This is a genomic window from Gemmobacter sp. (assembly GCF_046292685.1).
Lineage (GTDB): Bacteria > Pseudomonadota > Alphaproteobacteria > Rhodobacterales > Rhodobacteraceae > Wagnerdoeblera.
Window position 1 is genome coordinate 1 of the sequence record NZ_JBKBQM010000027.1, and the last position, 42,346, is coordinate 42,346.

Sequence of the window (42,346 nt, forward strand, 5' to 3'; positions counted from 1 at the left end):
CCGCGTCGCACTGATGAACCGCTTCTCGGCTCTCGGAACGGCCGAGATCGTACGTGTCGCCTGACGATGGCGGGGAAAGGGGCATCATGCCTCAAGCGTGAGTTCTGCAACAACGCCTGTTCGAGCATTCCGCCCGCACCGTGCGGCTGGTGATGAAGGATGGCCGGGTCGCGCACGACCGGCTGCACTGACGCGGCGACCGGCGCTACAGCGCCGGCCAGCGCCCCGCCCCCAGGGCCGACAGCGCCCCGGTGATGCGGGCAAAGCTGGCGCGGGCGCGCCCGACCGTGGCGCGGGCGCGCAGGTAGCCGTGCACCAGTCCCGTTTCCTCGTGGCAGGCCGCACGCCCGCCGGCGGCGGCGATCGCCGCGGCATAGGCCGGCCCGTCCGAGGCCAGCGGGTCGCACTGGGCGGTGATGATGACGGTGGGGGGCAAGCCGTTGAACCGCGTGTCGTGCAGCGGCTGCGCGGTGATGTCGCCGGTGGGGTCGTCGCCTTCGGCAAAGCGGACCTTGCCGTAGAACGCGATGTCGCGCAGCGTCAGCATCGGCGCTTCGGCGTGTTCGACATAGCTGCCGCGGCTGCGGTCGCCGCCGAGCCCGGGGTAGATCAGCACCTGGCCCAGCGGCTGCGGCCCGCCGGCGTTGCGCAAGGCATGGGCCACGGCGGCCGCAAGGTTGCCGCCCGCGCTGTCGCCGCACAGCAGGAACGGCCCCGGCCAGGCGGCAATCGCCGCGCGCGTCGCGGCCAGCGCATCGTCGAAATGCGCGGGGTGGCGGTGTTCGGGTGCCAGCCGGTAATCGACCGAGACCACGCGAAACCCGGTGGCGGCGGCGATTTCGGCGCAGACGTCGTCGTGGCTGTGCAACCCGCCTACCACGAAGCCGCCGCCGTGCAGGTAGACCACGGTGGCCGGCATCGCCCCCGGCAGGCTGTAGGTGCGGCAGGGCACGCCGCCCATCGGGCCGTCCTGCGCGGTAACGCCGGGCGGATAGCCGCGGTGGAACTCGCGGCACATGGTGTCGTAGACACGGCGCTGATCGGCCACCGTCATGTCCACCGTATCGGGCGGATAGAAGCTGTCGGTGCGCCGGATGAAGGCCCAGGTCTCGGCGTCGATCAGGCTGGCATAGTCGGTCATGGCGTGTCTCTCTCCCTCCGGCGCGGCGGCGAAAGCCCGCGCCCCCCGCCGGCGGCATCCTGCGCGGCGGCGAAAGCCCGCGCCCCCCGCCGTTGCGCATCCTGCGCGGCGGCGAAAGCCCGCGCAAGGGGCGTCGGGGGGCTGGAACCGGGCGGCGCGGGTGCCTACCTTGGCGGCATGAGGCGGTTTCTCGCATCGGTTCTGGCCTGCGGACTGGCGGGGGCGGCGGCCCCTGCGCCGGCGCATCCGCATGCCTTCATCGACGCCGGGGTGGAGCTGCGCTTCGATGCCGAGGGGCGGCTGGAGGCCCTGTGCGTGGTCTGGGTCTATGACGACCTCACGAGCCTGATGATCCTGTCCGACCGGGGCCTGGACCCCGACGGCGACGGCACCCTGACCGACGCGGAAACCGCCCGCCTGCGCGGCTTCGACATGCAGTGGGATCCGGGCTTTGCCGGCGACACCTACCTGTTGCACGGGGCGGCGCCGGTGGCGCTGGCCGGGCCCGAGGGCTGGACCGCGCAGGTGGTGCAAGGGCGCATCGTCACCACGCATCTGCGCCCGCTGGTCGCCCCGGTCGCCCCCGGCGCGCTGCCGCTGGTGGTGCAGGTCTATGACCCGGGCTATTACACCGCCTATGCCATCGCCACCGACCCGGTGATCCGCGGCCGCGACGATTGCGTGGCCGAGGTCTGGGGCCCCGACCTCGACGCGGCCCATGCCGCCTTGCAGGCCGCGATGCAGGAGCTTTCGGGCCTCGACCTGGAACAGGGCTTTCCGGCCGTGGGCCAGCACTATGCCGAGGAGGTGCGCCTGACATGCCCGCCGGGATGAGCCGCCTGCTGGGGCTGGCGGGCCTGGGCCTTGTGGCGGTGCTGGCGCTGGTCTGGGCGCTGGGCGGGTTCGAGGCGCTGGCGGCCCAGGCGCTGGCCGCGCAACGGTCGTTCCGCGATGCGCTGGCGGGGGCCCTGCGCGCCTTGCGCAGCGGGCAGGAGGGCGCGCTCTGGGGGCTGGTGGCGCTGGGCTTCGGCTATGGCGTGCTGCACGCCGCCGGCCCCGGGCATGGCAAGGTGCTGATCGGGGCCTACGGCGTGGCCCGCCGGGTGGCCCTGGTGCGGCTGGCCGGGCTGGCGCTGGCGGCCAGCCTTGCGCAGGCCACGGTGGCGGTGGCGCTGGTCTATGGCGGAATCGGCCTGTTCGGCGCCACGCGCGAGGCGATCGGGGCCGCCGGCGACGGCTGGATGGTGGCGCTGGGCCAAGTGATGATGGCGGGCATCGGCGCCTGGCTGGTCTGGCGCGGCGGCCGCGGCCTGATCGCCGGCCGCGGCACCCGGCCCCGGCACCGGCCCGACCACACCCCCAAGCACCACCACCACGACCACCACGACCACACCCACACCCACCCCGCCGGGGCAGCCCCCTGCACCGTCTGCGGCCATGCCCACGGCCCGACCCTCGCCCAGGCCCAGGCCGCCACCGGCTGGCGCGAGGCAGCGGCCCTGGTCGCCGGCATCGCGGTGCGCCCCTGCACCGGTGCGCTGATGCTGCTGGTGCTGACCTGGCAACTCGGCCTGGTCTGGGCCGGGGTGCTGGGCACCTATGCGATGGGTCTGGGCACCGCGCTGGTCACCATCGGCGCCGCGGTCCTGGCGGTGACGGCGCGCGAAGGCACCTTCGCCGGCTTTCCCGCGCTGGCGCGCACCCGCGCCGCCTTGCCGCTGATCGAACTGCTGGCCGGCGCCCTCATCGCCGCCGTGGCGCTGGTGCTGCTGTTCCGCGGCGGCTGACCGCGCCCGCCTTTCACCTTGTCCAAATATCCCGGGGGAGTCGCCGTCAGGCGACGGGGGCAGAGCCCCCTTTACCCGCGGCCGATCAGCGGCATGGTGGTGGCCATCAGCGTCATCCACTGGGCATTGGCGCCCAGCGGCAGACCCGCCAGATGCACCACGGTCTCCGCCACGGTCGACACCTCGATCACCGGGGTTTCGGGGGCGTCGGGGTCCAGCGCCTTCATCCGGTCCAGATGCGCCTGCAACAGGCCGGTGCGGGCATTGCCGATGTCGATCTGCCCCACGGCAATGGAAAACGGCCGCCCGTCCAGCGACAGCTGCTTGGTCAGCCCGGTCACCGCATGCTTGGTCGCGGTATAGCACACCGACCCCCAGCGCGGCGACTGCGCGGCGATCGAGCCGTTCATCAGGATGCGCCCGCCTTGCGGGGTCTGCCGCCGCATCCGGGCAAAGGCCGCGCGGGCGCACAGGAACATGCCCGTCATGTTGACTGCGACCGATTGCGTCCAGTCGGCAAGGTCGATCTCGTCGATCAGCCCGGCCGGGGTAAAGATCCCGGCATTGTTGAACAGGAAGTCCACCCGCCCGAACCGCGCCACCACCGCATCGAAGGCCGCTTCCACCGCCGCCGGGTCCGTCACGTCGCAGACCACAGTCAGAGCCTGCGGGTGCCCGCCTGCCACCGCCTCCAGCGCCGCCTGCCGCCGGGCCAGCAAGGCCACCTGCCAGCCCGCTGCCAGCAGCGCTTGCGCGCAGGCCGCGCCGATCCCGTCCGAGGCGCCCGTCACCACGGCCGCGCGCATGTCAGAACGCCTTGAAGGTCATGGTGGTCAACGTGCGCACGATGCCGGGAATGTCGAACAGCTTTTCCGACAGGTAGTGCCCCACATCGGCGCCGTCGGGAATATAGACCTTGGCGATCAGGTCGTATTCGCCCGAGGTGGAAAACATCTCCGACACCACCTCGCGGTCCCAGACGGCATTGGCCACCTCGTAGGTCTTGCCGGGCTGGCAGCGGAACTGGACGAATACGCAGGTCATGGTCGCTTCTCCCCTTTTGGGGTGCAAGGATAGGCCGCGGCCCGGGCCGGGGAAAGGGGGTGCAGGGGGGCATTCCGCCCCCTTGCCGGGGTCGCGGGGCCGGCCCCCGCGCGCCCGGGCCGCCTCTCGACGGGGCGGGCCGGGCGCCCCTTTGCCCCGGGATCAGGGCCGTTCGATCGCCACGGCGGTGCCTTCGCCGCCGCCGATGCAGATCGCGGCCACCCCGCGCCTGAGCCCCCGCGCCTCCAGCGCATGCAGCAGCGTCACCAGGATCCGCGCCCCCGAGGCACCGATCGGATGCCCCAGCGCGCAGGCGCCGCCGTTGACGTTCAGCCGGGCATGATCCACCCCCAGCTCGGCCATGAAGGCCATCGGCACCACGGCAAAGGCCTCGTTCACCTCCCACAGGTCCACGTCCGCCACCGACCAGCCCAGCCGGTCCAGCAGCTTGCGCGCGGCCGGCACCGGGGCGGTGGGGAAATCGGCCGGGGCCTGGGCGTGGCTGGCGTGGCCCATCACCCGCGCGCGCACCGGCCAGCCTTCGGCCGCGGCCAGCGGCCCCGAGGCCAGCACCAGCGCTGCTGCCCCGTCCGAAATCGACGAGGAATTGGCCGCCGTCACCGTGCCGTCCTTGCGGAAGGCAGGCTTGAGCGTGGGGATCTTTTCCGGCCGGGCGGTCAGGGGCTGTTCGTCCTCGGCCACGGTCACGGCGCCACGGCGCCCTTCCACCGTCACCGGCACGATCTCGGCCGCCAGCGCCCCCGAGCGCGCCGCCGCCAGCGCCCGCGTCAGCGAGGCGAGGGCGTAATCGTCCTGCGCGCTGCGGCTGAACTGAAAGGCGGTGGCGCAATCCTCGGCAAAGGTGCCCATCAGGCGGCCCTTGTCGTAGGCATCCTCCAGCCCATCGAGGAACATGTGGTCGATCGCCTGCGCATGGCCCAGCCGGGCGCCGCCGCGCATCCGCGGTAGCAGGTAGGGGGCTTCGGTCATGCTTTCCATGCCGCCGGCCACCACCACCTGCGACGCCCCGAGCGCGATCTGGTCGTGCGCGACCATCACCGCCTTCATGCCCGAGCCGCACATCTTGTTCAGCGTCGTTGCCGGCACGTCCTGGCCGAGGCCCGCGGCAAAGCCGGCCTGCCGGGCCGGGGCCTGGCCCTGGCCTGCGGGCAGCACGCAGCCCATCAGCAGCTCTTCCACCCGGTCGGGGCCGATTCCCGCGCCCGCAAGGGCCGCCCGAATCGCCGCGCCGCCCAGGGTGGCCGCCGGCACGCCCGTAAATGCCCCCTGAAACCCGCCCATTGCCGTGCGCGCCGCCCCGGCGATCACAACTTCCTGCATGACTGTCCTCCGCTGTTCCGGCCCCGGTTCCGGTTACCGAATGTCAACCGCTTCGCCTTAGCCTGCAAGCGTGAGTTGGAAAAGGAGTCCGGCATGGACATCGTCTGCGAAACCCTCGATTCCGCGCTGATCGTCCGCGTGCGCGAACCCCGGATCGACGCTGCCGCCGCCATCCAGTTCAAGGACCGCATGCGCGAGGTGCTGGCCGACCCGGCGCCGCGCGTGGTGCTGGACCTCGGCCATGTCGATTTCCTCGACAGCAGCGGCCTGGGCGCCGTGGTCGCGGTGATGAAGATGATGGGCCCGGACCGCAGCCTGGAGCTGGCCGGGCTGACCCCGACGGTGGAAAAGGTGTTCCGCCTGACCCGGATGGACCGGGTGTTCACCATTCATCCGGCTGCACCGTCGGGCGTGCAGCATGTCGGTTGAGAGCCTGCGCATGCCCGGCACCGTGCGGCTGGTGTTCCCTGCCGAACCCTTCGCCGTGCGCTGCGCGCTGGAGCGGCTGTTTGCCGTGCTGCCGGTCGGCCTGTTCGACGACGACGCCCGCGGTTCGGCCGAGATCGCGCTGACCGAGGTGCTGAACAACATCGTCGAACACGGGTATGCCGGCGAGCCCGGCCTGATCGAGGTGGTGATCCGCCCCTTGCAGGACGGGTTGCACTGCGTGGTCACCGACCGCGGCCGCCCGATGCCCGGCGGCGTGCCGCCGGGGGCCGAACTGCCGGCGGCCAGCGGTGGCGACCTGCCCGAAGGCGGGTTCGGCTGGTTCCTGATCCGCTGTCTGGCGCAGGACATCACCTATGTCCGGCATGGTGCCGCCAACCGGCTGGCCTTTCGGCTGCCGGCGCGCGGGTCGCTGACGGTAGGCTGAAAGGGGTGCGGCAGGCCGAATTGGCGACAAGGCGGAAACGATGCCGCGAAAATGCCCCGGATCCTGCGCATTGCGGCCATGCGGCCCTGGCAAGTTGCGGGTTGTAGCTGCATAAGGCTCACCCCCGGCGCCGTGGAACTAGCCCCCACCCAGCCTGCGGCGTCGGGGACCGTTGGCCTGCAGGGCACCGTGCCGGTGCCGGTGCAGCCTTCCCCGCCGCCCCCCTTGCACATCCTGCCGAACCGCCTATCTTGCGCCTTACCTCGGGGTGTCGGCAGGTCTTCCTGCCGGCTGAGATGCGAAAGCGAACCCGTCGAACCTGAACCGGATCATACCGGCGGAGGGAAGGTGAGCGAGAGCGATCTCCGGTGCCGACCTGTTCCGTCGCAACTGGAGGACCAAGATGAAAGCCCCCTTCCTTGCGACCTGCGGCCTGCTGGCTGCGACCACCCTTGCCTCGGCCCAGGTGCCGGTGCTGACGGTGCTGACCTATGACAGTTTCGCCTCGGACTGGGGTCCGGGGCCCGTGGTCGAAAAGGCGTTCGAGGCGGAATGCGGCTGCGACCTGCGCTTTGTCCCCGCAGGCGACGGGGCGGCGCTGCTGGCCCGGCTGCGGCTGGAAGGCGCGCGCAGCACCGCGGATGTGGTGCTGGGCCTCGATACCAACCTGACGGCGGCGGCGGCGGCCACCGGGCTGTTCGCGCCCCACGGCGTCAGCGCTGCGCTGGATCTGCCGGTGGCCTGGGACGACCCGCTGTTCCTGCCGTTCGACTGGGGGTGGTTCGCCTTTGTCCACGACAAGGCGCGCGTGCCCGCCCCGCCGCGCAGCTTCGAGGCGCTGGCCGATTCGGACCTGAAGGTGGTGATCCAGGATCCGCGGTCGTCCACCCCGGGGCTGGGGCTGGTGATGTGGGTGCAGGCGGCCTATGGCGACCGCGCGGCGGAAATCTGGGGCCGGCTGGCCGACAACGTGCTGACCGTGACGCCGGGGTGGTCGGAATCCTACGACCTGTTCCTGAAAGGCGAGGCGGACATGGTGCTGTCCTACACCACCTCGCCGGCCTATCACCTGATCGCCGAAAACGACGACAGCAAGGCCGCGGCCGCCTTCGACGAAGGGCATTACCTGCAGGTCGAGGTGGCAGGCGTGCTGGCCAATGCCCCGCAACCCGACCTCGCGCGCGCCTTCATGGCCTTTGTCGCGTCCGAGGCGTTTCAGGCCGCGATCCCGGAAACCAACTGGATGTATCCTGCCCGAACGCCGGCCGCCGGCCTGCCCGAAGGCTTTGCCACCCTGCACCGCCCGGAACGGTCGCTGCTGTTCGCGCCGGCCGAGGCGCAGGGGCTGCGCGATGCGGCGGTGGAAACCTGGCGCACGGCGCTTGCACGGTGAGCGCGGGGGGCGCCAGCGCCTTGCACCGGCCCTCGCCCGGCATCCGGGCGGGGCAGCTGGCGGCGCTGGCCATCGCCGGGCTGATCCTGGCCTGCCTGGTCGCGCTGCTGCTGCAGGCGGGGCGCCCGCGGCTGGGCCCGGCCGACTGGGCGGCGGTGCGTTTCACGCTGGCGCAGGCGGCGGTGTCGGCGCTGGTGTCGGCGGCGCTGGCCGTGCCGGTGGCCCGCGCGCTGGCGCGGCGGCGGTTTGCGGGGCGCGCGGGCCTGGTGGCGGCGCTGGGGGTGCCGTTCCTGTTGCCGGTGATCGTGGCGGTGCTGGCGCTGCTGGCGGTGTTCGGGCGCAACGGCGCGGTGAACGCCGGGCTGGCCGGGCTGGGCCTGCCGGGGGTGAACATCTATGGCCCGCATGGCGTGGTGCTGGCCCATGTGTTCCTGAACCTGCCGCTGGCCGTGCGGATGCTGCTGCACGGTTGGCAGGCGATTCCGGCCGAACGGGTGCGGCTGGCGCAGGCGCTGGGGCTGGGGCCGGGCGGCATGTGGTGCCATGTCGAGCTGCCGATGCTGCGCGCGGTGCTGCCCGGGGCGATGCTCGCGGTGTTCCTGATCTGCCTGACCTCGTTTGCCGTCGCGTTGATCCTGGGCGGTGGGCCGGCGGCCACCACCGTGGAACTGGCGATCTATCAGGCGGTGCGCTTCGACTTCGACCTGCCGCGGGCAGCGGCGCTGGCCGGCCTGCAATTCGCGCTGTGCGCGGCGGCGGTGCTGCTGGCGGCGCGCTGGACGCAGCCGGCGGCGGCCGGCGCGGGGCTTGGCCGCCCGCTGGTGCTGCCGCGCCCCGGCGGCTGGCGCCGCGCGGCCGATGCGCTGGCGATCGCGGCGGCGGCGATGTTTCTGCTGGCGCCGCTGGCGGTGGTGGTGGTGCGCGGGCTGCCGGGGCTGGGTGCGCTGCCGGCGCCGGTGTGGGCGGCCGCGGGGCGGTCGGTGCTGCTGGCGCTGGCGGTGGCGGCGATGACGGCGGCGGCGTTGCTGGCGCTGGGGGCGGCGGCGGCGCGGCGCGGGGCGGCAGCGCGGGCGGTGGAACTGGCGGGGATGCTGCCGATGGCGGCCAGCGCGCTGGTGCTGGGCACGGGGCTGTTCCTGCTGCTGGACCCGTTCGTGGCGCCACCGCGGCTGGCCTTGCCGGTGACGGCCCTGGTCAACCTGCTGCTGGCGCTGCCCTTTGCCTTGCGCCTGGTGCTGCCTGCCTGGCGCGCGGCCGAAGCGACCCAGGGCCGCCTGGCCGATGCCTTGGGCCTCACAGGCCTCGCCCGCCTGCGCCATGCCATCTGGCCGCAGCTGCGCCGCCCCTTCGGCATGGCGCTGGGGCTGTCGGCGGCGCTGGCGATGGGCGATCTGGGCGTGATCGCGTTGTTCGCCACCGAAGGCAATGCGACCTTGCCCTTGCAGGTCTGGCGGCTGATGGGCGCCTATCGCACCGAAGCGGCCGAGGCCGCGGCCCTGCTGCTGGTGGGCCTGTCGCTGGCCCTGTTCCTGATCTTCGACCTTTGGGGGCGCTGCCATGCTGACGCTTGATGCCGTGCTGCTGGAACAGGACGGGTTCCGCCTGAGCGCCGACTGGTCGGTGCCGCAAGGCGCCCGGGTGGCGGTGCTCGGGCCTTCGGGGGCGGGGAAATCCACGCTGCTGGCGGCCATCGCGGGGTTCCTCGCGCCGGTGTCGGGGCGCATCCTGTGGGCGGGGCGGGACATGACCCTGACCCCGCCGGGCGACCGGCCGCTGTCGATCCTGTTTCAGGACGGCAACCTGTTCGCGCACCTGACCGCGGCGCAGAACCTGGGCCTGGGGCTTGACCCACGGCTGAAGCTGACGCCCGACCAGCACGCGCAGGTGGCGCAGGCGCTGGCGCAGGTCGGGCTGGCCGACAAGGCGGCGCGCCGTCCGGCGGCGCTGTCGGGGGGCGAACAGTCGCGCGTCGCCCTCGCCCGCGCCTTGCTGCGCGCCCGGCCGCTGCTGTTGCTGGACGAGCCCTTTGCCGCCCTGGGCCCGGCGCTGAAGACCGAGATGCTGGCGCTGGTGGATGCCATCGCCACCCGCACCGGCGCCACGGTGCTGATGGTCACCCACGACCCCGCCGACGCCCGCCGGCTGTGCCCGCTGACCGTGCTGGTGGCCGAGGGCATCGCCCATGCCCCGGCCGCCACCGCCGCATTGCTGGATGCGCCCCCGCCGGTGCTGGCCGCCTATCTGGGTCGCTGAGTTCTTTCACCTTGTGAAAATATCCCGGGGGGGGCGCGCCGCAGGCGCGGCGGGGGGCAGCGCCCCCCCCTTTGCAGCGCGCCCTGCCGCCTCTTGTGCTGCCGGTGCCGACCGCTTAAAACTGGAATCGTTCTAAGGAGTGTTCCCATGATTCCGGGTTTCGGCCAACGCCGCCGCTTTTCCGACCTGTCCGAACGCGAGGTTCTGGCGCTGGCCATTTCCAGCGAGGAGGACGACGCCCGCATCTATCGCAGCTATGCCGAGCGTCTGCGCGAGCGTCACCCGGCCAGCGCCGCGGTGTTCGAGGCGATGGCGGCCGAGGAAGATGGCCACCGCAACCGCCTGATCGCCGCCCATCGCAGCCGGTTCGGCGAGGTGATTCCGCTGATCCGGCGCGAGCATGTGGCAGGCTATTACGCGCGCCGTCCGGTCTGGCTGGTGGAAAACCTGCCGCTCGACACCATTCGTGCCGAGGCGCGCGCGATGGAACGGCAGGCCCAGCGGTTCTACGAACAGGCCGCGGCCCGCACCACCGATGCCGCGACCCGGGCGCTGCTGGGCGACCTGGCTGCGGCCGAGGCGGCGCACGACCGCACCGCCGGCGCGCTGGAGGCCGAGCATCTGCCCGAGGACACCCGCGCCGAAGAAGACGAAGGCGCGCGGCGCCAGTTCATCCTGACCTGGGTTCAGCCGGGGCTTGCCGGGTTGATGGATGGGTCGGTGTCCACGCTGGCGCCGATCTTTGCCACCGCCTTTGCCACGCAAGACCCCTGGACGACCTTTCAGGTCGGCCTTGCCGCCAGCATCGGTGCGGGCATCTCGATGGGTTTCACCGAGGCGGCGCATGACGATGGCGTGCTGTCGGGCCGCGGCAGCCCGGTCAAGCGCGGGCTGGCCTCGGGGGTGATGACCACGGTGGGGGGCCTTGGCCATGCGCTGCCCTATCTCATCCCCGATTTCTGGCTGGCGACCTCGATCGCGATTGCGGTGGTGTTCGTCGAGCTCTGGGCCATCGTGTGGATCCAGAACCGTTTCATGGAAACGCCGTTCTGGCGCGCCACGCTGCAGATCGTGATGGGCGGCGCGATGGTGCTGGCGGCGGGCATCCTGATCGGCGCCGGATGACGGTGCCGGGGGCCGCAGGGCGGTGCCGGGTCAGACCCGGCCCGAGGCCTGCACCGCCGACAGCCAGTCGTGCAGCAGCGCCACCGATTCCGGTTCGTCGAGAAACGGGATATGCGCGCGGTCGGGCACTTCGGCGAACAGCATGTCGGGTCGCCGGCGGCGCATTTCGGCCACCACGCCGGGGCTCAGCAGGTCGCTGTTGGCACCGCGCAGCAGCGCCATCGGCAGGCCTGCGCATGCGTCGAACAGCGGCCACAGGTCGGGCGCCGGGCCCTGGAACGCGGCAAGGAAGCTTTCGCGCAAGGCGGGGTCGTAGTTGATCTTCAGCCCGCCCTTGCCGTCGGGCAGGGTGTGGCGGCGCGCCTCGTCCAGCCAGCGGCTGGCCGGCACGTTGTCCATGCCGGGGTTGGCGGCCGGCAGCACGCGGGCGAAATCCTCGACCGTCTTTGCCGCAGGGTTGCGGCCGACGTAATCCTTGATCCGGCCCAACCCGTCCATTTCCAGCTGCGGGCCGACATCGTTCAGGCACAGCCCGGCCAGCCGGTCGTGGGCGGTGGCGCCAAGGAACATGCCGATCATCCCCCCGCGCGAGGTGCCCAGCACCGCGGCCCGCGGCAGGCCCAGGTGATCGAGCAATTCCACCGCATCGCGCGCCTCGCGCGGGACGGTGTAGGTGGCGGGCCCGGTCCAGCCGGATTGTCCGCGACCGCGATAATCCATGCGGATGACCCGCCAGCCGGCCGGCAGGTGCGGCAGCACATAATCGAAGTCGCTGGCGTTGCGCGTCAGCCCCGAAAGGCACAGCAGCGGCCGGCCGCTGCCCTGGTCGGCATAGGCGATGGCGGCGCCATCGCTGGCGGTGAAACGGTGCATCGGGGTCATTCGGGCCTCAGCAGATCGGGAAGGGGGGACAGGTCGGGCAGGACATGGGCGGGGCGGTGCGGCAGCCGGTCCACCGGCAAGGCGCTGCGGTTGACCCAGACGGTGCGAAAGCCGAACCGGGCGGCGCCGGCGATATCCCACCCGTTCGACGAGACAAAGGCCGCGGCCCCGGGCGCGATGCCCAGCCGGTCGCAGGCCAGGGCATAGACCCGCGGATCGGGCTTGAACACGCCCACCTCCTCGACCGACAGCACGGCGGCAAAGCGGTCTGCCAGCCCGGCCGATGCCACGGCAGCCGACAGCATGGCCGGCGACCCGTTGGACAGGATCGCGCAAGCGACCCCCTGTGCCGCCAGCGCGGCCAGCATCGCGGGCACCTCGGCAAAGCAATCGAGCCGGTCATAGAGCGCCATCAGCGGCGGGTGCAGCGCAGGCGGCAGGCCGTGGCGTTCCAGCGCCCAGTCCAGCGCCTCGGCGGTCACGCGGGCAAAATCGGCATGGTCGCCCATGATGGCGCGCAGCCAGGAATATTCCAGCTGCTTGCGGCGCCAGTCCTCGGCCAGAGGTTGCCAGACGGGTTGCAAGGCCGCGTCCTGCGCGGCCAGGCGGCGCGCGGCGGCCGACACATCGAACAGGGTGCCGTAGGCATCGAAGATGCAGTGGGTGGGCAAGGCGTTCATGCCGGGCAGGGTGGCACGACGCGCCGCCGGGGAAAAGCCCCGATCAGGTGCTGCGGCGCAGGCGGATCACCACATCGACCCGCGCCACCTCGGTGCCCGGGGGGGCCTTGGGCAGGCCGACGATCCGCAGGCCATCGGCCGGGGCATCGGTCAGTTCCGCGGTGTCTTCCCAGAAGAAATGCGGGTGATCCTCGACCCGGGTGTCGAAATAGCTGCGCGCGCCATCGACGGTGACTTCCTGCATCAGCCCGGCGTCGCAGAATGCCTTGAGCGTGTTGTAGACCGTGGCAAGCGAGACGCGTTCGCCCGTGCCTTGCGTGGCGGCGAACAGGCTTTCGGCGGTGACGTGGCGGTCCTGCCCGTCGCCCACCAGCAGCGCGGCAAGCGTCTGGCGCTGGCGCGTGGGCCGCAACCCGGCGCGGGCAAGCCACATCACGCCGCGATCGAGCGCGTCCTGGGTGATCGGTGCAAGAGCGTCATACATGACAGAACAGATAGGCCGCAGGCGAAGGCTTTTCAATCATGTTCTGCACCGGGTGCTTTCCTTGGCCGGCGGACCGGGGCATAGTGCGGGCGCGAAAGGAGGGGTGCCATGCCGATCCTGTTTCTGGTCATCGTCGGGGCGGCCGCGGGGTTTCTGGCCACGCGCATCATGCGGGTCGAGGCCGATGTGCCCACCACCATCGCCATCGGCGTCTTCGGCGCATTGCTGGGCGGGCTGGTGTTGCGCGCCTTGGTGACCATGGCCGGCTGGGCCGCGGGCTTTGTCGGGGCGGTGATGGGGGCGCTGCTGCTGATCTGGCTGTGGCAGAAGGTGTCGGGCCGGCGCTAGGCGGCCGAGGGCCGGGCGCTCAGCGCGCCCAGAACCGCACGGTGAACAGCACGTAGACCGACAGAAGTTCCAGCCGGCCCACCAGCATGCCGGCGATCATCAGCCATTTCGCGGTGGTGGGAAACCCGTTCACCGCCCCGGTCGGCCCCACTTCGGGGCCCCAGACCGGCCCGATATCGGCAATCGAGGTCCAGGCGGCGGTCAAGGCGCTGCGCGGGGCAAGCCCGGTCATGCCCAGCGCCACGGCCAGCACCCCGAAGCTCAGCACGAACAGCGTGAAGAACACGATGACCGAGTTGGTCACATCCCGATCGACGGTGCGCCCGTCCAGCCGCAGGGGCTGCACGGCATAGGGCATCAGCAGCCGGCGGATCTGGGTGCGGATCGCGGCGAACATCACCTGATAGCGGAACACCTTGACCGAGCATCCGGTGGACGAGGTGCACCCCCCGATGAAGCCCACGATCAGCAGCACGACAAAGGGCAGGTGCCCCCACAGCGTGACATCGCCGCTGCCATAGCCGGTGCCGCTGAAGATCGACACCACGTTGAACACCGAATCGTGCAAGGTATGCGGGGCGTGTTCGCCCTGGACCAGCACCCGCCAGACCACCACAGCAGCGACCGCATAAAAGGTCCAGCGCAGGTAGGCGCGCACCTGCGAATCGCGCCACAGCGGGGCTGCCTGGCCTTGCATCAGCTGGATGAAGCGGATGAAGGGCAGCGTCGACAGGATCATGAAGAACGCGCAGGCATAGTGCAGCGCATGGGAAAACCCGGTGAACGAGGTATCGCGGTTGGAAAACCCGCCGGTGGAAAGGGCGGTCAGCGCGTGGACCACCGCCTCGAAACCGTTCATGCCCAGCGCCCAGAACACCAGCGCGCAGGCGATGGTCAGCACGACGTAAATCTGCACCAGCGCGGCCGAGATATCGAGCGCGCGAGGCAGCACCTTGCCCAGCGTGTCGAAGCCTTCGGCGCGAAAGAACTGCATCCCGCCCACCTTCATCACCGGCAGGAAGATCAGCGCGACGATGACGATGCCGAGGCCCCCCAGCCATTGCAGCATGGCGCGCCACAGGTTCGCCCCCGGCGGCAAGGCATCGAGGCCCATGATGACGGTGGTTCCGGTGGTGGTCATGCCCGAAACCGCTTCGAACATCGCGTCGGTGAACCCCAGTTCGGGGGCACCGATCATCAGCGGCAAGGCGCCGAAGGCCGGCAGCACGACCCAGACCCCGGTGGTCAGCACGAAGGACTGGCGCAGCGTCAGCCCCTGCCCGGTGCCGTTGGCGCAGGCCAGCGTCAGCAGCGCCCCGCACAGCCCGGTGATGACCGCCGATTCCGCAAAGGCCGCCCAGTTGTCGTTGCCGGCGGCCCAGTCCAGCGCCAGCGGGAACAGCATCAGCGCGCCCAGGGTGGCGGTCAGCAGGCCGATCACGTATCCGACGGGGCGCAGGTCCAACATGGGCGCAGGCTTGGCGCGCGGGGCGCCGCCTGTCAAGCCGGGGCAGGCGGCGGCGGTCAGCCCTGTTTCAGCAGGCGCGCCTTCTGGCGGTTCCAGTCGCGCTTTGCCTCGGTTTCGCGCTTGTCGGCCACCTTCTTGCCCTTGGCCACGCCCAGGGCGAGCTTGACCCGACCCTTGTCGTTGAAATACATCCGCAGCGGCACGATGGTCATGCCTTCGCGCCCGACCGCCTGCCACAGCCGCGCCAGCTCGCGCTTCGACACCAGCAGCTTGCGGCGGCGGCGTTCCTCGTGCCCGAAGACACCGGCCTGTTGCAGCGCGGGGATGTAGCCGTTGATGAGCCACAATTCGCCGCCTTCGACCGAGGCGTAGCTTTCGGCGATGTTCGACTGGCCGTTGCGCAGGGCCTTCACCTCGGACCCGGTCAGCACGATGCCGGCCTCCAGCTCGCTTTCGATGAAATAGTCGAAGCGCGCGCGGCGGTTTTCGGCGATGAGCTTGCTGTTGGGGTCGTGCTGCTTTTTCATGATCCTCTTGGAATAGGCGAGGGGTGCGCCTTAGTCCATAGGTTGGCTCAGCCCGGGTTGGCCGGGGCCCAGTCGCCGCGTTTGATCAGATCGCGCACGCCGCCGCGATAGGGCTGGTCGGCGAGGGCGGGGTCGGCCGCGCGCAGGAACATCTCATTGAGCGTGCCGGCAAAGCGGAAATCGATCGGAAAGCGCAAGGTCATCTCGATCAGGCTGCGGTCCGAGAACGGGCAGATGTAGAAATTCCGCTCATACCCGTAGTATTTCGCGCTGGAGACATGCAGGAACAGTTCCAGAAAGATGAAGTCGTAAATGACCGGCTGCGCATTGGCGGGAAGTGCCAGTTTCCAGCGGTGATAGTCCTCGGCCCATTTTTCGACCAGATCTCGCCCCGGTTCAGGGTTGAGAAACAGCGACGAGATTTCCTCGCGCAGCGTAACGCCTACCTTAGTGTTCCGCCCGGCGAAGCTGCCCCACCAGACGCCGCGCATCAGGTCCATCACATTGCCGCGCAGGTGCAGGTGCCCCGGCGGGGTGGCGGCGGTCATCCCCAGCAGGTGTTCGTTTGGCGGTTTCGCCACTGACGAGGTGCGCAGCCAGAAGAGCCGGGTAAAGCGGCGTTTGTCGAAAGGCGATTGCGGTGCGTATGGCGCGGTTTCCGAAGCGGTGTAGCGGTGGAACGGGCGGCCGAGCAGATGGCTGACGACCCATTCGCCGGTGGTTGCGTCCAGCTTGGCATAGTTGGTGTGCTCGAAGGCGAACAATTCCGCCACTTCGTCCAGCCGGTCGGTCAGGCAGGCCAGAAGCTTGCGCGAATCGGTCCCGCCCGAGACCGGCAGGATCGACGGGCGCGCGGTGATCAGCGCGCCGAGGATCGCTTTCAGCCGTGCCACCATCCGCGCCACCAGCGCGTCATATTCCTCAGGTTCGGCAGGCGGGAAGCTGTCGGGCAGCGGCCAGATCCGCGCAGGCGCGAACGTGTCGAGGTCCAGCCGGTGGTTCGGCAGGCAGAATTTCACCTCGGCATCCTGAGTATGGCCCAGGATGAAGTTCGGCTCGGTATCGCCTTTCGCGGTCGCTTGCGCGATGGCCTTGCTGTCAAAGCGCGGGTTCGGCTGCAAGGGCCGGTTCAGCGCCAGCATGACCGACGAGGCGACCCGCCGGCTTTGCGGATGATAGACGACGGTCAGATGCGCGACCGGGTCGTGATAGACGTGGCGGCCCGCCGGGCAATCCAGCACCACGGCATAGCGCCCGGCGGTGTAGGCGACGAAATGCTCGAACCGGGGCAGGAAATCCGGCGCGTCCAGATCGAAGGCGGCAAAGCTGGCGGCGCTGATGATCTGGCCGTCCGGGTCCACGCCGATGCCGAGGAACGCGCCGAACATCCGGCCTTGGGCATCGCGCATCTCGGTCAACTCGACCGCGCGGCCATGATGCAGCACCCAGGCGTTCATCGGCAGCGCGCGCAATCCCGGCACCGGTGCGGATGGGGCCTGATCGATCAGGAACTGGGTCGCCAGCGCTTCGGCAGGGTCGAACCCCTGTTGGCGGCAAACCACCAGCGCAGGGCAGCCCGAAGGGTCGGACGTCAGGATTTCGTCGGCGGGAACGGTCTGGTCCATCGGCTGCTCATTGTTTCTTGTTTCAATGGTCTTTTGTCGTTTCTAGCGCGCGGCGCGCCTTGCCGCAACAATCGCGCGAATCGCTTTGCCTTGAAACACAGACAGGATGGTGAAAGACTTCGGCAAAAAAGGGGCACCATGGCGGTAGTTGCGGATCTTGACGCGCTGGTGGCCGAAGGTGTGCTGACGCCGGCGCAAGCGGCCGTCCTGCGCGCGCGGTCGCGCAGGGCGATGATCGCGCTCGTGGTCAATGCCTTGCTGGCGGGCGGTGTGCTGGCGGCGGCGGGCGGGTTTGTCGTTCTGCTTGCGCATCCCCTGGCGGTGGCAATGGGCGGCGCGGCCTTTCTGGCGGGGGGTATTGCCGTTCTGGCCAAGGCCGGGGCGCTGTGGCGGATGTTCGGCCATGCCGCCGCGCTGATCGGGGCGGGAATGCTGATCGGCGGCGGCGTGGTCGAAGCGGTGGACAAGCTGGGCGAGGGGGCAGCAAGCCTGCTGTTCCTGATGGTCGGAACGGTGCTGGCGCTGATCGCCGGGGCGGCGTTCCGGCGCAGGGCGGCAGGTTTGCGCTTTGTCACCGGGTTCTTGCTGCTGGCCGGGGTCGCCTTGCATCTGGGCGGGGCTTATGGGCTGGCGTTTGCCCATGGGGTGGGGGGCCTTCCCCGCATGGCCTTGCATCTTTACGCCTTCGCGCTGGTGGCCGGGGCCGGGTGGCTGCTTGATGTGCGGTTGGTGACGGCGCTGGCCATCGTGCCCTTTGCGCAGATGCTCGACACCTCCACCGCCTATTTTCACGCGGCCTATGTGTTCTATGCGCCGGAACCGACCTTGAGCATCCTGCAGATGGGGACAACGGTCGCGGTCTGCCTGTGGCTGATGCGCCGGCTGGCCCCGCGCGAGGCGCGCCACGCCGGGATCGTGGCGATCCTGGCCTTTGTGGTGGCCAACCTGTGTTTCCTGGTCGGCTCGCTTTGGGGCGACACAGTGGGCGACAGCTTCGTTCAGGCCGCGCTGGAGGCGGGCGGGACCGATCCCGATGCCCTCTGGCTGCAGCTGGAGACCTACCGCGACCGTGCCTTGCACATTCCGGCCGGCATTTTCGCGCTGATCTGGGCGGCGGCGCTGGCGGCCGTTGCCATCCGCGCGGCACAGACCCACCAGCGCGGGCTGTTCAATGCCGCGATGACCTTTGCCGCGATCCACGCCTATACGCAGCTGTTCGAGACCTTCGGCGACCATCCGCAGGTCTGGGCACTGGGCGGTCTGGCGGCGATACCGCTGGCCTGGGGGATGCGGCAGCTGAACCGTCGGTTCGACTGAGCCTCAGCGCGGCGTGCCGCGCAGCAGCGACGAAATCGACACCGGCTGCCCCGGCGCCTGCCGCGCGGCATAGATCGCCACCCCTTCGGCGACGCGCATGATGTAGGTGCGAGTTTCGGTAAAGGGCACCATCTCGACCCAGTCCACCACATCCACCGACGGCTGGCGCGGGTCGCCCAGCTGGGTCATCCACGCCCGCGGGCGGCCCGGGCCGGCGTTGTAGCCGGCGGCGCGCAAGGCCAGCGAGGGGCCGAATTCCTCGGCCAGATGGGCCAGATAGGCGGCCCCCAGCCGGGCGTTGTAGGCCGGGTCGGTGGTCAGCGCCGAAGGCAGGTGCGGCAGGCCCAGCTTGCCGGCCATCAGCCTGGCGGTGCCCGGCATCAGCTGCATCAGCCCCAGCGCCCCGGCGGGCGAAACCGCCTCGGGCAGGAATTCGCTTTCGCGCCGCGCAATGGCCAGCGCAAGCGGGCGTTCCACCGCCAGATCGGCGGGCAGCACCTCGGGTTCGGGGAAGTAGATGCCGGGCAGGATGATGCCACGCCCGGCCGCCTGCTTGCCGATCAGCACCGCAAGGTGCGCATCGCCCTTGGCCAGGGCAAAGGCGCCCATGGCCGCCAGTTCCTCGGGCCCCTTGCCGCCAGCCAGATGCAGCAGGAACCGCCGCGCCAGCGCACGGTCGCCGGCGCGATACAGCAGCAGGGCGGCCTCGGTCACCGTGGAGTTGAGAAACGCGCCCTTGCGCCAGTCGGGCAGCGCGGGCGGCACGGCCAGCGCCGGGTCCAGCGGCAGGCCCAGGGCTTCGGCCGCGAGCAGGCCGTAATAGGCGGTCTGGTGTTCGGCGGCGCGGGTCAGGGCGGCGCGGGCCTCGGGTTCGCGTCCAAGCGCCTGCAAGGCGCGGGCCTGCCAGTATTCGGCGCGCGATACCGAAATCGGTGTGCCCACCATGCCGCGCAGCGTCTGGAAGTGGCGCAAGGCGGTGGCCGCATCCTTGTTGAACCGCAGCGCGGCAAAGCCGGCCAGGAATTCGAGGTCGGCCGCATCGCTGCCGCCGGTCAGGCGGTGGCTGGACGCCAGTTCGTAGGCCAGCCGCCCCTTGCCGTCGCGCAAGGCGGCGCGTGCAAGGCTGGCGCGCCGGTCGGCCCAGGCCTCGGGCCGGCCCAGCGCCTCGGCCGAGGTCGAGCGTTCGCGCAGGATCTCGATTGCAGCATCGGAACGGCCCTTGCGGGCGCGCCAGTCGAAACGGGCATGGGCAAGGCCGGGGTCGTTCGCCCGCGCGGCGGGCACCGCGGCAACCAGGCGGTCCACCCCGTCGCGGTCCTCGCGCAAGGCCAGGCGCGCCTCGGCCAGGCTGCGCCAGTCGGGCGAAACCAGCGCCAACATGCGCCGCGCCTCGGCCCGACGGTCTTGCCACAGCAGGTTGTCCAGCCGCGCGGCGTGTTGCGCCGGGCCCAGGGCATTGCCGGCCTCGGCGAGCACCAGCGCCTGCCCGGCCTCGTCCAGCGTCAGCGCCGGCCAGACCCGCGCCAGCATCGCCGCGGCATCGCCCGCCCGGCCCGAGGCGCGCAAGGCCCGCACCAGCGCCACGGTGCCTTCGGCCGAAACCGGGTCGGCATCGCCGAACCAGCGCAGCACCCGCGCCGGGGTGGTGGACCGCGCCACGGCGGTTTCGCCCTTGGCGCGCAGTTGCGGCAGGCCGGGCCAGTCGGGCCGGCGGGCCAGAAAGCCTTCGTAATCGGTCAGCGTGCCTTCGCCGGCGCGCAGGCGCTGCCATTCCACCAGATCGGCTGCCACCGGCCCCAGCGGCGCCACGGCTGCGGCGGCGCCGGCCCAGTCGCCCTGGCCCACGCGGTCGAAGGCGGTGCGCAACGGGTCGGTCTGCGCCGCGGCGGGGGCGGCGGTCAGCCCGGCAAGGGCAAGGGCAAGGGCAAGGCGGATCAGAGGGCGCATCATCCGCCTCTTTTGCCTTGGCCGGGCGGGCAAGGGCAACACACAAACCCGCCAACCGCCCGCTTGGCAACCGCCCGCCGCAGGGCTAGGAAGGGCGCGTTTGCAACCCGGGCGACTCGACGCCCGCCCCACAGGGAACCGCGTGCCATGATCAAGGGCTCGATGCCAGCACTGGTAACTCCGTTCAAGAACGGCGAGCTGGATCTGGACACGCTGAAACATCTGGTGGAATGGCATATCGAGCAAGGCTCGACCGGGCTGGTGCCGGTGGGCACCACCGGCGAAAGCCCGACGCTGAGCCACGAGGAACACGAAACCGTCATCGAAACCGTGGTGCAGGCCGCGCGCGGCCGGGTGCCGGTGATTGCAGGCGCCGGGTCGAACAACACGACCGAAGGTATCCGGCTGATCCGGTTTGCCGAAAAGGCCGGGGCCGATGCGGCGCTGGTGGTGACGCCCTATTACAACAAGCCGACGCAGGCCGGGCTGATCGCGCATTTCACCGCGATGCACGATGCCTGCAATCTGCCGATCATCATCTACAACATCCCGCCGCGCTCGGTCATCGACATGACTCCGGCGACGATGGGCGAACTGGCCAGGCTGCCGCGGATCATCGGGGTGAAGGATGCCACCGGCAAGCTGGAGCGCGTCAGCCAGCAGCGCATGACCTGCGGGCCCGATTTCATCCAGCTGTCGGGCGAGGATGCGACCGCGCTGGGCTTCAACGCGCATGGCGGGGTGGGTTGCATTTCGGTGACCGCCAACGTGGCGCCGAAGCTGTGCGCCGAATTCCAGGCGGCCACCCTGCGCGGCGACTACCGCACCGCGCTGGACTATCAGGACCGGCTGATGCCGCTGCACGAGGCGATCTTCATCGAGCCCGGGCTGGTCGGGGCGAAATACGCGCTGTCGGTGCTGGGCCTGTGCAGCCCCGAGGTGCGGTTGCCTCTGGTGGGCCTGACCGATGGCACCAAGGACCGCATCCGCGATGCCATGCGCCACGCCGGCCTGATCGCCTGAGACAAGCGCGGCAGGGAACAAGCACAAGGGGCCGGATCGCGCGATCCGGCCCCTTTTCGTTTGCCTCTGCCGGTGGCGTCAGAACCGGAAGTTCAGGCCCATCCGCAGTTTCTGCGTATCGACCTTGGCGTTGCCCAGGGCTGCGACGTTGCCGAAGTTGGTATAGGTGTATTCGCCATAGGCGCTGACCGTCTGGGTGATGCGGTATTCGGTGCCGAGGCCCAGGGTATAGCCTTCCATGCTGCTGCGCGCGCCGCCGGTGGTCAGGCGGGCCTTGCTGTAGCCGGCCAGCGCATAGGGCATCCATTGCCCGGCGTCATAGCCGGCGCGGGCGAACAGGGTGGCGGTGCGGCTGATGTCGGTGGGCACGCCGCCGATGGTGCCGCTGGTCTTGCCGAAGTCGAGGTCGGACCCGAAGCCCAGCACCATCCGGTCGAACTGCCAGTCGAAGGTGCTGCGGATGCCCAGCCCCAAGCCGTCGGGGCGGCCCGCAAGGCCCGCGGCCTTGCTGCGGCCCCAGTTCAGGTTGGCGCCGACCTTGACGCCTTGCCAGTCGCCGATGACCCGCTGCGGGGTGGGCGCCACGGCAGCCACCGGCGGTTCCACCGGGGTGGCGACAGGGCCGCCCGCCAGGGCCATCGTGGCGGTTGCGGTCAGGATCGCTGCGGACAGGCCGATCTGTTTCATGGTGTTCCCCTTGATCTGAGGCCTTGGCGCCCGGTGGCCGGCGCGCCCAGGGCGATGCCGGGGGCGGGCAGGCACCGGCCACTGTCGGCCGGACACTGGTCCGAACATGGGCAAGCGCGCGCGGCAGAGAAGATGCGCCGGCGCCGGCACGCCGGGCATCGGCAGGTTGCGGCCGCCCGGCGGGGGCGAATCCGGCAAGCGCTTGCCGATACCGGCGCCGAGGCGCCGGGGGCGGTCACGAATGCGTGCCGGATGCCGGGGCGGCGTTCACGGCAAAGGGATCGTCGGCATAGCGCACGCCGGCCAGATACAGCCCCTGCGGCGGGCAGACCGGGCCGCAGGCGGCGCGGTCGCGCGCCTCCAGCGCCTCTTTCACCCGGTCGGGGTGCCAGGCGCCGGCGCCCACCCGCTCCAGCGTGCCCACGATGGACCGCACCTGATTGTGCAGGAAGCTGCGCGCCCGCAGCGCCAGCCGGATTTCCGTCCCGCCCGGCACGGGGTGGCGCGACAGCGCGATCTCGTCCAGCGTCTTGACCGGGCTTTTCGCCTGGCACAGCGCGGCGCGGAAGGTGGTGAAGTCGTGCAGCCCGATCAGATGCGCGGCCGCCGCCCGCATCGCGCCAAGGTCCAGCGCGTGCGGCACCTGCCAGACCAGCCCGCGGTCATGCGTGGCTGGCGCGCGCCGGCACAGCAGGCGAAAGACATAGCGCCGTTCCAGCGCGGAAAACCGGGCGTGGAAATCGTCGGCCACCGGCGCCACCGCCAGTACCGCCACCGGGTGCGGGCGCAGATGCGCGTTGAGCGCGCCTTGCAGGCGAAACGGATCCCACGCCCGGCCGAGATCGGCGTGGGCGACCTGCCCGGTGGCGTGAACGCCCGCATCCGTGCGCCCGGCAGCGGCAACGGTGGGGGCGGCGGGGTCCAGCCGGGCAAGGGCGGCTTCCAGCACCCCTTGCACCGAAAGCTGCCCCCCCGCCTGGCGTTGCCAGCCGGCAAAGGGGCCGCCGTCGTATTCCACCAGAAAGGCGAAGCGCGGCATCGCCCGCTACAGCACCTGGGCGATGGCTCGCGCCAGCACCGGCACGCTGCCCCGGTTCAGCCCGGCAATGTTGATCCGGCTGTCGTCCACCATGTAGATCGCATGCTCGTTGCGCAGCCGCGCCACCTGATCGGGCGAAAGCCCGAGGCGCGAGAACATGCCGCGATGGCGGGCGACGAAATCGAAGCGGTCCGAATTGGTCAGCTGGCGCAGTTCCGCCGCCAGCTGTTCGCGCAACGACAGCATGGACAGGCGCACCTCCTCCAGTTCCGCCTGCCAGTCGGCGCGCAAGGCGGGCGTGTCCAGCACCGTCTGCACCAGCCGCGCGCCGTGATCGGGCGGGAAGGAATAGTTCAGCCGGTTCAGCATGGCGAGGTTGGCCTGCACCGTGCCGCGATCCGCCCCTTCGGGCACCACGGCCAGCAGGATGCCGACCCGTTCGCGGTAAACCCCGAAGTTCTTGGAACAGCTTGCCGCAATCAGCAGTTCGGGCAGGCGCTGCGCCAGCAGCCGGGTGCCGAAGGCATCCTCCTCCAGCCCGTCGCCGAAGCCCTGGTAGGCAATGTCCACCAGCACCGTTGCGCCCGAAGCCGCCAGCGCATCGGCCACCCGGACCCATTCGGCATCGGTCAGGTTGGCGCCCGTGGGGTTGTGGCAGCAGCCGTGCAGCAGCACCACGTCGCCCGGGGCCACGCGGCGCAGATCGGCCAGCATCCCGGCGGCGTCCACGCCGCCGGTGGCTTCGTCGAAATAGCGGTAGGTGGCGACCTTCAGCCCCAGATCCTTGCAGATCGCGGGATGGTTCGGCCAGGTCGGGTCCGACATCCAGACGGTCGCCCCCGGCACGGTCTTGCGGATCAGGTCGAAGGCAATGCGCAGCGCCCCCGTGCCGCCCGGCGCGGCGGCCGCCGCCACACGGGCCGCAGGCACGGCATCGCCCAGCACCAGCCCGGCCATTGCGGCGTGAAAGGCGGTATCGCCAGCAAGGGCAACATAGGTCTTGGTCGTCTCGGCCTGCCAGACGGCCTGGCCCGCCGCGCGCACCGCGCGCATCACCGGGGTCTGTCCGCTGGCATCCTTGTAGACGCCGACGCCAAGGTCGATCTTGTCGCTCCGCGGATCGGCGCGATACAGCGCCATCAGCTGGATGATCTTGTCCTCGGGCTGCGGTTGCAGGCGTTCCAGCATGGCTTATCCTCTTTCCACGGGCATGTCTTCGTACATGCCCCATTCCGCCCACGACCCGTCATACAGCGCATGGTTTCGGTGCCCGATACGCTCCAGCCCCAGGCTGAGGATCGCGGCCGTCACCCCCGACCCGCAGGTGGTGATGACCGGCTTGCCCAGATCCACCCCGGCCGCCTCGAAGGCCGCGCGCAGGGCATCGGGCGATTTCATCGTGCCATCGGGATTCAGCATCTGCTGCCAGGGCAGGTTGCGCGCGCCCGGAATATGGCCCTGCCGCAGGCCGGGGCGGGGTTCGGGTTCGTCCCCGGCAAAACGTCCGGGGCTGCGCGCATCGACGATGGCATGGCTGCCCAGCTTGGAAGCCTGCGCCACCTGCGTCACATCCTTTACCAGCCCGGCGTTGCGCTGCACGGTGATGTGGCGGTCGCGCAGGATGGGGGGCATGTCCTCGACCGGGCGGCCCTCGGCCTGCCATTTGGCAAAGCCGCCGTCCAGCACTGCCACATCCGTCTTGCCCATCAGCCGGAAGGTCCACCAAACGCGCGGGGCCGAAAACAGGCCCATGCCATCGTAGACCACCACCTGATGCCCGTCGCCGATGCCCATCGCGCGCATCCGGCTGACGAACTTTTCCACCGGCGGGGCCATGTGGGGCAAGGGGCTGCGGATATCGGAAATCTCGTCGATGTCGAAGAAACGCGCGCCCGGGATATGGGCTGCATCGTATTCGGCCCGCCCGTTGCGCCCCATCTCCGGCAGATACCACGAGGCGTCGATCACCCGCAGGTCGGGGTCTTTCAGATGCGCCTCGAGCCAGGCGGTGGAAACCAGCGTCTTCGGGTCGTCAGGCGTCATGGCGGGCCCTTTCCTGCAATCTTTCCTGACTTAGCCGCTGACCGGGAACAGGGCAAGCGGCGGGGCGGGGCGGCGGATGGACATTCCGCCGCCCTTGCGGTTCACTCGCGCCACCAAGGGGGAAAGACCATGCAGAACACTTCCGAAATCCCGCACCTGGTCGAGCGTCATCAGGACGACCTGATCGGGCTGGCCGACCGCGTCTGGGGCATGCCCGAGACGCTGTATGCCGAATGGCAATCCTGCGCCGAACATGCCGCCATGCTGCGCGCCAAGGGGTTTCGGATCACGGAAAACGTCGCCGGCCTGCCGACGGCGGTGATGGGCGAGGCAGGGAACGGCGGCCCGGTCATCGCCATTCTCGGCGAATACGACGCGCTGCCGGGCCTGAGTCAGGTGGCCGGCATCGACTACCGGCAAGAGGTGGAAGCCGGCGGCAACGGGCACGGCTGCGGGCACAACCTGCTCGGCTCGGCCGCGATGCTGGCCGCCTGCGCCGTCAAGGACTGGCTGGAGGCGACCGGCACCCCCGGCCGCGTGCGCTATTACGGTTGCCCGGCCGAAGAAGGCGGCGCGGCCAAGACCTTCATGGTGCGCGACGGCGCCTTCGACGATGTGGACGCCGCGATCACCTGGCACCCAAGCTGCTTTACCCGGGTGGACGACCCGCTGGCACTGGCCAACACCCGGATGGACTTCACCTTTACGGGCCGCGCCGCCCATGCCGCTGCTTCGCCGCATCTGGGCCGGTCGGCGCTGGACGCGGTGGAACTGATGTCGGTGGGCGTGAACTACATGCGCGAACACATGGTGCAGGATGCACGCATCCACTACGCCTATCTCGATGCCGGGGGCAAGGCGCCCAACGTGGTGCAGTCCACGGCCAGGGTGCGCTATTCCATCCGCGCGTTGAAGCTGGCCGACATGCTGGCGCTGGTCGAACGGGTCAGAAAGGTGGCCGAGGGTGCCGCGCTGATGACCGAAACCACCGTAGAGGCGCGGGTGTTCACCGCGGTGTCGAACCATCTGGAAAACCTGACGATGGACCGGGCGATGCAGGCCGCGCTGGACGAATTGGGCGGCGTGCCCTTCGACGAGGAGGATCGCGCCTATGCCCGCCGCATCCAGGCCACGCTGAGCGCCCAGGACATCGCCACCGAATGGGCCATCGTCGCGCGCGAGCCCGAGCCGGGCGTGGAACTGTGCGACTGGGTGGTGCCGATGCGCCCGGGCGGCGAGGTGCTGATCGGGTCCACCGACGTGGGCGATGTCACCTGGAAGGTGCCGACCACCGAGGTTCTGGTGGCCACCTGCGCCATCGGCACCCCGTTCCACAGCTGGCAACTGACCGCACAAGGCAAGTCGGGCATCGCGCACAAGGGCATGGTGCATGCCGCCAAGGCGATGGGGCGGGTCGCGCAGATGCTGCTGGCCGACCCCGCCCTGCTGGCCGAGGCCAAGGCCGAACACGCGCGGCGGCTGGAAAAGACGCCCTATATCTGCCCGTTGCCCGCCGACCTGCCGGCACCGATCTTGCCCCGCCCCTGACCCCTGCCGTCCTGCATCGGCATGACGGCTGCGCCCCAATGCCCCTGCGGCCCTCCCGGCCCGGGCGTTGGATGCCTCCGGCGGGGATATTTGGGTCAAGGTGAAACGGGCAGCTGCTTCACCTTGAAACAAATATCCCGGGGTGAGCCGCGGCACGCGGCGAGGGGCAGCGCCCCTCTGCGCCGCAAGGGGCCGGTGCGCGGTCAGGGGGCGGCAAGCACCGCGGCGCAGCGTTGCGGCAGATCGGCCATGGTATAGTCGCGCGGGCCGCGGGGGCGCGGCTCCTTGGGTTGCTTCGGGTCGGGCTTGGGCGGGTTCAGATATTCGGTCACCCACCACATCAGCGTTTCGTCGCACCCGTTGCCGCCCTTGGACAGTTCGGCGACCGTGGGTTTCTGCGTCTCGCAGCCCGAGGCGTCGGCAGGGCATTTCAAGCGCACATGGAAATGCGCGTCGTGCCCGTAGATCGGGCGGATTTTCTGCAGCCAGCGGGTATCGGCGGGGGTTGCGGTCTTGCACATCTCGATCTTCACAGCGGCGGCGACAAAGATGCGGTCCACCCGCGGGTCCAGTGCGGCGGCGCGCATGATGGCGTGGTGCGAGGCCGTCCACTCGGCGGTGACGCCGCGCTGATCGGCGGTGCGGACCACGGCGGAACTGATCTTTTCCCGCTCGGCGCGGCTGAGGTTGAGCCGCCGGGCCGGCAGCATCCAGATGTCGGCGTCCAGCCCGATCTGGTGGCTGGCGTGGCCCGAGGTCATCGGGCCGCCGCGCGGCTGGCTGATATCGCCGACATAGATCCCGCGCCAGCCGTGGCGCGTGGCCTCGACCGACAGATCCTGGAGAAAGCGGATCATCTCGGGGTGGCCCCAGTTGCGGTTCCGGCTGAGCCGCATCGCCTGCCAGGTCGGCCCGGTTTCGGGCAGTTGCACCAGCCCGGCTGCGCAGCCGCGCGCATAGCTGCCGATGGGTTCGGGCGCCTGCCGGCTGGCGGCCTTGTGTGCGCCGAACAGCTGGTTGGCCTTTGGTTCGGCCTGCGCCGCCGCCGGCGTCAGCAAGGCCGCGATCAGGAGGAGGGTTCGGACCATGCTTTCGGCTCTCCGTCGGGTTTGACGAAGACTAGCAGCAGGAGGCCGATCAGGAAAAGAACGATCAGGGGAACGATACCCAGCTGTTGCGACCCGGTCGCCTGCGTCGTGATTCCGATCGAAAGCGGCGCCATCCACGACATCGCCTTTCCCGACAACGCATAAAGCCCGAAGGATTCGGTCATCTTGTCGGGGTCGGACTGGCGCACCATCATCGTGCGGCTGGCCGATTGCAGCACCCCGCCGCCGGCCCCGATCAGGCAGCCGAGCACGTAGAAGGCGATGTCGGGCAGGATGCTGTCGGGCCCGACGGGCAGGCCGAACACCTCGGTGCGGCTGACATAGACGATGCCAAGGCAGACCGCAGCCAGCAGCAGAACCGACAGCAGGATCACCGGCTTGGGCCCATAGCGGCTGTCGGCGCGCCCGCCCGCCCAGGCGAACACCGCCCCGGTGATCGCCGCCAGAATGCCGAAGACGCCCACATCGGTGACCGCCCAACCCAGCACGCCGGCCGCATAGATGCCGCCGAAGGTATACATGCCGTTCAGCGCATCGCGGTAGAACATCGACGAACCGAGATAGGCGAACAGGCTGCGGTTGCGCGGCAGCGCGCGCAGGGTGGCCAGCGTTTCGGGCACCGCGCCGCGGACGGCGGCCAGGATGCCGATGCCGGGGCGTCGCGGTTCGCGCACCCACAGAAAGAACGGCACCATGAACACCGCGAACCAGATCGCGGTAAAGGGGCCCACGGCCCGCGTGCCTTCTCGGGCGGCGGCATCCAGCCCGAACAGCGGGGCGATGCCGATCAGCGTGGTGCCGCTGGCGCCTTCGGCGAGGAACAGCAGCATCAGGATCAGCGCCAATACCCCCCCGGCATAGCCGAAGGCCCAGCCGGAGCCGGAAATCTTGCCCAGCTCCTCTGGCGGGGCGAGGTCGGGCATCATCGCATTGGTAAAGGTGGTGGCGAATTCCATGCCGATCAGCCCGACGCAGAACGAGAGCATCACCCACCAGACGTTGAAGCTGTCGGGCGCCGACCACCACAGCCCCCAGGCGCCCAGCACATAGAGCAGCGAAAACAGCCAGATGAAGGCCATGCGCCGCCCCGCCTTGTCGGCGATCGCCCCAAGCACCGGCGAGGCCAGCGCGATCAGGAAACCGGCCGCGCCGATGCCGTAGCCCCAGATGGTCTGGGCCATGGTGCCGTCGCCCACGACCGACACGACATAGGGGCCGAAAACGAAGGTCAGGAGCAGCGTGTTGTAAGGTTGGCTGGCCCAGTCGAAGAAATACCAGCCCCAGATCCGCCGCCGCGCGTCTGTCATTTCCTGCCCCCTCCCGCACCCGCGCCAGCGCGGGCAACACCGCGATCAAACAGGGAAAACCCCGGGAATGGCAAGTGAAGCTTTTGCGCAAGCCGCGCGGATGGTCCGTCGCGGGCTTCGGGGCCATGACCCTGGGCCGGAAACCGCGGGTTCCGGCCCGGGGGGGCTGCGGGTTCAGACGCTGTCCTGGTAGTAGACCGACTTCACGTTGTCGCCCGGCGCCGACTTGGCGCGCCGCACCACCAGGCGATTCAGCGCGTTGATATAGGCCTTGACGCTGGCGACGATGGTATCGGTGTCGGCCGACTGGCCGGTCACGATGCGGCCGTCCTCCTCCAGCCGGACCGAAACCGTGGCCTGCGCGTCGGTGCCTTCGGTGACGGCATGGACCTGATAGAGTTGCAGGCGGGCCTTGTGCTTCCACAGATCCTTGACGCAGTTGAAGGCGGCATCGACCGGGCCGTCGCCGGTGGCGTCGGTGGCATGGTCGACGCCGTCGATGGTCAGCACCATTTCGGCCTCGGCCCGGCCGCCGGTGCCGCAGATCACGCGCAGCGACTTGAGGTTCAGCGTGTCGTTTTCGGCGTTTGCCGCCTGGTCGGCCACCAGCGCGAGCAGGTCGTCGTCGTAGACTTCCTTCTTGCGGTCGGCCAGCGCCTTGAAGCGGACGAACACATCGTTCAGCTGGTTGTCGGCCAGCTCGTAGCCCAGCTCGCGCAGCTTGGCGCGCAGTGCGGCGCGGCCGGAATGCTTGCCCATGGCGATGTTCTTGGCCGTCAGGCCGATATCCTCGGGGCGCATGATCTCGAACGTTTCCACGTTCTTCAGCACGCCGTCCTGATGGATGCCGCTTTCGTGCAGAAAGGCATTCTTGCCGACGATGGCCTTGTTGGGCTGCACCACGAAGCCCGACACCGTGGAAACCCGGCGCGACAGGTGCATGATCTTCGTCGTGTCGACGCCGGTGCGATAGGGCAGGATGTCGTTGCGCACGCGCAGCGCCATCACCACTTCTTCCAACGCGGTGTTGCCGGCCCGTTCGCCCAGGCCGTTGATCGTGCATTCGATCTGGCGTGCCCCGGCCTCGACCGCGGCCAGGCTGTTGGCCGTGGCCATGCCCAGGTCGTTGTGGCAATGCGTGGCGAAGACCACGGTATCGGCCCCCGGAACCCGTTCCAGCAACATGCGGATCAGGCGCGCGCTTTCGAACGGGTAGGTGTAGCCTACAGTATCGGGAATGTTGATGGTGGTGGCCCCGGCCTTGATCGCGATTTCCACCACGCGGCACAGATAGTCGTGTTCGGTCCGGGTGGCGTCCATCGGCGACCACTGCACGTTGTCGCACAGGTTGCGGGCATGGGTGACCGTGGCATGGATGCGCTCGGCCATCTGGTCCATGGTCAGGTTCGGAATCGCCCGGTGTAGCGGCGACGTGCCGATGAAGGTGTGGATGCGCGGCTGGCGGGCGTGTTTCACCGCCTCCCAGCAGCGGTCGATATCGGTGAAGTTGGCACGCGCGAGGCCGCAGATCACCGAATTGCGGCTGTTGCGCGCAATCTCGGACACCGCGGCGAAGTCGCCTTCGGAGGCGATGGGAAAGCCCGCCTCGATGATGTCCACGCCCATTTCATCCAGCAGGCCGGCGATTTCCAGCTTTTCGTCGTGGGTCATGGTGGCGCCGGGCGACTGTTCGCCATCGCGCAGCGTGGTGTCGAAGATCAGGACGCGGGGTTGGGTGGAGGTATCGGTCATGGCTTGGTTCCTGAGTTGTCTGCTTGCGGTCCCGGGCGCTGGTCACCTCCGAGCGGTCGCGCCCAAAGGCACGCTCAGAGGCAGCTAAGGAGAAGCAGACCACGGGGCAGCCGCAGGGCAGAAACCCCGTAGGCAATGGCGATATGAGCATCCCGTGTCATGGCCGCGACTATACCGGCGCCGAAGCGGATGGAAAGCGAAAAATGACGCCGCCGGATCGGGCCGGCCCCAAGCCGAGGTTGTCGGGTGGCGCTGTTCCTGTTACCCCCGGGCATACGGAGACGGATGGCCTCAAGTGCGCCGAGGGCGAGCCATGCCTGCGATGCCTGCCGTTGCCTGCCGGATCAAGCCCGGCGATACCCTGTCCGGCATCGCGCAAGGGGCGCTGGGCAGCCACAAGGAATGGCCAAGGCTTTACGCCTTCGACAACATGCCGGATGTGCTGGCGCGCGGCGGGGCACGCATCGCGCACCCCGACCGCATCCGGGCCGGCGACACGATTTACCTGCCCTTGCTGGGCCCCGGGGCGCCGCCCGCGCCGGGGGCACCGCTGGTGGCGCTGGCGCCGTTGCTGCCCTCTGCCAGCGTCCCCGTTGCGATGGCCTTCGACATCGAAAGGCATCAGCTGACGATCCTGCACCCGTTCTATGAGGCGCGGGGGCTGGTCAGTTGCCGGTTCGCGCTGGCGCGGTCCGACAAGGTGCTGCTGACCCGGACCATCGACAAGGGGTTCGAGCGGGCGACCCGGGCCGAAACGCAATCGGCCTTCGGCAAGCTGGTGTCGGATACGACGATCCCGTTCGACCCGATGACCCTCCGCATCGGGGTTTCCAACGGGGCGACCACGCAAGGCACGCTGGTGCAGGTGCCGAAAACCGCCATCGGGGTCGAGTGTCCCCGGCCTCGTGCCATGCCCGTGTCGCGGGCGGAAATCTCTTGCGGCAAACTTGCGGGGCAGATCGGCCCGCACCGCTATGTGGCCACCAACGTGGCTTCCGTGGTCAAGCTGGAGCCGCTTATCCCGGCCTGGTTCCTTGTGCCGCTGGCAGCGGGGGCGGGCAGCGTTCAGTTCGCGTCGCTGGTCGGGATGGTGCTGCTGGCCAGCGCGGGCATGGCGCCCCGCGCCTGGCACTGCTGCTGGCGGGCCGGGCGCGGGGCGCCTTGTCAGATCGCGTAGCGCAGGATCGCCGCCAGCGATGCCGCCTGCGGGATATCCTCGCGCCGCAGCGCCATGACGCGGCCGCCCGATTGCAGGACACGGCCGGCGATCTCGTCGATCACGCCATAGGTCTGCGCGCTGTCTGCCTTGGCCAAGGTCACCTCGCCGGTGCTGTCGTCGACGGTGCCGGGCACCACCTCGTCGATATCGACCAACAGCAATTCGACCGCACCGAAGGTCGCGGCCCGGGCGGCGCGGGCCACCTGGGTGGTGGCGCGGCCTTCGTTTTCGCGGGCGGAAAACAGGGCATGGGCCTGCTGCACCAGACCTGCCTGGATCTCGTCCAGGATCGGGCGCGCCGAATCGGCCAGTTCGGCGGGCGTCAGGTTTCCGGGGCTGGTGCGGATGACGCCGTCGGCAAGCCCGCCATACGAACAGACGGACCGGAACATGGACAGCAGCGGGTCGGTCGCCGCCAGGATCAGCGGTTCCGACCGCCCGGCCAACACCGGGCGCAGCGCGGCATCGACCGCCCGGGCATAGGCGCGCAACAGCACGTTCTGGCCTTCGGCCCCGCCCTTGCGGCCCGAATAGCTGCGCGAATTCACGCTGGCGGTGCGGGCGTGGCTGGCGGCATCCTTGGGCATGTCGGGCACCCGGATCTCTTGCGGCGGCAGGTCGGCAAACACCTCGACCAGCCGCACGGCGTTTTCCGAGAGCGCCAGCACGAAGGCATGCTGCGGCACCGAAACCGACCGCAGCAGCGGCTTGACGTGGAACCTGTCGGCCACCTGCACCATGTCGGTCAGGTGGTTCGGCAGGCGAAACGCCTGCAGGCCTTGCGGGGTGACGAACACGGCCAGGCTGTTGGCCTGGAATCGCCAGAACCGTTCGTCGTCCAGCAGGTCGGCGACCTGCTCCTCGATCGGCCAGATGGTCCGCTTGGGGGTTCCTGCCGCCTCCATCTGGGCCACGGCGGCTTTCAGCAGGTTGCCCAGCTCGATTCGCGCCTGCCCGATGTCCTGGGTTTCGGGGGTGGTGCGCAGGTAGAACGAAACATGCGCCTCGCCCCGGGCCGCGATCAGCTTCTGCAATTCGGGCGTGGTCGGAATATCGACATAGAGCATGGGGGTTCCTTTCGAAAAGCCACCCCCGACATGGCCATTCGCGGCCCCCGGTTCAACCGCGGCACGGGAAATTGCCGGCCAGGTCGATCGTAAAAGCTTGATCGCAATGAAAAACCCCCGCGGGCTTTCGCCCCGGGGGTTCGCCATCGGCGGGTCGCCCCGCCCAGCATCGGAAATCGCTCAGAGAGCGCCTTCGCGTTGGGCCTTCTTGCGCGCGAGTTTGCGCGCCCGGCGAACGGCTTCGGCTTTCTCCCGCGCTTTCTTGACGGAGGGTTTCTCGAAATGCTGCTTGAGCTTCATTTCCCGAAACACGCCCTCGCGCTGGAGCTTTTTCTTCAGGGCCCGGAGGGCCTGATCGACGTTGTTGTCGCGAACGCTGACCTGCATGTGGTTTTCACCACCTTTCCAAGTTGAAGTTGCACGATATGTGCAGGCTGCGGGGCCCTAGCATAGCGCGCCGCGCTTGTCTACCTTTGCCAAGGCGAAACCGGGAGTGAGCGATGAACGAGATCCGCGAAAGGCTGGCCACCGCCGCGCTGGCGCATGTGCCCTTCGACGGGTGGTCCGAAACCACCTTTCGCGCCGCCTGTGCCGATGCCGGGGTGCCCGAATCGCTGGCGCGGGTGCATTGCCCGCGCGGGGCGGTCGATCTGGCGTTGACCGCGCACGCGATGGGGGATGCCGAGCTGCGGCGCAGGTTGGCGTCGGCCGACCTGTCGGGCATGCGGTTCCGCGAGCGGGTGGCCTTTGCCGTGATGCAGCGCCTCGATGCGGCGGGCGACCGCGAGGTGGTGCGCCGCGCGACGGCGCTGTTTGCCTTGCCCCATCTGGCGGCCGATGGCGCCCGCGCGATCTGGCAGACCGCCGACACGATCTGGACGGCGCTGGGCGATACCTCGGACGATCTGAACTGGTATTCCAAGCGGGCGATCCTGGCAGGGGTCTATGCCTCGACCGTGCTTTACTGGCTGGGCGACGACACGCCCGACCTGTCGGCAACGCGCGATTTCCTGGACCGGCGCATCGCGGGGGTCATGGCCTTCGAGGCCACCAAGGCCAGGCTGCGCGACAACCCGCTGACCCGTCCGCTGATGACCTTGCAGGCCCGCATCGCCGCGGGCATCAAGGCGCCCCGCACCGGAGATGCCGCATGACCCGCATGATGCCCGACCTGCCCGAAACCATGCGCGTGGTGGAAATCGCCGCGCCCGGCGGACCCGAGGTGCTGCAACCGGCCACCCGCACCTTGCCCGTTCCGGGGCATGGCGAAATTCTGATCCGCGTGGCCTATGCCGGGGTGAACCGCCCCGATGCCTTGCAGCGCGCCGGGGCCTATGCGCCGCCGCCGGGGGCCTCGCCCTTGCCGGGGCTGGAGGCCGCGGGGCATGTGGTGGCGGTGGGGCAGGGGGTGGCGCGCTGGAAGCCGGGCGATGCGGTTTGCGCCTTGTTGCCCGGCGGCGGCTATGCCGAATATGCGACCTGCCCGGCCGATCACGCCTTGCCGGTGCCCGCAGGCATGGGCCTGCGCGAGGCTGCCTGCCTGCCCGAAACCTTTTTCACCGTCTGGACCAACGTCTTTCTGCGCGGCCGCCTGCAGGCGGGCGAGCGGTTTCTGGTGCATGGCGGCACGTCGGGCATCGGCACCACGGCAATCCAGCTGGCGCGCGCCTTCGGGGCGCGGGTGTTCGCCACCGCGGGCACCAACGACAAGTGCAACGTCTGCCTGCGGCTGGGGGCGGAGCGCGCGATCAATCACCGGGCCGAGGATTTCTTGGCGGTGATGAAAGCCGAAGGCGGTGCCGACCTGATCCTCGACATGGTGGGGGGCAGCTATCTGCCGCGGAACGTGCGGGCCTTGGCCGATGACGGGCGCCTGGTGCAGATCGCCTTTCTGACGGGCCCCAAGGTGGAGCTGAACTTTGCCGAAGTGATGGTGCGCCGGCTGACCATCACCGGATCCACCCTTCGGCCCCAATCGGTCGAGGCCAAGGCGCGTATCGCGGCCGACCTCGAACGCCATGTCTGGCCGCTGCTGGCCGCGGGCAAGGTCGCGCCGGTGATGGACCAGACCTTTGCCCTGGACCGCGCGGCCGATGCCCATGCCCGCATGGAAGGCGGCACGCATATCGGCAAGATCGTGCTGGCGGTGGCCTGATCGCCGCCGCCCGCAGGCGGCCCGGCGGGTGACTTGCGCATCGGCGCGAAACATGCCCCCATGCGCGCGACTGGCCAAAGGAGGGAACATGCGACTGGCAGGCAAGACAGCGATCGTCACCGGGGCGGGGTCGGGGTTCGGTGCCGGCATCGCGCGCCGCTTTGCCGCCGAAGGGGCGCGGGTGATGGTGGGGGACATCAACGAGGCCGCCGCCGAGGCCATCGCCGCCGAGATCGGCGGCATCGCCTGCGCCGTCGATGTGGGCGACGGCCCCTCGGTGGCCCAGATGGCGGCGCAGGCCCGCACCGCCTTTGGCGATGTGCCCGACATTCTGGTGAACAACGCCGGTGTGACGCATCTGCCCGCCTTCATGGAGGATGTGTCCGAGGCCGATTTCGACCGCGTGCTGCGGGTGAACGCCAAGTCGGTCTATCTGACGGCCCGCGCCATCGTGCCGGGGATGAAGTCGCGCCGGTCGGGGGCGATCCTGAACATCGCCTCGACCGCCGGGGTCAGCCCGCGGCCGCGGTTGAACTGGTACAACGCCTCCAAGGGCTGGATGATTACCGCGACACGGGCGATGGCGGTGGAGCTGGCGCCCTTCGGCGTGCGGGTGAATGCGTTGAACCCGGTGGCGGGAGAGACGCCCTTGCTGAAATCCTTCATGGGCGAGGATACGCCCGAGATTCGGGCCAGGTTCCTGTCCACCATCCCGCTGGGGCGGTTTTCCACGCCCGAGGACATGGGCAATGCCGCGCTGTTCCTGTGTTCGGACGAGGCGTCGATGGTGACGGGCGTGGCGATGGAAGTGGACGGCGGGCGCTGCATCTGAGCGCCGGGGGGCTGTCTGCCCCCCGGACCCCCCGAGGATATTTCGACAAGGTGAAGGACGGAAGCGATGCGGGCTGGACCTCGGAACCTCATCACCGATGTGTCGGGCTTGAGGGTGGGCAACGCGCAGGATGAGAGGGTGCGCACGGGCGTTTCGGTGCTGCTGGGCGAACGGGCGTTCACGGCGGCCGTTTCGGTGATGGGGGGCGCGCCGGGGACGCGGGAAACCGACCTGCTGGCGCCCGACAAGATCGTGCAGGAGGTCGAGGCGATCTGCCTGGCGGGCGGATCGGTATATGGCCTCGATGCGTGCGGCGGGGTGGTGGACGGCCTGCGCCGCATGGGGCGCGGCTATGCGGTGCATGGGCTGCATGTGCCTGTGGTGCCGGGGGCGATCATCTTCGATCTGGCCAATGGCGGCGACAAGGGGTGGGATGCCAGCCCCTATCCGGCGCTGGGGCGCGCGGCGCTGGAGGCCGCGGGGCCGGAGTTTGCGCTGGGGACCGCGGGGGCGGGGTATGGCGCGACCACCGCCAACTGGAAGGGTGGGCTCGGGTCGGCTTCGGCGGTGCTGGACAGCGGCATTACCGTGGGGGCGCTGGTGGTGGTGAACGCGCTGGGATCGGTGACCGTGGGCGATGGGCCGCAGTTCTGGGCCGCACCTTGGGAGCTGGGGGCCGAGTTCGGCGGGCTGGGGCTGCCGGCCGCCTTTCCGGGCGACCGCGACCTGCGCCCCGGCAAGCAACTGGGCGAGGCCACGACCATTGCCATCGTGGCCACCGATGCCGCACTGACCCAGGCGCAGGCGCAGCGCATGGCCACCGCCGCGCAGGATGGCATGGCGCGCGCCATCGTGCCCAGCCACACGCCCTTCGACGGCGATCTGGTCTTTGCCGTGGCAACCGGCGACCGGGCGATGCTTGACCCGGTGGCCGACCCCTTCATCATTGGCCATGCCGCGGCCTGCGTCCTGGCGCGGGCCATTGCGCGCGGGGTCCATGCCGCCCGGGCGATGCCGGGCGACCTGCAACCGGCCTGGTCCAGCCGCCACGGCTGAAACGCTTGCCTGCGCCGGCCCGGACTGGCAGGGTAGGGCCAGATTGAACGGGAGATTGTCATGCGTATTCCTGCCCTTGTCCTTGCCTTGCTTCTGGCGGCCCCGGTTCAGGCCGATCCGGTGGCCGACACCATCCGCTCTGCCCTGGAGGCCTGGGAGGATGGCGACCGCCAGTTCGCGCTGGACGAGCTGATCGCTGCACAGCAGATGATCCAGTCGGCCAAGGCCGACGACCTGTCGGCCTTTCTGCCCGCAGCGCCCGAAGGCTGGACGCGCGAGATCAAGACCGACATGAACACCGGCCTGGCCATGATGGGCGGCGGCATCGGGGCGGAGGCGACCTATCAGGGCCCGGACGCCAGTTTCCGCATCACCATCATGGCCGACAACCCGTTGGTCGCCAGCATGGGTGCGATGCTGTCCAATGCGCAGCTGATGGCGACGATGGGCAAGGTGGTGCGCGTGGGCCGGGTGCGGTTCCTGCAGCAGGACAATTCCTTGCAGGCGCTGATCGCCAACCGCGTGCTGGTGCAGGCGCAGGATGCCGACCCGGCCGTGATGCTGCCGGTGCTGGAAACGATGGACCTGGCCGCGCTGGAGAAGTTCGGGGGGTGATCCGCGATCAGCCCGCCACCGCCTGCGTCAGGGGGCTGTCGGCATCGGCCAACGGTTCGATCACGTTGAAATGGTGCTGCCCGGGTTCGACGTGCCAGGGGCAGGCCCACTCCTCGGACAACAGCCGCGCCTGCCACAGGAAGCTGGGCCGTTCCTGCCCGCCGACCCAGACCAGCGTTTCGGTATGGGCGCGGCGCGCCAGATAGGCCGGGCTTTCGGCGGCAATCTCGGCTGCATCCAGCGCGAGACTTTCATTCATTCTGGTCCGCGCGATGGGGCCAAGATCGGCGAGCGGCGAAACCGGCACGGCACGGACGATGCGCGCGGCAACTGCCGGCGGCAGCGGGGCATTGGCGCAGGCCATGCGGGCAGTCAGGTGGCCGCCGGCAGAATGCCCCGCCACATGGATCGGGCCTGCGACCATGTCTGCCGCTGTCGTGATGGCTTGTCCGACCTCGCGCGTCATCTGTGCGATCCGTGCCTCGGGCGCGAGGGTGTAGGAGGGCATCGCCACCGTCCAGCCATGCGCCAGCGGCCCGGCGGCCAGGTGCGACCAGCTTTCGCGCCCGAAGCCCAGCCAGTAGCCGCCGTGGATGAACACCAGCAGCCCGCGCGGGGCGCCGTCGGGCAGGAACAGGTCCAGCCGGTTGCGGGCGCCGGGCCCGTAGGGCAGGTCGAGCCGGGCTCGGTCGCCCAGCGCATCGCGGAACGTGGCCGCCGCCGCCGCCCATTTCGGCGGATAGTCCGCGGCCCCTTCGATGAAGTCGCCGTTGGCATAGGCGCGGTCCCAATCCATTCCCGATATCCCTGTCGCTGGACAACCTGTTGCGCCCATGCTTTGCATGTTCCGAACCGGAATGGGAGGCCCCGATGCTGGACACCGCAACCGACCTGCGCGCAATGCTGAAAGACCCGTCGCTGCTGGCGACCAAGGCCTATGTGGCCGGAGAATGGATCGATGCCGACGATGGCAGCACCTTTCCCGTGACCAACCCCGCCCGGGGCGACGTGATCTGCACCGTGCCCAACCTCGGGCGGGCCGAGGTGGCGCGCGCCATTGCCGCCGCCGAAACCGCGATGAAGGCCTGGCAAAGGCGCACCGCCAAGGACCGCGCCAATGTCATGCGCAAGTGGTTCAACCTGATGATGGAGGCGCAAGACGACCTGGGCGCCATCCTGACCGCCGAAATGGGCAAGCCGCTGGCCGAGGCCAAGGGCGAAATCGCCTATGGCGCCAGTTTCATCGAATGGTTCGCCGAAGAAGCCAAGCGCATCTACGGCGAAACCATCCCCGGCCATCAGCCCGACAAGCGCATCACCGTGCTGCGCCAGCCGATCGGGGTTGTGGCCAGCATCACGCCGTGGAACTTTCCCAACGCCATGATCACCCGCAAATGCGGCCCGGCGATTGCGGCGGGCTGCGGCTTTGTCGGGCGGCCTGCGGCGGAAACGCCGCTGTCGGCGCTGGCGCTGGCGGTGCTGGCGGAACGGGCCGGCATTCCGGCGGGGCTGTTCTCCATCGTCACGTCGCGCCGGTCTTCGGACATCGGCAAGGAGTTCTGCGAAAACCCGGCGATCCGCAAGCTGACCTTCACCGGCAGCACCGAGGTGGGGCGCATCCTGCTGAAGCAGGCCGCCGACCAGGTGCTGAAATGCAGCATGGAGCTGGGCGGCAACGCGCCTTTCATCGTGTTCGACGATGCCGACCTGGATGCGGCGGTCGCGGGCGCCATGATGTCGAAATACCGCAACAACGGGCAGACCTGCGTTTGCGCCAACCGGATCTATGTGCAGGCGGGGGTCTATGACGCCTTTACCGCCAAGCTGAAGGCGGCGGTGAGCAAGATGGTGGTCGGCGACGGGCTGAAACCCGGCACCGATCTTGGCCCGCTGATCAACATGGCCGCCGTGGAAAAGGTCGAGGAACACATCGCCGACGCGCTGGCCAAGGGCGGCGAGGTGATTGCGGGCGGCAAGCGGCACGGAAACGGCGGCAGCTTCTTCGAGCCCACGATCATCACCGGCGTCACCCAGGCCATGAAGGTGGCGCAGGAAGAAACCTTCGGGCCTCTTGCGCCGCTGTTCCGGTTCGAGACCGAGGACGAGGCGATCGGCTATGCCAACGACACCATCTTCGGCCTTGCCGCCTATTTCTATGCCCGCGACATCGGCCGCATCACCCGGGTGCAAGAGGCGCTGGAATACGGCATCGTCGGGGTCAATACCGGCATCATCTCGACCGAGGTTGCGCCTTTCGGCGGGGTCAAGCAATCGGGTCTCGGGCGCGAAGGCAGCCGCCACGGGATCGAGGATTACCTCGAAATGAAATACGTCTGCCTGTCGATCTGAGTTGATTCTCAGGACGCGAAAGAAAGGGGGCGGCCGGCGCGGCTGCCCTCTTTTCTTTTTTGCCAGCGGCTTGCAAGCCTGCGCTCCTTTTCTCGCGGGCGGCGGCTGCGGGCCTGTTATCCGATAGCAGCATCGCGCTTTTGCCTGACCGGGCCGGGCTGGCCATGTTCGGCGTATCGAAACCCGCCGGGCCGTCTGCCCCGGCGCAACCCAGGAAGGAGCCCGACATGCTGCCCGCTGTCACCCGCACCGCCACCGCCGCGATCACCGCCCTTGCGCTTGCCCTTGGCGCGGCCGCCCCGGCCCACGCCCTTGGCAAGAACGAACGCAACGTGCTGAAGGGCGTCTTCGCCGCGGTGCTGATCCACGAGCTTGTCAAGCAGGGGCGCGCCAATGCGCAACCCGCGCCTGCGCCGATTCCGGTGCAGCCCGTGCCGCATCCCGGCTATCAGGCCAACGTGGCTGCTGCGGCGTTCTACGAATTCAGCCCGCAGGCCCGGCGCATGATCCAGCAGCGGCTGGCGGCCTATGGCTATTACCGCGGCGGAATCGACGGGAAATGGGGCCCCGGCACCGCCGCCGCCGTCCAGGCCTATGCCCGCGACGTCAATTCCAGTGCCAGCCTTGCCAGCCGCGACGGCACGATCCGGCTTTACAACCACCTGATCGGCTGAGGATGCCGCGCCAGGGCCCGACGCCTGCCGCCTGGCCGCCGCGGATTTGCCGCAAGGGCATGGCACCGTCACCCGACAAGTGGTTCATTCGTGACGAGGTTGCCATGCCCGCCCATCCCGACCCGTTCCTGCTGGCGCAGATTCGCCAGTTGATCGCGCAGGATCTGCGCGCCGCAAGTTCGCATGACGACCTGATGCGCCGCCTTGCGGCCAAGGGTTTCGGTCTGCGTGACAGCGACGACGGGCCGATGCTGACCACGCTGCCGCACGGGCGCGATATCGGGCCGCTGCACTGACGCTCAGGTCACGTCGCGCGCCTGCAACTGGCCGCCCGGGCCCTGGCGCACCTCGAACCGTGGCAGCTTGCGCACCAGATCGGAGAACTTGGCACTGCCATAGGTGCGGGTGTCGAAGTCGGGGTTGGCCTGGGTGATGAACTGCCCTATCTGCCCCAGCGAATACCATTCGCCTTCGGGGTCGATCGCCCGCATCGCCGCCACGATCAACGGAATCGCCTGGGCGGGGGGCAGCTTGTCGCCGGGTGTCCGCGCAGGTTCGGGGGCCGTATCCGGTTTGGAAACCTGCGGCGCGGGGGCGCGCGCCGGCTCGGCCGGCCCAAGGTTTTCGACATAGATGAACCGCTTGCAGGCCATGCGAAAGGCCTCGGGCGTCTTCTTTTCGCCAATGCCGTAGACATCCAGCCCCTGTTCGCGGATGCGCGCCGCCAGGCGGGTGAAATCGCTGTCCGAGGAGACCAGCACGAACCCGTCGAACAGGCCCGAATGCAGGAAATCCATCGCCGAGATCACCAGCCCGATGTCGGAAGCGTTCTTGCCCTTGGTGTTGGAAAACTGCTGGTCGGCCACCAGGCCCAAGGCCGCCACCTTTTCGGCCCATTTGTTCAGCCGCTGCGCCGACCAGTCGCCATAGATGCGGCGCACGGAAGCCTCGCCCAGCGAAGCGATCTCCTCGAAGATCGCTTCCGCATAATGGGCGGGCACGTTGTCGGCGTCGATCAGCACGCAAAGGCGCGGGGCGCGAGAGTCTGGCATTTGACATCCTTCCGGTTGCCCAACCTTAACGCGCCTGCGCCGGCGCCGAAAGCGCGATTGCGCCGTAGCCGGTTATTGCGCTTGCCAGATTGCCTTGACCCGGTCCGCCACGATCATGCGGGCGTCGTTGTTGTTGTCGGAGTTGTGCACGATCAGGAAGGGCTCCACCATGCCGGCCTCGATCGGGCAGATGATGAGCGCGTCGATCACGTTGCCGCGCATGCCGTAGCCGCCGATCGTCCATTCGCTGCGGCCGATGTCGCCGGAACCGCCGTGCTGGTCGAAGTAGGATTTGAAGGTTCTCTCGGCGCGGGCCATGCAGTCGGCGCGCTGGGACATGGAGCCCAGATCGTCCACCGTCCAGCCGGCGGCGAAGGCGGGGGTTGCAAGCATGGCAGCGGCACAGGCTGCAAGAAGTGTCTTCATGGTATGACCTCGTGGCAAGAGATGGCGGCAGCTTAACAGGCTGCTGAAGAAGTCAGCCCTCGACCCGGAGTTAGGAACATGTTTCACCCTTTGCACGACAACGGTGGGGGTGATGATGCGCGGGACGGACGAGGCGAGCGGGTCGCTGTTCAGCTAT

Annotated in this window: 44 protein-coding genes and 1 riboswitch; of the genes, 21 read left to right on the plus strand and 23 right to left on the minus strand. The window is 69.4% G+C overall.

What is annotated here, in order from left to right:
* Positions 1-205: 205 nt before the first annotated feature.
* Entirely contained in the window at positions 206-1,141 is a 936-nt protein-coding gene (locus tag ACK4S2_RS09055; protein WP_409623244.1) for an alpha/beta hydrolase, read from the minus strand.
* 177 nt (positions 1,142-1,318) lie between these two features.
* Here ACK4S2_RS09055 and ACK4S2_RS09060 point away from each other — a divergent pair, with 177 nt between their 5' ends.
* Together ACK4S2_RS09060 and ACK4S2_RS09065 are read left to right on the plus strand one after the other, a co-directional pair.
* Complete coding sequence (locus tag ACK4S2_RS09060; protein ID WP_409623247.1) at positions 1,319-1,975, plus strand: DUF1007 family protein; 657 nt, start codon at positions 1,319-1,321, stop codon at positions 1,973-1,975.
* Entirely contained in the window at positions 1,960-2,928 is a 969-nt protein-coding gene (locus ACK4S2_RS09065) for a nickel/cobalt transporter (RefSeq protein WP_409623250.1), read from the plus strand. Before ACK4S2_RS09060 ends, ACK4S2_RS09065 begins: the two co-directional genes overlap by 16 nt.
* 71 nt (positions 2,929-2,999) lie before the next feature.
* On the opposite strand, the gene ACK4S2_RS09070 is transcribed toward ACK4S2_RS09065, so the two are convergent.
* The 3 genes from ACK4S2_RS09070 to ACK4S2_RS09080 form a co-directional block, all read right to left on the minus strand.
* Positions 3,000-3,734, minus strand: coding sequence for an SDR family oxidoreductase (locus tag ACK4S2_RS09070; protein WP_409623254.1), 735 nt, complete (start codon positions 3,732-3,734; stop codon positions 3,000-3,002).
* A 1-nt stretch (position 3,735) separates the two neighbouring features.
* Entirely contained in the window at positions 3,736-3,972 is a 237-nt protein-coding gene (locus ACK4S2_RS09075; RefSeq protein ID WP_409623257.1) for an Lrp/AsnC ligand binding domain-containing protein, read from the minus strand.
* Positions 3,973-4,134: 162 nt separating this feature from the next.
* Positions 4,135-5,313 carry a thiolase family protein gene (locus ACK4S2_RS09080; protein ID WP_409623260.1) on the minus strand — a complete coding sequence of 393 codons (1,179 nt, stop codon included), beginning with the start codon at positions 5,311-5,313 and terminating at the stop codon, positions 4,135-4,137.
* A gap of 93 nt (positions 5,314-5,406) precedes the next feature.
* Here ACK4S2_RS09080 and ACK4S2_RS09085 point away from each other — a divergent pair, with 93 nt between their 5' ends.
* The 6 genes from ACK4S2_RS09085 (at position 5,407) to mbfA (ending at position 10,958) form a co-directional block, all read left to right on the plus strand.
* The gene (locus tag ACK4S2_RS09085) at positions 5,407-5,742 is read left to right on the plus strand and encodes an STAS domain-containing protein (protein ID WP_409623263.1); all 336 of its coding nucleotides are present in this window, start codon (positions 5,407-5,409) and stop codon (positions 5,740-5,742) included.
* Positions 5,732-6,187, plus strand: coding sequence for an ATP-binding protein (locus ACK4S2_RS09090; RefSeq protein WP_409623266.1), 456 nt, complete (start codon positions 5,732-5,734; stop codon positions 6,185-6,187). Before ACK4S2_RS09085 ends, ACK4S2_RS09090 begins: the two co-directional genes overlap by 11 nt.
* A 254-nt stretch (positions 6,188-6,441) precedes the next feature.
* Positions 6,442-6,550: riboswitch (TPP riboswitch) on the plus strand.
* A gap of 40 nt (positions 6,551-6,590) precedes the next feature.
* A complete protein-coding gene (thiB, locus tag ACK4S2_RS09095) occupies positions 6,591-7,580 on the plus strand; it encodes a thiamine ABC transporter substrate binding subunit (RefSeq protein ID WP_409623270.1) in 990 nt (329 codons plus the stop codon).
* Positions 7,577-9,151, plus strand: coding sequence for a thiamine/thiamine pyrophosphate ABC transporter permease ThiP (locus tag ACK4S2_RS09100; RefSeq protein ID WP_409623273.1), 1,575 nt, complete (start codon positions 7,577-7,579; stop codon positions 9,149-9,151). Before thiB ends, ACK4S2_RS09100 begins: the two co-directional genes overlap by 4 nt.
* Positions 9,138-9,833 (plus strand): ATP-binding cassette domain-containing protein, encoded by a 696-nt coding sequence (locus ACK4S2_RS09105; protein WP_409623276.1) that lies wholly within the window; start codon positions 9,138-9,140, stop codon positions 9,831-9,833. Before ACK4S2_RS09100 ends, ACK4S2_RS09105 begins: the two co-directional genes overlap by 14 nt.
* A gap of 147 nt (positions 9,834-9,980) precedes the next feature.
* Positions 9,981-10,958 (plus strand): iron exporter MbfA, encoded by a 978-nt coding sequence (gene mbfA, locus ACK4S2_RS09110; protein ID WP_409623279.1) that lies wholly within the window; start codon positions 9,981-9,983, stop codon positions 10,956-10,958.
* Between the two features lie 30 nt (positions 10,959-10,988).
* On the opposite strand, the gene ACK4S2_RS09115 is transcribed toward mbfA, so the two are convergent.
* Genes ACK4S2_RS09115 through irrA form a run of 3 tightly spaced genes read right to left on the minus strand, consistent with a single transcriptional unit; the run spans position 10,989 to position 13,004 of the window.
* Entirely contained in the window at positions 10,989-11,831 is an 843-nt protein-coding gene (locus ACK4S2_RS09115; protein ID WP_409623342.1) for an alpha/beta fold hydrolase, read from the minus strand.
* A 5-nt stretch (positions 11,832-11,836) separates the two neighbouring features.
* On the minus strand, positions 11,837-12,520 hold the full coding sequence (locus ACK4S2_RS09120) for a haloacid dehalogenase type II (RefSeq protein ID WP_409623282.1): 684 nt from the start codon (positions 12,518-12,520) through the stop codon (positions 11,837-11,839).
* A 43-nt stretch (positions 12,521-12,563) separates the two neighbouring features.
* Positions 12,564-13,004, minus strand: coding sequence for an iron response transcriptional regulator IrrA (gene irrA / locus ACK4S2_RS09125; RefSeq protein ID WP_409623284.1), 441 nt, complete (start codon positions 13,002-13,004; stop codon positions 12,564-12,566).
* Positions 13,005-13,112: 108 nt separating this feature from the next.
* Between irrA and ACK4S2_RS09130 the strand changes: the two genes are divergently transcribed.
* Entirely contained in the window at positions 13,113-13,352 is a 240-nt protein-coding gene (locus ACK4S2_RS09130; protein ID WP_409623287.1) for a GlsB/YeaQ/YmgE family stress response membrane protein, read from the plus strand.
* 19 nt (positions 13,353-13,371) lie between these two features.
* Here the strand turns inward: ACK4S2_RS09130 and ACK4S2_RS09135 are convergent, their stop codons facing one another.
* From ACK4S2_RS09135 to ACK4S2_RS09145, 3 genes are read right to left on the minus strand one after another with little or no spacing between them, the layout of a single operon-like run.
* On the minus strand, positions 13,372-14,820 hold the full coding sequence (locus ACK4S2_RS09135; RefSeq protein ID WP_409623289.1) for a TrkH family potassium uptake protein: 1,449 nt from the start codon (positions 14,818-14,820) through the stop codon (positions 13,372-13,374).
* Between the two features lie 56 nt (positions 14,821-14,876).
* The gene (gene smpB, locus ACK4S2_RS09140) at positions 14,877-15,347 is read right to left on the minus strand and encodes an SsrA-binding protein SmpB (RefSeq protein WP_409623291.1); all 471 of its coding nucleotides are present in this window, start codon (positions 15,345-15,347) and stop codon (positions 14,877-14,879) included.
* Positions 15,348-15,394: 47 nt separating this feature from the next.
* A complete protein-coding gene (locus ACK4S2_RS09145; RefSeq protein WP_409623293.1) occupies positions 15,395-16,972 on the minus strand; it encodes a hypothetical protein in 1,578 nt (525 codons plus the stop codon).
* A 138-nt stretch (positions 16,973-17,110) separates the two neighbouring features.
* On the opposite strand from ACK4S2_RS09145, the gene ACK4S2_RS09150 reads away from it, so the two are divergent.
* Complete coding sequence (locus tag ACK4S2_RS09150) at positions 17,111-18,289, plus strand: hypothetical protein (RefSeq protein WP_409623295.1); 1,179 nt, start codon at positions 17,111-17,113, stop codon at positions 18,287-18,289.
* A gap of 3 nt (positions 18,290-18,292) precedes the next feature.
* Here ACK4S2_RS09150 and ACK4S2_RS09155 read toward each other — a convergent pair whose 3' ends face one another.
* Positions 18,293-20,239: a transglycosylase SLT domain-containing protein gene (locus ACK4S2_RS09155; protein ID WP_409623297.1), complete on the minus strand. Its 1,947-nt coding sequence runs from the start codon at positions 20,237-20,239 to the stop codon at positions 18,293-18,295.
* 144 nt (positions 20,240-20,383) lie between these two features.
* On the opposite strand from ACK4S2_RS09155, the gene dapA reads away from it, so the two are divergent.
* Positions 20,384-21,259 (plus strand): 4-hydroxy-tetrahydrodipicolinate synthase, encoded by an 876-nt coding sequence (gene dapA, locus ACK4S2_RS09160; RefSeq protein ID WP_409623299.1) that lies wholly within the window; start codon positions 20,384-20,386, stop codon positions 21,257-21,259.
* 78 nt (positions 21,260-21,337) lie between these two features.
* On the opposite strand, the gene ACK4S2_RS09165 is transcribed toward dapA, so the two are convergent.
* The 4 genes from ACK4S2_RS09165 to sseA all read right to left on the minus strand — a co-directional run bounded on the left by ACK4S2_RS09165 (position 21,338) and on the right by sseA (position 25,028).
* Complete coding sequence (locus ACK4S2_RS09165) at positions 21,338-21,946, minus strand: outer membrane protein (protein WP_409623301.1); 609 nt, start codon at positions 21,944-21,946, stop codon at positions 21,338-21,340.
* Positions 21,947-22,181: 235 nt separating this feature from the next.
* Positions 22,182-22,985 carry a tRNA pseudouridine(38-40) synthase TruA gene (truA, locus tag ACK4S2_RS09170; protein ID WP_409623303.1) on the minus strand — a complete coding sequence of 268 codons (804 nt, stop codon included), beginning with the start codon at positions 22,983-22,985 and terminating at the stop codon, positions 22,182-22,184.
* A gap of 6 nt (positions 22,986-22,991) precedes the next feature.
* Positions 22,992-24,173, minus strand: a complete 1,182-nt coding sequence (locus ACK4S2_RS09175; RefSeq protein WP_409623304.1) for an aromatic amino acid transaminase — start codon at positions 24,171-24,173, stop codon at positions 22,992-22,994.
* Between the two features lie 3 nt (positions 24,174-24,176).
* The gene (gene sseA, locus ACK4S2_RS09180; protein WP_409623306.1) at positions 24,177-25,028 is read right to left on the minus strand and encodes a 3-mercaptopyruvate sulfurtransferase; all 852 of its coding nucleotides are present in this window, start codon (positions 25,026-25,028) and stop codon (positions 24,177-24,179) included.
* Positions 25,029-25,157: 129 nt separating this feature from the next.
* On the opposite strand from sseA, the gene ACK4S2_RS09185 reads away from it, so the two are divergent.
* The gene (locus ACK4S2_RS09185) at positions 25,158-26,576 is read left to right on the plus strand and encodes an amidohydrolase (protein ID WP_409623308.1); all 1,419 of its coding nucleotides are present in this window, start codon (positions 25,158-25,160) and stop codon (positions 26,574-26,576) included.
* Between the two features lie 203 nt (positions 26,577-26,779).
* Here ACK4S2_RS09185 and mepA read toward each other — a convergent pair whose 3' ends face one another.
* From mepA to ACK4S2_RS09200, 3 genes are all read right to left on the minus strand, one after another.
* Complete coding sequence (gene mepA / locus ACK4S2_RS09190) at positions 26,780-27,664, minus strand: penicillin-insensitive murein endopeptidase (RefSeq protein WP_409623310.1); 885 nt, start codon at positions 27,662-27,664, stop codon at positions 26,780-26,782.
* Complete coding sequence (locus tag ACK4S2_RS09195) at positions 27,643-28,992, minus strand: MFS transporter (protein ID WP_409623312.1); 1,350 nt, start codon at positions 28,990-28,992, stop codon at positions 27,643-27,645. Before ACK4S2_RS09195 ends, mepA begins: the two co-directional genes overlap by 22 nt.
* Positions 28,993-29,166: 174 nt before the next feature.
* Positions 29,167-30,744, minus strand: a complete 1,578-nt coding sequence (locus tag ACK4S2_RS09200; RefSeq protein ID WP_409623314.1) for a 2-isopropylmalate synthase — start codon at positions 30,742-30,744, stop codon at positions 29,167-29,169.
* A gap of 313 nt (positions 30,745-31,057) precedes the next feature.
* Here ACK4S2_RS09200 and ACK4S2_RS09205 point away from each other — a divergent pair, with 313 nt between their 5' ends.
* Entirely contained in the window at positions 31,058-31,921 is an 864-nt protein-coding gene (locus ACK4S2_RS09205) for a hypothetical protein (RefSeq protein ID WP_409623316.1), read from the plus strand.
* Here the strand turns inward: ACK4S2_RS09205 and ACK4S2_RS09210 are convergent.
* A complete protein-coding gene (locus tag ACK4S2_RS09210) occupies positions 31,909-33,030 on the minus strand; it encodes a hypothetical protein (RefSeq protein ID WP_409623318.1) in 1,122 nt (373 codons plus the stop codon). The genes ACK4S2_RS09205 and ACK4S2_RS09210 overlap by 13 nt on opposite strands.
* Before the next feature lie 180 nt (positions 33,031-33,210).
* On the minus strand, positions 33,211-33,417 hold the full coding sequence (gene rpsU / locus ACK4S2_RS09215) for a 30S ribosomal protein S21 (protein WP_310457658.1): 207 nt from the start codon (positions 33,415-33,417) through the stop codon (positions 33,211-33,213).
* A 113-nt stretch (positions 33,418-33,530) separates the two neighbouring features.
* Between rpsU and ACK4S2_RS09220 the strand changes: the two genes are divergently transcribed.
* The 5 genes from ACK4S2_RS09220 (at position 33,531) to ACK4S2_RS09240 (ending at position 37,688) form a co-directional block, all read left to right on the plus strand.
* Positions 33,531-34,184: a COQ9 family protein gene (locus ACK4S2_RS09220; protein WP_409623320.1), complete on the plus strand. Its 654-nt coding sequence runs from the start codon at positions 33,531-33,533 to the stop codon at positions 34,182-34,184.
* Positions 34,181-35,185 carry an NAD(P)H-quinone oxidoreductase gene (locus tag ACK4S2_RS09225; protein WP_409623322.1) on the plus strand — a complete coding sequence of 335 codons (1,005 nt, stop codon included), beginning with the start codon at positions 34,181-34,183 and terminating at the stop codon, positions 35,183-35,185. Before ACK4S2_RS09220 ends, ACK4S2_RS09225 begins: the two co-directional genes overlap by 4 nt.
* Positions 35,186-35,273: 88 nt before the next feature.
* The gene (locus ACK4S2_RS09230) at positions 35,274-36,017 is read left to right on the plus strand and encodes a glucose 1-dehydrogenase (protein ID WP_409623324.1); all 744 of its coding nucleotides are present in this window, start codon (positions 35,274-35,276) and stop codon (positions 36,015-36,017) included.
* 66 nt (positions 36,018-36,083) lie between these two features.
* Positions 36,084-37,073, plus strand: a complete 990-nt coding sequence (locus ACK4S2_RS09235) for a P1 family peptidase (RefSeq protein ID WP_409623326.1) — start codon at positions 36,084-36,086, stop codon at positions 37,071-37,073.
* A gap of 60 nt (positions 37,074-37,133) precedes the next feature.
* A complete protein-coding gene (locus ACK4S2_RS09240) occupies positions 37,134-37,688 on the plus strand; it encodes a hypothetical protein (protein ID WP_409623328.1) in 555 nt (184 codons plus the stop codon).
* A gap of 7 nt (positions 37,689-37,695) precedes the next feature.
* Here ACK4S2_RS09240 and ACK4S2_RS09245 read toward each other — a convergent pair whose 3' ends face one another.
* A complete protein-coding gene (locus tag ACK4S2_RS09245; RefSeq protein WP_409623330.1) occupies positions 37,696-38,484 on the minus strand; it encodes an alpha/beta hydrolase in 789 nt (262 codons plus the stop codon).
* A gap of 74 nt (positions 38,485-38,558) precedes the next feature.
* On the opposite strand from ACK4S2_RS09245, the gene ACK4S2_RS09250 reads away from it, so the two are divergent.
* The 3 genes from ACK4S2_RS09250 to ACK4S2_RS09260 all read left to right on the plus strand — a co-directional run bounded on the left by ACK4S2_RS09250 (position 38,559) and on the right by ACK4S2_RS09260 (position 41,007).
* On the plus strand, positions 38,559-40,037 hold the full coding sequence (locus tag ACK4S2_RS09250; RefSeq protein WP_409623332.1) for an NAD-dependent succinate-semialdehyde dehydrogenase: 1,479 nt from the start codon (positions 38,559-38,561) through the stop codon (positions 40,035-40,037).
* Positions 40,038-40,264: 227 nt separating this feature from the next.
* A complete protein-coding gene (locus ACK4S2_RS09255) occupies positions 40,265-40,711 on the plus strand; it encodes a peptidoglycan-binding domain-containing protein (protein WP_409623334.1) in 447 nt (148 codons plus the stop codon).
* A 59-nt stretch (positions 40,712-40,770) separates the two neighbouring features.
* Entirely contained in the window at positions 40,771-41,007 is a 237-nt protein-coding gene (locus ACK4S2_RS09260) for a hypothetical protein (protein ID WP_409623336.1), read from the plus strand.
* A 3-nt stretch (positions 41,008-41,010) separates the two neighbouring features.
* Here the strand turns inward: ACK4S2_RS09260 and ACK4S2_RS09265 are convergent, their stop codons facing one another.
* Complete coding sequence (locus ACK4S2_RS09265) at positions 41,011-41,763, minus strand: NYN domain-containing protein (protein ID WP_409623338.1); 753 nt, start codon at positions 41,761-41,763, stop codon at positions 41,011-41,013.
* 72 nt (positions 41,764-41,835) lie between these two features.
* On the minus strand, positions 41,836-42,189 hold the full coding sequence (locus tag ACK4S2_RS09270) for a hypothetical protein (RefSeq protein WP_409623340.1): 354 nt from the start codon (positions 42,187-42,189) through the stop codon (positions 41,836-41,838).
* Positions 42,190-42,346: the final 157 nt, after the last annotated feature.

Excerpts from the sequence above, each read along its gene's own strand:
- ACK4S2_RS09075 (WP_409623257.1), bottom strand. The coding sequence starts at position 3,972 with ATGACCTGCGTATTCGTCCAGTTCCGCTGCCAGCCCGGCAAGACCTAC.
- thiB (WP_409623270.1), top strand. The coding sequence starts at position 6,591 with ATGAAAGCCCCCTTCCTTGCGACCTGCGGCCTGCTGGCTGCGACCACC.
- ACK4S2_RS09250 (WP_409623332.1), top strand. The coding sequence starts at position 38,559 with ATGCTGGACACCGCAACCGACCTGCGCGCAATGCTGAAAGACCCGTCG.
- ACK4S2_RS09065 (WP_409623250.1), top strand. The coding sequence starts at position 1,960 with ATGCCCGCCGGGATGAGCCGCCTGCTGGGGCTGGCGGGCCTGGGCCTT.
- ACK4S2_RS09135 (WP_409623289.1), bottom strand. The coding sequence starts at position 14,820 with ATGTTGGACCTGCGCCCCGTCGGATACGTGATCGGCCTGCTGACCGCC.
- dapA (WP_409623299.1), top strand. The coding sequence starts at position 20,384 with ATGATCAAGGGCTCGATGCCAGCACTGGTAACTCCGTTCAAGAACGGC.
- ACK4S2_RS09080 (WP_409623260.1), bottom strand. The coding sequence starts at position 5,313 with ATGCAGGAAGTTGTGATCGCCGGGGCGGCGCGCACGGCAATGGGCGGG.
- smpB (WP_409623291.1), bottom strand. The coding sequence starts at position 15,347 with ATGAAAAAGCAGCACGACCCCAACAGCAAGCTCATCGCCGAAAACCGC.
- mbfA (WP_409623279.1), top strand. The coding sequence starts at position 9,981 with ATGATTCCGGGTTTCGGCCAACGCCGCCGCTTTTCCGACCTGTCCGAA.
- ACK4S2_RS09150 (WP_409623295.1), top strand. The coding sequence starts at position 17,111 with ATGGCGGTAGTTGCGGATCTTGACGCGCTGGTGGCCGAAGGTGTGCTG.
- ACK4S2_RS09245 (WP_409623330.1), bottom strand. The coding sequence starts at position 38,484 with ATGGATTGGGACCGCGCCTATGCCAACGGCGACTTCATCGAAGGGGCC.
- ACK4S2_RS09175 (WP_409623304.1), bottom strand. The coding sequence starts at position 24,173 with ATGCTGGAACGCCTGCAACCGCAGCCCGAGGACAAGATCATCCAGCTG.
- sseA (WP_409623306.1), bottom strand. The coding sequence starts at position 25,028 with ATGACGCCTGACGACCCGAAGACGCTGGTTTCCACCGCCTGGCTCGAG.
- ACK4S2_RS09260 (WP_409623336.1), top strand. The coding sequence starts at position 40,771 with ATGGCACCGTCACCCGACAAGTGGTTCATTCGTGACGAGGTTGCCATG.
- ACK4S2_RS09120 (WP_409623282.1), bottom strand. The coding sequence starts at position 12,520 with ATGAACGCCTTGCCCACCCACTGCATCTTCGATGCCTACGGCACCCTG.
- ACK4S2_RS09145 (WP_409623293.1), bottom strand. The coding sequence starts at position 16,972 with ATGGACCAGACCGTTCCCGCCGACGAAATCCTGACGTCCGACCCTTCG.
- ACK4S2_RS09185 (WP_409623308.1), top strand. The coding sequence starts at position 25,158 with ATGCAGAACACTTCCGAAATCCCGCACCTGGTCGAGCGTCATCAGGAC.
- ACK4S2_RS09060 (WP_409623247.1), top strand. The coding sequence starts at position 1,319 with ATGAGGCGGTTTCTCGCATCGGTTCTGGCCTGCGGACTGGCGGGGGCG.
- ACK4S2_RS09165 (WP_409623301.1), bottom strand. The coding sequence starts at position 21,946 with ATGAAACAGATCGGCCTGTCCGCAGCGATCCTGACCGCAACCGCCACG.
- ACK4S2_RS09085 (WP_409623263.1), top strand. The coding sequence starts at position 5,407 with ATGGACATCGTCTGCGAAACCCTCGATTCCGCGCTGATCGTCCGCGTG.
- ACK4S2_RS09105 (WP_409623276.1), top strand. The coding sequence starts at position 9,138 with ATGCTGACGCTTGATGCCGTGCTGCTGGAACAGGACGGGTTCCGCCTG.
- ACK4S2_RS09255 (WP_409623334.1), top strand. The coding sequence starts at position 40,265 with ATGCTGCCCGCTGTCACCCGCACCGCCACCGCCGCGATCACCGCCCTT.
- ACK4S2_RS09235 (WP_409623326.1), top strand. The coding sequence starts at position 36,084 with ATGCGGGCTGGACCTCGGAACCTCATCACCGATGTGTCGGGCTTGAGG.
- irrA (WP_409623284.1), bottom strand. The coding sequence starts at position 13,004 with ATGTATGACGCTCTTGCACCGATCACCCAGGACGCGCTCGATCGCGGC.
- truA (WP_409623303.1), bottom strand. The coding sequence starts at position 22,985 with ATGCCGCGCTTCGCCTTTCTGGTGGAATACGACGGCGGCCCCTTTGCC.
- ACK4S2_RS09130 (WP_409623287.1), top strand. The coding sequence starts at position 13,113 with ATGCCGATCCTGTTTCTGGTCATCGTCGGGGCGGCCGCGGGGTTTCTG.
- ACK4S2_RS09115 (WP_409623342.1), bottom strand. The coding sequence starts at position 11,831 with ATGCACCGTTTCACCGCCAGCGATGGCGCCGCCATCGCCTATGCCGAC.
- ACK4S2_RS09230 (WP_409623324.1), top strand. The coding sequence starts at position 35,274 with ATGCGACTGGCAGGCAAGACAGCGATCGTCACCGGGGCGGGGTCGGGG.
- ACK4S2_RS09195 (WP_409623312.1), bottom strand. The coding sequence starts at position 28,992 with ATGACAGACGCGCGGCGGCGGATCTGGGGCTGGTATTTCTTCGACTGG.
- ACK4S2_RS09055 (WP_409623244.1), bottom strand. The coding sequence starts at position 1,141 with ATGACCGACTATGCCAGCCTGATCGACGCCGAGACCTGGGCCTTCATC.
- ACK4S2_RS09090 (WP_409623266.1), top strand. The coding sequence starts at position 5,732 with ATGTCGGTTGAGAGCCTGCGCATGCCCGGCACCGTGCGGCTGGTGTTC.
- ACK4S2_RS09070 (WP_409623254.1), bottom strand. The coding sequence starts at position 3,734 with ATGCGCGCGGCCGTGGTGACGGGCGCCTCGGACGGGATCGGCGCGGCC.
- rpsU (WP_310457658.1), bottom strand. The coding sequence starts at position 33,417 with ATGCAGGTCAGCGTTCGCGACAACAACGTCGATCAGGCCCTCCGGGCC.
- mepA (WP_409623310.1), bottom strand. The coding sequence starts at position 27,664 with ATGGTCCGAACCCTCCTCCTGATCGCGGCCTTGCTGACGCCGGCGGCG.
- ACK4S2_RS09200 (WP_409623314.1), bottom strand. The coding sequence starts at position 30,744 with ATGACCGATACCTCCACCCAACCCCGCGTCCTGATCTTCGACACCACG.
- ACK4S2_RS09205 (WP_409623316.1), top strand. The coding sequence starts at position 31,058 with ATGCCTGCGATGCCTGCCGTTGCCTGCCGGATCAAGCCCGGCGATACC.
- ACK4S2_RS09220 (WP_409623320.1), top strand. The coding sequence starts at position 33,531 with ATGAACGAGATCCGCGAAAGGCTGGCCACCGCCGCGCTGGCGCATGTG.
- ACK4S2_RS09210 (WP_409623318.1), bottom strand. The coding sequence starts at position 33,030 with ATGCTCTATGTCGATATTCCGACCACGCCCGAATTGCAGAAGCTGATC.
- ACK4S2_RS09240 (WP_409623328.1), top strand. The coding sequence starts at position 37,134 with ATGCGTATTCCTGCCCTTGTCCTTGCCTTGCTTCTGGCGGCCCCGGTT.
- ACK4S2_RS09270 (WP_409623340.1), bottom strand. The coding sequence starts at position 42,189 with ATGAAGACACTTCTTGCAGCCTGTGCCGCTGCCATGCTTGCAACCCCC.
- ACK4S2_RS09155 (WP_409623297.1), bottom strand. The coding sequence starts at position 20,239 with ATGATGCGCCCTCTGATCCGCCTTGCCCTTGCCCTTGCCCTTGCCGGG.
- ACK4S2_RS09225 (WP_409623322.1), top strand. The coding sequence starts at position 34,181 with ATGACCCGCATGATGCCCGACCTGCCCGAAACCATGCGCGTGGTGGAA.
- ACK4S2_RS09265 (WP_409623338.1), bottom strand. The coding sequence starts at position 41,763 with ATGCCAGACTCTCGCGCCCCGCGCCTTTGCGTGCTGATCGACGCCGAC.